The organism is Bremerella sp. TYQ1 (genome assembly GCF_020150455.1).
In the GTDB taxonomy this organism is placed as follows: domain Bacteria; phylum Planctomycetota; class Planctomycetia; order Pirellulales; family Pirellulaceae; genus Bremerella; species Bremerella volcania_A.
In genome coordinates this window covers 4,440,172-4,497,842 of the sequence record NZ_CP083740.1, presented here as the reverse complement: position 1 = coordinate 4,497,842, position 57,671 = coordinate 4,440,172, and the positions used below count along the sequence as shown (strand labels likewise).

Genomic DNA, 57,671 nt, shown 5'->3' with positions numbered 1-57,671 from the left:
TTCATGCAACGTGGGTTGTGATAGATGGTAACGCTCATCGAGGGGCTTCCATTGGGGGCTGGAGGCAGTTGTTTGGGCGATTCGGGAAACCGAGGAAACCCTTCTGTAACGTGGGGCCACTGTTGGCATCCTAACTATCAGAGCCCAGCAGGAAGGGGCCGCCGAAGGTTGTCCCGACGCGGTCACTCCTCATAATAAAAGCATGCCCCCTGGGTTGTGAACCTGGCTAGAATTCGCGATTCTATAGGTTTACGCTCGGAATAACGGCTTGCTGGACGTCTGGGCTCGACTTGCTCTCATGAGACACAAGCGAAAAATCGAACCCCAAACATTCAATTAAACGGGAGTAGCCTCAATGGCCAACACATTTACCGAAGACAACTTTGATGCCGAAGTCCTGCAGTCGAGCGAACCGGTTCTGGTCGACTTTTGGGCTCCCTGGTGCGGTCCTTGCCGCCAGCTGGCTCCAGTCATCGATCAACTGGCCACCGAATACGAAGGTTCGGTCAAAGTTGGTAAAGTCGACACTGATCAGAACCCAAATCTGGCCGTGAAGTACGGTATCCAGAGCATCCCGACCGTCATGATCTTCAAGAATGGCGAAGTCGTGAATCAAATGCTCGGCAACCAGCCGAAGGCCAACCTGCAGCAAGCCCTCGACGCAGCCAAAGGCTAAGCGTCCTGCACGCTCGCGAAATTTGAACAACGATCAAACGGAGGATCTCGATCCTCCGTTTTTTCATGCGCGGTAGGTAAGGGCAGGGGATTGGCCGCAGGAGCAAGCTCTCTATCGGGTGGTTCAAGCTTATTGGTCCAGGCAGCCCGACATGCTGGCTGGCGTTGCTCGCACTGCTAGCCGGCAGCATTTCAATCGACAGAAGCGTTAAACTCAACTTCTTAGGCACAACATGCCGATGCGAAAGGATGGCCGAGGTCTCTATTTGTCCGCCGCCGTTTGCATTGATTCGCCATGAAGCCGACCACTCGAAAATCGAACACCACACATCCTCCGCGCGAGCTTTCTCAGCAGAGCACGCCGGAGTTGCGAATCGATCCACCCCATCATGCCAACATCGAATCGCAATCGCAAGACAATTGGGACGAAGATCAGGGAGTCGATCTGACGGCAGCCGATCTCGATACGCTTCCTGATTGGCAGCGTCGACAGATCAACCAATTGGCGCGGCTGATGCGAGACCGCCAAGTCGATCTCGATCGCCGCGAGGCAGAATTGAATGCCCGCATCGCGAACTTCGAAAGTCAGCAGCGAAGTGCCGCGTTGGCGATGGCCGAGCAAGTTTCCTACACCGCACAAACGGCCCCGGAGCCTGTCGAACCGAAAGCGACTTCCTCGAATCCGCTTCGTAGCGTCGAAGAAAAGATTCGTTCGTGGCGTCGCAAATGGCGCGGCCAATCGACCGAAGTCCCTGAAATCGATTCTCCCGTAGAAGAAGCGGTGACGGTTCGCTTGGAAAAACTGAGCGAGGCGGAAGCTCAACTGGCTCAGCAATGGGCCCTGCTTAAGAATGCTCGTTCGCTTCAGGCCCTGCGTGAGAAAGAATTCGCCGGCTATGCTCAGAAGGTCGAGCGCGAGATGGAACAAAGCCGAGCCCAGCAGCATCAATGGCTCGAGCAAGAGCAAGAACAGCTCCAGCGACAACAGGAAGAACTGACTTCTCGCAACAACGAGCTGACCGGAGTTCAGCAGGAACTTCAGTATGCGTTTGAAGATCTGCAAGAGATCCGAGACCAACTGGAACTTGCCTGGGCCGAGATTCGTGTGCGGATTCCTTCCGCGTTACGTCGACGTTTGGACCAGCAAACCGATCACGCGATTGATCACTTCGACAAAGCGATGCATGCTCGCAATCAAGCAGCCAAGCAAGAGATCCGTGAGTTGCTGCATCATTTGGAACTGACGAAGCTGGAGATCCAGGAACAGCAAGTTCAACTGGAAGATGACGCAGAGCATCACCATACTGACATCCGCCGAGCCAAACGCGAACTGGCCGATCGCGAGGCACAAGTCCGCTCTCAGCTGGCCGAATTACGCCGCGAGCATGAATCGTTGAACGATACGAAGCTCGAAATTCTTAAAGAGCGTTATCAAGACTTGAGCCGGGAAATCACGCCGAAAGCGGCCTAAGTCCCTTACCAACACAGCGCATAAAAAAGGGGACGCCCGAAGAGCGTCCCCCGAATCGTGCTGATTCGTTGCGTTCCGAACGCTTACTCAGCGCTGAGCGAGAGCGATTCGGTTGGCTTCTGCTTGCGAGCCTTTTCACGAGCGGCGTGACGCTCTTTGGCAGCTTCAGAAGCCTTGTAGGCGATTGCCAGTTCTTGACGACTGAAGTAAGGGGTTGGCGAACCGACAAGATGTTCGATTCGCTTGCTGGCGAGTTCTTCCCAGCTCATGTCGTTGTTCAAGTGCCATGCGGCTGCTTGAGCACTGCGCTGGTTCAGTTCGCCGGTAGCGAGCATGTGACAGATGTCAGCGACACCAGGTTTTTCGGTGTAGGTACCGATTGGCTTCAGTTCGTAAGGGATCTGTGGATCGGGATCTTCCAGACCATGATCCAGGCAAACGCCTTGGACTTTGATGCGTTGGACCTTCTCAGGCATGACGTTGAAGAAACCGCCACCGCCGCCTTGGCCACCACCGCCAAAGCCGCCGCCACCGCCGCCGAAGCCACCACCGCCGCCGCCGCCGAAGCCGCCGCCGACTCCTTGGTTACCACCGCCGCCGCCACCGAAGCCGCCTTGGCCGCCGCCAAAACCACCTTGGCCGCCGCCGCCAAAGCCGCCACCACCGCCGCCGAACTGGGCAAGTGGCACTCCAGCAAACGCGGCCGGCATGGCAAGCCGCATCTTCTTCTTGGTTTTATTCGTGATAATGACGGTGCCCTTCTTGGAGTTCATCGGGATGAACTTCACTTCGATGTCACCGTCGTCGATGGCTTGGAACATCTCGACCGTTTCGACTTCATTGGTCGACGCGGCGCTCTTTTCGTCTGCCATTGCTACAGGGGCCAAACAGCCCAGCATGGCCACGCAGCCAAACAATCGCCCAACCATGTGCCACTTCATGAGAAAAATGCTCCTCTGATTCGCTATCGAGCGGCGAATGCCTGCGAATCGTCTACAAACTGTGTGAGATGAATTCCAAGACAAGATCCGCCACGCTGGGCCCCAACGAAGCGACCACTAGCGGATACTTTTCCTACCCAATAAGCAGGAAACACAACACCTAAAGCTTAATCGCTGTTCTTGAAGAAGCCAACAATTTTGCACACGTTGGTCAAATCCACCTGAACTGGGGGAAAACACTTAAAGCAGGGTAAGCCAGGGATTTCAGGCGATTTGCATCCGCGGATGCGTCACAAGCGGCCAACGGTCCGCACGCGTCGCGTAACCACCCAAACTTGCTAATGGAGCCTGCACTACCGCAACTTAGCCTTTATTGCGCCTAAAACACCTTAAATTCGCTGAAGATCCCGCACATTCCGGTTTTAACCACCCCAGATATGTGGATAATAACGGCTGCCTCACGCACTGGAGCCAATGGCTCAGACACGTGGGTACTCCTTCGATTGCGACACCCTGATTCTTGCCGTCGGTCTTCAAAGGAATGGCACCATGTTTTTCGGCATCTGGTTGTTGGTACTTCTTGCGGCAATTGTGGCCCTGATTCAGGCCTACTTCTTCTTCATGGGCATGGTCAAAGCCGACCCTGGCTCGTCGACGATGCAGCGGATTGCCGGGTTCGTTCGCGAAGGGGCGAACGCTTATCTGACTCAGCAGTACACTGTCGTCGCGATTTTCTTTGTTGTGATCGCGGCGGTTCTTGCCCTTTTGGCGTTTGTCTTCGAGGTGCAAAGCCGCTGGGTACCGTTCGCGTTCATGACCGGAGGGCTGTTCTCTGGCTTGGCTGGCTGGATCGGCATGAAGACCGCCACGTTGGCCAGCAATCGAACGGCGGCTGGGGCTCAGAAGTCGCTGAACCAAGGACTTCAAGTGGCCTTCCGTAGTGGAGCGGTCATGGGACTGACGGTTGTTGGCCTCGGTCTGCTGGACATCGTCATCTGGTTCGGCGTGCTGTACTGGGTGTTTGAGCTGTCGTTGTTCAATATCACCACGACGATGCTTTGCTTCGGTATGGGAGCCAGCTGCCAGGCGTTGTTCGCACGCGTCGGGGGAGGCATCTTCACCAAAGCGGCCGATGTCGGTGCCGACCTGGTGGGGAAAGTTGAGCAGGGCATTCCCGAAGACGATCCGCGAAATCCGGCATCCATTGCGGATAACGTGGGAGACAACGTCGGCGACGTCGCCGGTATGGGGGCCGATCTCTACGAAAGCTACTGCGGAAGCATTCTCGCTACGGCTGCATTAGGCGTCGCCGCGTTTTCTTCCCCAGCAATGGCTTCTGCGGCAGGGTACGAAGACATCGCCGACGCCCAAATCCGCGCGGTGTTCGTCCCGATGCTGATCGCCGCCATGGGCATGCTCCTTTCCATCGGAGGTGTGTACCTGGTACGCACTCAGGAAGGAGCCACGCAAAAGAATTTGCTGGCCGCGTTGTCGAGAGGGATCAATGCGGCAACGGCCGCGGTGGCAGTCGTTTCGATCTTGATCTGCATTTGGTTGATGCCAGCGATCCCTGAAGCTTCCTATTCCTTGGGCGTTGTCATTCCTGGAGTTTCGTTCAGTATTCTCGTCGGCTTGGCGGCCGGATGGCTGATCGGCAAATGGACCGAGTACGCGACCAGTGATGAATTTACTCCGACAAAAAACCTGGCCGAACAAGCCGAAACTGGGCCTGCGACGATCATCATTGGTGGTATCGCCGACGGCATGCTCAGTGTTTGGCCTCCGGTCATTGTGATTGCGGTAGCGACCGTTGCGTCGTTTGGTTTTGCCAACGGTTGGAACTTCGACGATCCCAATCTCTTTTCGCTGGGCCTCTATGGCGTTGGCATCGCGGCTGTCGGAATGCTGAGCACACTGGGCATTACGCTGGCCACCGACGCCTATGGACCGATCGCCGACAACGCCGGTGGCAACGCTGAGATGTCGCACTTGGAACCGATCGTGCGCGAACGTACCGATGCACTGGACAGCCTGGGCAATACGACGGCCGCGACTGGAAAGGGCTTTGCGATTGGCTCGGCCGCGCTGACGGCGTTGGCATTGATGGCCGCCTATGTCGAAGTGGTGCGAGAAGGATTCGAGCGATGGAGCAACAGCACCGCCGCGATCGTCGAGTACGACACACCCACCAAGATTGCCCCAGGCCTGGTGATCTTGAAACAGAAGCATGACAACACCGATCACGTCTTCGGGTACCTACCGATGCCAGCCGATCTGCGTCATGCCGAAGTCCAAGAGACCTGGGAAACATTGGGCTCGGACGGTAAGCCAGCCGCGTTAACTCCCGAATTCATGACAATTGCCGACGGGGAAGGGGAGCCACAACTGGCGTTCGCATCGACAGGAGCCAAGCTGATCAACATTCACGAGGCAAGCCTCAGTGACTTCGCGACTTACTACGAAGCCCACGTGATGAATCCCCGCGTCCTTGTTGGGATTTTCATCGGCGCCATGGCGACATTTGTCTTTTGTGCGCTCACCATGAAAGCCGTCGGCCGAGCGGCGAAAGGGATGGTAGAAGAAGTGCGGCGCCAGTTCCGAGAGAAGCCCGGCATCATGGACAACAGCGAAGAGCCAGACTACGCGGCTCCTGTTGAGATCAGCACGAAAGCGGCCCAGATGGAAATGATCGTTCCTTCGCTACTGGGACTGATCACGCCGATCGCCGTTGGCTGGGTCTTGGGCGTCGGTGGCGTTTTAGGTCTGCTCGTCGGTGCACTCACCAGCGGTTTTTGCCTGGCCGTGTTTATGGCCAACAGCGGCGGTAGCTGGGACAACGCGAAGAAGTATATCGAAGCTGGCCATCATGGCGGCAAAGGAAGCGACGCCCACAAAGCAGCTGTCGTCGGAGATACGGTCGGTGATCCATTCAAAGACACCAGCGGCCCCAGCTTAAATATTCTGATCAAGCTGATGAGCATGGTCAGCCTGGTCGTGGGAGGATTCGTAGTGCGTTACAGCCTGATCGCACTAGGGATTTTTTAGCCCCCCAAGTATCGAACGCTGTCGAAGATCTGTTGCGCGAGCTTTGTTTGGCTCTTCGACTTTAAATCCATCGCAACCCAAAGCGATGTGTTTTCTTCTTCCGAACAATTCCAGTTGCCTTCGATTTCGCGGACACAACATCCGTGAAACGTCCACGCACGATTCTGCCATAGAAAATACGAGTATCGGTCGACTTTACCTCGTGATTCACCATGTTCGTCGATGGTTTGAGTTGGTCGCCACAAAAATAGCCACATGTCATTGCCAAATTCCCCAGGTCGCCAGACATAAGTCGTGAACCAGATGGTTAGCTCGGCATTCCAAACAACAATCGCCCCTTCTTCCGTTCGGCGAAAAAATGGCCCCCAAAGTTCGACGGCCCAGCGAGAACTAATACGTGTGACCCCTTCGACACGGTGATAATTCGGCTCAAAATGCACTCTGGGTTCGTTCATAGCATGACAGGGAAACCGTGTAGCAAGAGAACGCTTTGTTTCTCATCATCCTAGGTCAGCGTTCGAGTAACTCCTACTCGTTTTCCTGAACAAACTCTACCCAGCCCCGAAGATTGCCGACGTCCTCGATCGTTTGCGGCGGGACAATCCTGGCGACTTTGCTGACAACGTTTGATCGGCGATGGACGATTTCGTTCGGACGAATGACTTCGTCACCCTGAGCGCCCTGGTCGGAACCATGATAGGGTTTGCCAACGTAACTCGCTTCGCTTCCGTCGGCCGCAATCTTGGTGACTCGGACACGTTCGTAATCGGCCCAGCGGTCCGACTGCAGATTGAACAATCGTTCGCGAATCATTTTCTCTTCGCTTCGGCTAATGACCAACGTTGACGTGTTCGGATGAAACTCGGCAGGAACATCTTGGGTTACGTCACGAAGCTGAAGTCTCTTTTCGTCGAAGTGAACGTGATAAAGCTGAGCGTAGAACGGAACAATGTCGCCTGGCCGGACAAACACCAATGCTTGATCCGACAAGATATTTCCGACTTCGATTTCATACTCCGAGTCGAAGAAGATCACTCCGATTGCTTCACCATCGATCTCGCACTGACGAAACCGAACCACGACAGGCGCCGGCGATCGATTGGGCAACGCGATGAGACATGGTCGATCCAAACCGTCATGCTTCCAGTCGTAAACGGTCACGCCAATGTCATCTTCGGCCGGCAGTATCGTTGGTAACGCAGGAAGTGCCTGACTCGATTCGGCCGGATTGCCACAGCCGGCAATCAAAACGGAAAGTAGCAGCGCGATGCGGCAATCACAGCGCGGCATGTTGTTGCTCCGTGCTGAAACGTTGCACGTCGCTGAGCTCGATCCAACCGATCGGCATGCCGACCCCTAGGATCTCGACCGGCGGCACGATGCGTTCCAAGCGAACGATGTGCCCGTCGACTTCAAACGTATCACCGATGCGAAGCTGCTTCGTTGTAACCAGGCCAGTTTCTTCCTCGGCTCGATTCGTGTCCGTCACCCAGCGATGGGTTGGCAACAACTCGACGTAGGCTTCCCCGATTTCAGGCTCTATCTTCAAAACCGAGATCCGCGCGAAATGATCTTCCGTTCCTGGGGGCAAATGCGTGTGAAACTGCGGCCGACGAAACAACGAGAAGTCGTGCTCGCCGAGCGCGACGACCCGCGATGATTCATGTGGACGAAACGGTTCGGGAATCAGATGCGTCACTTCGGTCATACGAACCGAACGCTCGTCGTAGTCGACTTGAAAGACTTTGTCGTAGTAGGGAATCAGTTGGCCGGAAGCGGTTAGCGTTCGCTCGGTCGTGTCGTCGTAACGAATGTCGCCATCTTCCAGCCAGCCATAAGAATGGAACGCGATCTCCAGACTTCCATCCGAGGGTGTATTAATCCAAACGCCCTCGGTTTGCTCGGTGGGATTGGGCAGTTCGATTCCGCCATGATTGGCATGCACAATCTTGAAGTCGTATCGCAAGCCATCTTCGCCCGGGCTTTGGGGTGGAATGGGCTGAACCGGGTTATCGCGGTAATGGAGATAAGGGGAATTTCTCGCGATCGGAAACTGAACGTCGCAGCCGACCAACAACGTGCTAAGCAATATCAATCCGAAGCAACGCATCATGAGAGGCTCCACTCTTGAATTGAGGAATCGACCTGGAAACGGATCGTCACCCAGGAAGACGATCCGAGTGGTCAGCCGGACTTCGTGATTTTACGTGAAATCGAAAATAAATACCCATTCTGGGAACATTTCCCTATTCACACGTAAGTGATTCGCTGCTCGTGCGGAAATCTTTGCCCCGTTACACCCGGAACAATCGATCTGGGCCGATACGTATCTCAAGTTTTGACCAAATTTTTTCCCAAACCGGTCTAATCGGGAATAATTTGTTTATCAGAATAAGAACACGACTAAAGGCCAGCAGTGCGTGAGATAGTCTCACCCCAGATTCACCTCCTACCCGCACACAGAATGAAACACTGAGGTTCTCTCAGCTTCGTCCTGGCTTTTTCCGCCCCCTAATCTCACCTGCGACCGGTTGTCGCGCTTCGTTTCCTTTCGAGGTCCAGATGTATTTCCAGTTCAATTGTCCCGAGTGCGGTCAGAAGCTCAAAGTCCGTCAAGAGCTCGCCGGACAAAAGCGAAATTGCCCTTACTGCAAAAAGAGTGTCCATATCCCCCATGTCCAGGAAGAGCCAGACGAACTGCCGTCGCTCGACTCTCCTTCGCTTCCAGATTTCGGCGGCGGTGGGTCCTCGTCGGGGGGTGGCTTGGATCTGGGGAACCTTTCTTCGGAATCGGCGGCCCCCAGCGGTCCTGTCGTAAAGACCGGCGGAGCACGCAAGTCGACCGCGGCCACGAAGAAGAAAACAACCACCACGACCGCAAGCACATCGACCAGCGAAGGGGACTTTACCGACCCGAGTAACGTCAACTTGTTGGTGTCAGGCTTGATCGGCCTGGTGTCGATGATTGTCTTCATGGGGCTGATGTACTTCTCGAAGGGAACTTACATCGGTGGCCTGTTCTGGATCGGCGGTATTCAAGCGGTTGCCATTCAGTCGCTTAGTACGTTCCTGTTCTTCTGGGCCGTTACGATTCTGTGGATGAAGCATCGCAAGATCTTGCGACAGAAGGACTACTTGTTGATGGACGTCCTGCCGACCGATATCTCGCAAGAGATTCGTGTCGACACGCTGGGCAAATTTGTCGAGCACATCCAAGGCCTGCCTGGCCACGACGGGGAAAGCTTCCTGATCAACCGTGTACTGCGTGGTTTGCAGCATTTCCGTGTGCGTCAGAACGCCTCGGAAACAGCCTCGATGATGGCTTCGCAGTCCGAGATCGACTACAACAACGTCTCGTCCAGTTACGCCTATCTACGCGTGTTGATCTGGGCTATCCCGACCATGGGTTTTATCGGGACGGTGCTTGGTATTAGTCTTGCGGTGACCGAACTTTCCGGGGCACTGGGGGGCGGCGATCTCGACAAGCTGACGTCTTCACTGCAAGGGATGTTCTCTGGTCTGGGTACCGCGTTTAACACGACCCTGGTCGCGCTGGTGATGAGCATGATCATCAAGTTCCCGCTTTCCTCGCTGCAACGAAGTGAAGAAGGGGTGCTGAACTGGGTCGACGAATACTGCAACGAAAACCTCATTCGCCGCTTGAACGACGGTCGCGAAAAGGCCGAAGACAAGCCGCAAAGTCCTTACGACACCAAGGTATTCCGCCGAGCTGTCGAAGAAGCGATGGCCGCCCAGCAAGGCGAGCTCGAGGCCTGGGTCAAGAAGCTGGAACTTGTCGGCCAGACGATCACTGAACAAACCTCTAAAGGTTGGGACGAGATCAACGGCAAGATCCTCAACAGCCAGGAAGAGACCACCAACAAGCTGTTGGAAGTGGTCAACGCCAAAACGATCGACATGCAGAAACGTCAGGAAGAACAGCAGACGTTGATGCAGGATCAGCTGAACCAGATGCAGGAAGTGGCTGCCCAACTGCAAAGCACTTTGGGCCAACTGGCGAGTGCTTCGGTCGATTCGCATATCAAAGTGAACGAAACGATGACGGACACCTCCGAGCGTCTTGAGAAGTACCTCGGCGGCGTCGAGCAAGGCCTCAGTGGTCTCACGGAAGTGCTCAACAAACTGGGCAACGAGACGGTCGTCGTGCAACAAGTGGAAACGGCCAACGGCAGCGGTGGCGGAGGCTGGTTCGGCTTCGGCGGTGGAAGCAAAGCGAAGACCCGACGTAACGGGAGACGCTAATGGGCAAGGGCCGACAAGTTGAAGGGGACGACATTTCGCTCTTCCCCTTTCTAAGCGTGCTGGCATGCGTGATTGGAACATTGGCGATGGTCATTGCGACGATCGCCATTCAATCGCTCGACAACGATGCCGTCGATGCGGCGATGGAGTACCAGAAGAAACAAAAGGAACTCCAATCGGAAACGGCTGAACTAGAGAAGCTTCGTGACCAGTTGAAGAAAAAAGAAGAAGAGCTCAAACGCGAGCATTCCAGCGAGCAAAAGAAACTGGAAGACGCCAAAAAGCGTCTCGCCGAACTGCTTGCCAAGCTGGATGAAACGCAGGAAAAGCTGCAGAACATTTCCATCGAAGGCCCGAAAGTCAACGTCGCTGCATTGACGGAAGAAGTCGGGGCGATGGAAGAAGAGTTGAAGGGGCGACGCGAAAAGATCGCTCAGCTACAGAAGGTGATCGCCGAACGAAAACTGCCTCCCAAAGAAGCGGAAAATTCGATTCTGCCTGGGGGTAGCGGCGTTGGCTTCAAGCCATCCTTCATTGAATGCGATGACGGACGCGTGGTGATTCATGAAGCGGGAAAGACCATTCCAGTCCGAACCGCCGAGCTGAACACGAATCCTGATTTCGCCAAGATGCTCGAGAAAGTGAAGGGACAGAAAGATGGCACGCTCGTCTTTTTGATCCGTGACGACGGTCTTTCCACCTACAACACGGCTCGCAACTATGCGAACGCCAAGGGTGTGAAAAACGGCAAGCTGCCGGTCATCGGCGACGGTCGTGTCGACTTGAGCTACTTCACCAAACAAGCGAATAATTCGTAGCCCGTGGCGGTTACCTTAACGATAAGACGAACGAACTATGGCAAAGCGTAGAGGCGCCGAAGAAGAGGAAGGGCTCGACTCGCTGTTGGACACCATGTTCAACGTCGTGGGCATTCTCATCATCGTTCTGGTGGTGGTGCAGCTCGGCATGCAAGAGTCGGTCAAACAGATCGCCAACAGCATGAGCGTCGACCCGCTCGCGCTCGAGCAGTTGATCAAAGACCTCGAAGAAGCGCAGAAAGACAAGCTGAAAGTCGAGAAAGATTTAAAGGATTTGGATCCAAGCGAACAAGACTTGGAAATGCTGATCCAGCGGCTGCAATCAGAATCGGTTTCCAAGGAAGCCGTTTTGAAATCGCAGCAGGGCGAACTGCAAAAAGCAATCATCGCTCAAAAAGACGCCCAAGAGATGGCGAAAAAAGCAGACGAGAACAAAGAGAAACGGGAGAAGCTCTCCAGCGACCTCAATAGTGCCCTCGAAGAGATCGCCAAGCTGGAAGCAACCCTCGACGACACACCACCCCGCGCCCAAATGGAGGCCAAAGTGGTGAACTTGCCTGATCCTCGACCAGCACCAGAAGGAATCAAGGAAGCGATCTTCCTCTGCATCAACAATCAGGTCTATCCGATTGTGGACGATCCTGTGCGTTCTGCAGCGCGAAAACGAGCCGAGTATCAGGCCGAGCGAGGTGCTCGAAAGTACATCAAAGATCCAAAGCAAGGGATCGACGCCGAGAAATTCGTGGAAGACTTCAACGAACGTCCCATGTCGGACGACTGGTTCCGCATGGAAATGTACGCATCCGGAAGAGATCCACGACTTCGCTTTACACCGAAGGAAGACGAGGGTTTCAAGATTAACGAAATCCAAAGCCCCCGCTCCCGATTTCGACGCCTCCTGAGCACCGTCGATCCATCGAAGTTCTACTTCAAGTTCATCGTGCTTCCTGACAGCTACGAAGCGTACGTCGAGACACGTCATGTCACCGACGAAATGGGCTACCTGGCCGGTTGGACTCCTGTCGACAAGAACTGGCAATACACCACGTGGGTTGGCGGGAAAGTCAAATTCGGTCCCGAGCCTCCACCACCTGATCCCAACGCGCCGAAACCGCCACCGAAACCGGCCGGTCCGAAGCCGAACGTCTTGGACTAATCCGCCAACGGTGTTATCCCGGCAAATCAAACAAGATGGCTACGCACTTCGGTGCGATAGCCATCTTTCGTTTCGAAACCGCAGGATCGAAATTCGCCGAAGTCGCATGGCATGGCTCTCTACGCCGATCCTTAACTCCTTTTATGGCAATGCCTTAGAAGGCTTTCCTTCCTCACTAAGTTGACAATCGCCAACCCATCTTCCATACTTTCCTTTCTGGCGAGCGAAAAAATCGTTTGCCCCGGGTAGACCAGCTCTGAGATTTCAGTAAACTGGTGCTTTCCTAGATGAGGGAATGACGTTCCCAGTGGGAATTTGATTTCCAAATGCGGGTGTAGCTCAGTTGGTAGAGCACAACGTTGCCAACGTTGTTGTCGACGGTTCGAATCCGTTCACCCGCTCTTCCTTTTTATGTTGTACGCACAAGTCACGATCGACTCGCGTAGCACATAAAACATCTGGTGGATGTGGCTCTTGGCAAAGGCTTTGCCGCATCGCCACGTTTCACACGAGACGCAATGACGAGTCTCGCGGCGTGGGTGAGGAAAAGCCCACCCATTCTGCATTGACCTCAATTGCTAAATTGACCCGAGCTAAGGCCGGGTTTCTTGTTTTTCACCCCCAGACTTTGCGGAATCGTTGAATGAGTTCGCCTGAAACCGAAAACGCTGAAGGTGCCGTTGCCGAAGCGGAAGGTCCTAAGAAGTTGGATTTGGACGTGAAGGTCGACGCTCCTAGCTCGTGCCAACGTCACGTTACCGTTACCGTGGCTCGCGCCGACATCGACCGCTATTTCGACGTCGCCATCGAAGACATGGTCCCCAACGCTGCCGTCCCTGGTTTCCGCAAGGGCAATGCCCCTAAGAAGCTGGTCGAAAAGCGTTTCCGCTCCGAAGTGAAAGATCAAGTCAAAGGGACGCTGTTGATGGACAGCATGACCCAAGCGACCGAAGATCAGTCGTTCTCGGCCATTAGCGAACCTGACTTCAACTACTCGGCCATCGAACTTCCCGAAGAAGGCGACCTGACCTTCGAATTCGATATCGAAGTTCGTCCTGAATTCGACCTGCCGAAGTGGAAGGGCCTGAAGCTCGAAAAGCCAACCAAGGGGTTCGAGAAGGAAGACATCGACAAGCACCTGAAGCAGGTTCTCGGTCGTTACGCTTCGCTCGTTCCGCATGAAGGTGCTGCCGAAGCCGATGATTACCTGGTCTGCAATCTGACGTTCAAGCACGACGGCAAGAAGATCGAGCACGCTGAAGAAGAATCGATCCGCCTGCGTGACACGCTCAGCTTCCAAGACGCCAAGTGGGAAGACTTCGGCAAGGAAATGACCGGAGCGAAAGCTGGCGACAAGAAGACCGTCACGCTGACCATCAGCGACGAAGCTGCCAACGAAGCAATGCGTGGCAAAGAAGTCGAGATGGAAATCGAAGTTCTCGAAGTCAAGCGAACCGAACTGCCAGAGATGGACGAAGCTTTCCTGAAGCAGATCGGCGGCTTCGAAAGCGAAGGCGACCTGCGAGATTACGTCAAACAGGACATGGAACGTCAGCTGAATTACTACCAGCAGCAGCGTCTGCGTCAGCAAATCACCGAAGAGCTGACCAAAGATGCCGACTGGGAACTGCCACCGGAACTGCTCAAGCGCCAAGCCGCTCGCGAGCTGGAACGTGCCGTGATGGAACTCCGTTCGGCTGGTTTCGGCGAAGAAGACATTCAGGCTCACCGCAACGAGCTGCGTCAAAACAGCATGGCTTCCACGCGTAAGGCTCTGAAGGAGCACTTCATCCTGGAACGCATCGCGGAAGAAGAAAACGTCGAAGACAGCCCTCAAGACTACGACATGGAAGTGATGAAAATCGCTATGCAACGAGGCGAATCGCCACGTCGCATCCGTGCTCAGTTGGAAAAGGGCGGCATGATGGACGTGCTGCGAAACCAGATCATCGAAAATAAGGTGATCGAACTCATCCAAGGCGAAGCGGAAGTTACCGAAGCGGACGCCGATCTGCAGGAAAGCAAGACGGCTGCCGTCAACTTGCTGATCTGCGGTGAAGGAGAAGAAGCGGCTCCTGCCGAAGAAGAAACCAAAGACGCCGAATAATTCGTACCGTCGAATCTTGATATTCAAAAAGGCCCCGATGAGATTTCATCGGGGCCTTTTTCGTTGGCTCGAATGTGTCAGCACGGAAGCACAATCGCCGCCGCCGTCCCAACTCGCTTCCCCTCCGATGCCAGCACGAAGCAAAGAGAAACTTTACCTCTCTTAACACTTCTCGACCCATAATCGCCGTCGCGCAGCGGAACGCAACGGGCAAAACTTTAGCCGTGGCAAAATTTTCCGGCGGATACCGATTAGCGAAGGTACAAAAACTTCGCCGCCCCCTGGTCTAAGTGTCTTCTACGGTTGTCTTCCCCTGCCAACTGGAGACAATAACAGGGTACTTCTCGTAGTTTGCTTCGCCGGAAGCGACCGGGCAGGCAGGTGGACTAATCCTGTGCCGCGGCGTCCTTGACGGCACGTTGTAATGGAAGGATCGACGACCATGAATTCACAATTCCCTCAAGACCCTGTCGGGCCCATGGCGATGGCCTATGCCGAATATCAACGGCAACGCCAGATGACGCTCAACGACCTGTTGCTGGAAAACCGTATCATTTTCCTGCAGGGCGAAATCCATGATGGAAACGCCAACATGTTGGTGATGCAGTTGCTTTATCTGCAGAGCGAAAATCGCCGCAAGCAAGTCCATTTCTACATCAACAGCCCCGGCGGTAGCGTCACCGCGACGATGGCGATCTACGACACGATGCAAATGCTGTCGTGCCCCGTGGCGACGTACTGCGTCGGCTTGGCTGCCAGTGGTGGTGCCATTTTGCTGGCTGGTGGTGCCGCGAGTAAGCGTTTCATCCTGCCACACGCCAAAGTGATGATCCACCAACCGCATGGTGGCGTCGGCGGTCAGGTCAGCGACATCGAAATCCAAGCCAACGAGATCATCAAGACTCGTGAAGAGCTGAACCGAATTCTCGCCGATCACTGCGATCAGCCAGTCGATAAGATTGCCAAGGACGTCAACCGCGACTTCTACATGAACGCCACCGAGGCGAAGGAATATCGGATTGTCGACGAAATCCTCACCAAGCCACCTGCAGAAGCTGGTGAAGAGGACTAAACACGCTGGGCGACATCTGGCGACTTGTCCCTCAGGATAAGCGGTCAGGAAGTCCTCTAAGCGGTGCCCCTAAATTTTCATTCGACCATCTGATACCCAAACACACATCCAGATACTGGAGCCAATACGATGCCTCTGATTCCTTACGTGGTGGAAAAAAGTGGACGTGAAGAGCGCGTCTTCGATATCTATAGCCGGTTGCTGAAAGACCGAATCATCTTCCTCGGAACCGGCGTCAACGACGAAATGGCCAACCTGATCGTCGCCCAGATGCTGTTCTTGCAATCGGAAGATCCCAAAGCTGATATCAACCTGTACGTGAACAGCCCCGGTGGTAGCGTCAGTGCCGGTATGGCGATCTACGACACCATGCAGTTTGTGACTTGCGACGTGGCGACCTATTGCATCGGGCAAGCCGCTTCGATGGGTGCCGTTCTCCTAACCGCCGGTGCCCCAGGCAAACGTTACGCTTTGCCGAACGCACGCGTGATGATTCACCAGCCACTGGCCGGCATGCAAGGTACCGCTGAAGACATCCTCATTCACGCTACCGAGTTCAAGCGTATCAAGCGACGCATGAACGAAATCTTGCTCAAGCACACCGGTAAACCGATCGATCAGATCGAAGCCGACACCGACCGAGACCGCTTCCTCAGCGCCGAAGAAGCCGCCGAGTACGGTCTCATCGACAAAGTGGTTGAGCACATGCCTAGCTAGGCACATTCAAAGCAAAACCAAAACGAAAAAGCCCACGTACTTCACGTGGGCTTTTTTTGCGGTAGCTAACCGCTCGGCAAATTCTACTCAAGGCCGTTCATCCAATTCTTTCAAAGCAGCCTTCGCCAACATGTTCTCTGGATTGGCTTCCATAGCCTGTCGATAATAGGTCACCGCTTGGTCGGTTTGATCCAATTGCACACAGCAATGGGCAATATTGCAGAGAGCCATTTCTGTGTACGACATCGCCGCCGGCGACATCATTACAATGGCTCGATAGCGGTCGATCCAATCGTACCTCTTGAAAAAGTCGAGCTGCCGCTCGAACGATATGATTGCATCGTCGGGGCGACCTTCTCTTAGCAACCGCAAACCCTTTCGGTGGTGGTGCGTTAATACGTAACGCGATCCCAACGAATAGCACAATGTTGCCCCAATTCCCAGGAACACGGCGTAATCCATGCTTCGAGTAAGAACATAAACCAACGCGAATAGTCCCGCATAGATTAGGAACTGCGGAATGGTGGCAACCCAGGAGATAGGGCGGTAGGTCCGCGTTTCCATGATCATCATGCAAGCTAACATTGGTGGTTTTAGTCAACGCGACAGATTTACTTTACCGTACCACGAATCATCCCCCAATCCGCTGCACGACATCAACTCCGATTCCATTGGGATCTTTCAGCACGAAGTGGCGGTCGCCCCAGGCCTCGTCGCGCAGCTCTTGTACGATCGGCTCGCCTAAGCGTTGAATGCGTTCGCACTCGGCGGACGCGTCTTCGACTTCGACGGTGATCCACATGCCATCGCCGCGGTACGCTTTTTGGAACAACGCGTTTTGTCCTTCCATGTCAGGGCGTAAAAAGCCGAGCTCGCTAGGGCCAAGCTTCAACAATACGAACCAATCTTCTTCAAACAATACTTCGCAGCCGAACAGCTTGACGTAAAACGCTTTAGATTCGGCCAGCTTGTCGGTGATTACTCCGGTCCAGAACTTCATGGGGCAACTCCTTGGATATTGAAACGAACTCGCCCCATTTTCTTGCTTCGATCAATCCACGTCTTGCAAGAATGCGACATGCTGCCGGGCAAACTTAGCCGGCGAGCTGCCAGCTAATCGGCGGAAGTCATTCGTCATGTGGCTTTGATCGGAGTAGCCACTTGCTAGTGCGACCTCGGCTAACGAGGTGCTTGAACGCGTAAGCCGCCGCGTTGCCTGTTGAAAACGCACGATCGATGAGAACAGCTTCGGCGAGATACCCACCATATCGAGAAATATTCGCTCCAGCTGACGGCGGCTCTGACCATACATGGCGGCCACCTCCTCGATGCGCACGTTTCCGTTCTGGGCTTCGATCCAGTGGATGACCTGATCGATTCGATGACTCTCCGGTGAACTTCTCTCGAGATGCCGCTCGAGCAGCGATTCCACTTGCGCGAATGGGTCAGCGTCACTCCATCGCGCGAGCATCGGTTCGATCGAGAACGGTAACAGGCGTGGGGCGTCTTCGTGATGATCGGTCAGTTCTTTGGCAGAAAGTTTCACAAAGTGCCGAGCCTGGCCAGGTCGGAATCGCACACCGAAGTAGTCCATCCCTGCGACCAGCGGCACGTCGGCCGCGGAAGTCGACGTGCCAAACAGCCAGCTACCGGTGGTCGTACAATCGGCTGCAATCACCAGATCGACCGAACCATCAGGCAAGATCGAATGAAACCGATCAGCGTTGTTGCGGCTCCGCCAGAGGTGACTTACCCATGGGCGAAGCTTCGGCTTCGGCAAACGCGTCTGCCAGGTTTCGCTCACGTCTCGAACTCCGCCAGATAATCTTCGATCTGCTGCATCCCTTCCAGCAAGTCTTGCATCTCTTTGGGCAGGCTCCCTTGGCCGAACGTTTGTACTGCCTGATTCAGAGACTCGCGATGGGCTTTGGCCAACTCACGAGGCGTTTGTCCTTGGGTATTGGTTGACTTCGGATCGACGCCTCGATCGATCAATAATTTGGCCGCTTCAACCGAACCCCGCATGGCGGCGCTATGCAACAGCGTTCCATGGTTAGGATCGATATCCTCCACGGTCGCACCATGGGCTAACAGTTCACGGACATTCTCAAGCTTACCAGCAATTATCGCCGAACGGAGAGGGGAGGGGGTACCGACGACGTTGTTGCTTGCGTTCACATCGGCTCCCAGCTCGATCATCTTTCGCAACGTCTCGACCGAAGCACTTGCGGCCGCGATGGAAAGTGCCGTGGTGGAATACACTTCATTCGTTTCGTCGATGTCGTTTCCTTCCTCGACATACTTAACGATCTCGGCGAGGTTATCGCTCAGTGCGGCCGTGTGAAGCGGCGAAGCGGGAAAGGATACGAACGCCGCGGCCGACTCAAAATCAACGTCTTCGCCTCCTTCCATTCCAGCGGCCATGTCCATCATGCCGGGATGATCCGATGGATTTCCCTCACCGATCCAACGAGCACCAATTTCGTCGGGGTGAACATCGCGTCCGATGTCGCCGTAATCGGTGTTGACCACGGCTGTTGGAATCTCGAGATGTTTGGCCAACTCGGCGAGGCGCTGTTCTACGAACACAAACTCTGGCATGACGCCTTCCAATGCTTCGGCCTGGGTCCAGATCTTGAGGAGGCGTTCTAACTCTTCGATCGTCGTTTCCGCGCGGCAATACTTCTTTATCTGCTCGCAGTCGGCCTGATACGCTTCCTCCATCGAGTCATCCCCGTCGAAGTAGCCAGGGCACGAGTTGTATTCGTCCAGCAGTTGGCCATTATCGTACAGCCAGTAAAAGAGGATGTCGCTGTCGTGCACCATGAACGCAATCGCTGGGGCTTCCAGTTGTTCGGAGACATGCTGTGCAAGATCACCCGCACGTGTCAGCCCCATCGAGTCCCATAGCGTGATCCAGGGACCGTTGGGACCTGAGAGCCAGGCTCCTTGCACGTCCATCGATCGTACGACTTCCGTCACTTGCTCAGGCGAGCTGCATTGCACATGGACGTTGGTTAGAAACGTTCCCATCGAATCCCCCGATTCTCGAACTAGTTCCAAGAGATGAGTAAAATCAAACAAAAGCCCCAGACAAAGCCTGCGACGACATTAATGAAGAACGCCGTGTAGAATCGCACGTTCCCTTCCTGCGAGAAGACGTCGGTTACTTTCAACGCCGCGACAAGCATATACATCGAATAGAAGCTGGCGACAAACGGTAGGCCGATCAGGCCCAGTATGGAGGCCCGCCAGGCTCGAAGTAGGATCGCTTCTGCTTCTTCGTTGATCTCGCCGGTCGGCTTTGGTTTGTCGGCCTGATCTTCGACTTGAGGCGAGACAAATGGATTGGCGTAGTCCAATGGGCGATCGCTGACAACAACTTCCATCGAACGTTCACGTGGGGCATTCTCTTCTTCGTGGAAGGCAACCTCCGCTGTTTCCGGCATCGGCACTTCTACTTCACTACGCTCAGCACCGCATGACCAGCAAACTTGAAAGCCAGCGTCGACAACTTCTTCGCAAGCACCACAAAACCACGGAGGACCGCTGGGATGATCCTCGTCATTCTCAAACTGTCGAACCAACTCGACTGCCTGCTCGGCATCTTCGGCACGAACAATCACATGGACGCCTCCGAGGGCACTACCGATGTAACTGAGCGATGTATGCAAGTCGCCACCATCGACAAAAGCACGGATACCATGCTCTTCCAGCACAACACGCAAATGATCGGCATCGGCCGCATTGGCAAAGCTGGCAATCTTAAGGAATTCAGGTTGGGACATCGTTTCTCAGAGTTTAATTCGCAGTGAGCAATAGGGCCCGATCGCTTTCGGCGACTTCGGCCAGACATTCGATCAATTGCTCGTGGAACTCGTTTAGCTCTTCAACGGAAATGGCATGCTCGTCCAGGCCATCCAGTTCATGGTGCAATCGCTTCACCTCGTCAGCTTCCAGCCAGCCGAAGAGAGATCCATCGTCATGAACTCGCTTTCCCTTCAAGGGCCGACCTTCTTCCAGGTGACGTAGCAACTGCAGAGCGTCTTCCGACAGCCGATCAGTCAGCATCTTCCGGTAAGGGTGCCAACAGTAATAATGCTTGAAGCCAAAATGATTGAACGAAAAGTCTGCTTCAACATCGAGGTTCAGCTGAGCGACGACTCGGCGAATTACCATTTGCCAACTCCCATCTTCGTCGCTGGGTGAGTCGGTGTTGATGATCATCTCTTCGACCATCGACTGGTATTCTTCATGCTCTTCTTCATCGATTTCATCTTCCCCATATAGCTGGATCAAATCATCCGTAATCGATTGCATCAGCGCCGCGGCAAGCTGCTCGTTGCCACTGCCAACCACTTGCTTCAGCGGCTCGATGGAAGGCAACGAAGCCAGTTCCGTTCGCGTCGACATGCTTTAAACCAACTTACTGGGAGAGGAGAGGGAAAATGCGCTGCCTCGACGATACCCGCTAGAATGGGTGTGTCAACGAAATTTCGCTAGCGTCCTGATTCGAATCTCTTGGCATTGGGTTTGACCCAGTTCGTCGTTTTTCGTACTTATGCCGCACGCGCGGCCGGATCTTTAGATTTTCCTTCCCTTATCCGGCCGAATTTTCGGGAAAGTTTTGACAGCGTGCTATCACGACCTGCCACAATTCGACTCACCTTCCTCGCCCTACTGCCGCTGGCGATTGTCTGCGGTTGCCGCACGACCGATCCTTCCGTGCAGCTACTCGAATCGGAACTCCGATACCTGGAAGACAAAGTCTACGCACTGCAAGATGTCGTTCATCAGAAGGACTCGCAGATTGCGTCGGTGCGTCGCGAAAACGAATCGCTTCGTAAACGCTTAGGACTGCCGGAAGGGACTCAAGCGAGTGCCGACTTGGAATCCATTTCCAATCCGCTGGGAAGTTCGACGCCTACTTCGGCTCGCCCAAGTGCCGATTCATTGGCAGGCCCCGTCATCGAACTGGGCGAATCGAGCAACTTGCCAGAACTGGAAAGCGTGGCCCCAGGCCCCGAACTGTTAGACGGACCGCTACTTCAGCAATTTGAACCGATGTCGGAGAATGTGACCGACCGTGTTGTGACGCAAATGTCCCTCAATCCGAAGCTGACCGGCGGATACAATGCCGACGATAAGCCTGGAGACGACGGGGTGATGGTTGTCATTGAACCGCAGAACGAAACCGGCCAGTATGTCGATTCGCCAGGCCCGGTTTCTGTGGTCCTGCTCGATCCAGCTTACACCGGAAAGCAAGCGTTTGTCGGACGCTGGGACTTCGATACGACGGATTCGGCGAAGTACCTTCAACGAACACTCCTCGGCAAAGGAGTGCATTTGAAGCTTCCTTGGACCGAAGGAAAGCCGGAACACGAAGCGCTGCAACTGCACGTTCGTTACACCACCGAGCAAGGCGAGATCCTTCAGCAAAAGAAGGACATCCACGTCGATCTGCGAGGTAAAGATTCTTCCAGTTGGACGCCAGCCTCGGTACCGTTGCCGGCATCGCGTACTGCCTCCCGCCCGAGTGCCAACGCATCGGACGAGAGCAGCGAAGAAGAACGACCTGGCCTCTTCAAAAAGCCACTCTGGCGACCATTCCGCTAAGCCGCTTCGATAGCGGGCTTACTCGTTAGTGCTTAAAGCAACCCTGCGCAATCTCATTGCGTGAGATGACTCCCGTCGCCATCCATTGGAAAAGCAATTGGGTAGCCCATGGTTGCTTGCAACCGGGGGAGGTGCAACCGAATGGAGGTCTTTTCCGTAATTCAACCCCTAGCAACGACCTCTCATCGCTACGCTCCCCCAGTTTGCAAGCAAACCGGGCTATCCAGTATTTGAATGTGCGGCAATCGGAAGAATCGATGTGAATGGATGAAGTCTTCACTATTTGGCGCAACTGCAGCGCATGAAAAAAGGCGACACTCGTTAAGAGCATCGCCTTCTTCATCAAACCTTGTACGCGAACTCGCCCTTAGGCCGACTTGCGGCGGGCTGGCATATCGAAGTTGGCTTCAATGCCGTAGTACCGAGCAATCGCGCTGACGGTATACTTCTGTTCGGCTGCGGTCAGTTCTGGGAAGATTGGCAATGCCAAAACTTCTTCAGCTGCCTTTTCCGTTTCAGGTAGCGGTGCGAGTTCTTCCTTCAGGCTTGCAAAGCATTGCTGCTGATGCAGTGGCACCGGGTAATAGATCTCGCTGCCGATCTTCAAGTCGGCGAGATGTTTGCGAAGCGAATCGCGGCCGCCACGTGGAACGCGGACAGTGTACTGATTCCAAACGTGATAGCTGCCGGGTGCTTCGGTCGGAAGCTTCAGCACCAAGTCCAATCCGCAGTGGCTGAATAGTTCGTGATAGCGAAGAGCGTTTTCACGACGCATTTCGGTCCACTGGGCCATGTGCTTCATCTTGACGTTCAGCGCCGCGGCTTGCAGCGTATCCAATCGGCTGTTGATGCCGACCACTTGGTGGTAGTAGCGTGGCTCCATGCCGTGGCCGCGAAGCAGTTTCAGCTTGTTGGCGAATTCTTCGTCGTTGGTCACCAGCATCCCGCCGTCGCCCATGCCGCCAAGGTTTTTGGTCGGATAGAAGCTGATGCAACCGGCCAGACTCATGCTGCCGGCACGTTGACCGTTGTGTTCGGCAAGAATCGCTTGAGCCGCGTCTTCAATGACCGGAATGCCGTGCATTTGGGCGATCTTGTTGATCTCGGTCATGTCGGCACATTGGCCAAACAAGTGAACCGGAATGATCGCTTTGGTATTCGGAGTGATCTGTTCCTGCAGACGAGCCGGATCGATATTGAACGAGACAGGATCGATGTCGACGAAAACAGGCTTCGCACCGAGGCGCCAAACGCAACTTGCGGTCGCGAAGAAGGTAAAGCTCGGCACAAGGACTTCATCGCCAGGGCCGATTTCCAAAGCCATCAGCGAAAGCAGCAAAGCGTCGCTGCCAGAAGCACACCCAATACCAAACTTGGCGTGCGATGCGGCGGCACATGTTTCTTCCAACTGGAAGACATCTGGGCCAAAGAGAAAACGGCCAGAGTCGACAACCGACTCGAATGCCGCCATGAATTCTTCTTTCAGTGGGGCATTTCCACGGCCAATGTCCAGCAGTGGAACTTGAGATACCTGCGATGCCTCCGCGCCATTGTTTGCTGTCGTCATCCCTGACTTCCTTGATGTAGTCGTTCCTTGACCCACGCGGCCATCGGTCGACTTCCTGCCGCCTGGCACCAAGCGTGGTAAGCGGAAACGATAGGAGGATTCCCCGAAAGGGTCAAGGGCAACGCACCGGGGACCACATCGCCAATCTACTAGGCCTCCATCGTCGTCATGCTAGCATTCCCAGCCGATGCTTTCCTTCTTGATTGGCTTGCCAGAAATGGCCGGTGCGGACATCCAAACACGTCAGCCACCCTTCGCCATAAACCCACGTATCGATCACCACCGAATGCCCAACGTTCAGTGGCCAGCCCGATTTCTGCGATGTGTGCCCGCAGATAACGGTTTTCCCGGAAAAGTGCGGCCCATGGTTGGTGAACTTTTCCCAGTAAAGCGTCCGATTGTCTTGCTCTTCCAAGGGAAGATTGGGCAAAACGTTGGCATGCACAAAGATGTGATCATCGTCGACAAAATAGGGCCGACATATCTCGTCGAGAAACAGCCAGTGCCGCTCCGGAACTTTATCCAGATGAGGATCCTCCCACGGTTCGCGCGGATACGACTCGAGGGCCTCTTCGCCACCGTAGCCAAGCCAGGCCAGGTACATCCCATCGTCCTCGCGTGCCGACTGCATCATGATCTCATGATTCCCCGTCAAGCAGATCACGTCGTAGGTGCGCCGCAACTCGAGGATCCGCTCGAGCACGCCGTAAGAGTCAGGTCCGCGATCGATGTAGTCCCCTAAAAAGATCAGCCGATCCTCTTGGGTCGGCTGAACTAGTTTCAACACCGTATCAAGCGCGGTCAAACAGCCATGCACATCGCCGAAGGCCAACGTACGCAAAAGACTTCCTTTTCAAGACTCAGATTTTCACAAACGGAACCAATCCCCAAGACCGACCGCCCAAGCCAAACACTTGGGCGGACTGCGGCGGCTTAGCGAACTACTTCCATGAGGAATTCGATGCAGCACGGATTGGGAACTTGAATCTGCGATGGCAGCGGTTTCAGCGTTCCGATCTTCTGATCGATCTCGAACACAACGATGTTGTTGGTGTCCTGGTTAGCGGCAAGCAAGTATTTGCCGTTGTAAACGATCTGGAAGTTTCGTGGCGTCTTACCCATTGTGCTGAACTGCCCCAGCGAAGTCAGCATGCCCGTTTCGTCATCGACTCGGAAAGCGGCGATGCTGTCGTCACCACGATTCGATGCGTAAACCCACTTGCCGCTCGGGTGAATGAAGATCTCGGCGGTCGTGTTCTTTCCTTCAAAGTCTTCAGGCAACGTCGACAGTCGCTGAATATGTTCGCTCGCGCCGGTGGCTGGATCGAAGGCGAACACATCCAAAGTCGAGTCCAGCTCGTTCAACACGTAAACACGCTTTCCCGTTCGGCTGATGGCCAAGTGACGCGGCCCCGATCCTGGCTTCACTTCGATGTAAGCGGGATCGTTCAAAACCATTTCGCCGGTGCTGTGATCGACGATCTTATAGATCATCACTTTGTCGAGTCCCAAGTCGACCGCCAGCGCCAAGTCACCAGCTGGCGAAAGATACATGCCGTGACCATGGGGGCCTTTCTGACGCGCTTCGTTAATGCTTGTCCCTTCATGTTGAAAGAAGGAAGTCGCCGGGGCCAACTGGCCTTCTTCTCCCAGTGGAATGGTCGAGAACGAACCACCGCCGTAGTTCGAGACCATCAGGAATCGCTTCGCGGGATCAACTTGGACATGGCAAGGACCTCGCCCGCCGGAAGCTTCCTGGTTCAGGAGATTCAATGTGCCGTCTTCGTTAAACGTAAATGCCGAGACCGCGCCGGAATCGCCGTCTCCAAAGTTGGCGACTTCACCCACGGCATACAAGTTCTTGCGGTCTTTGCTGATCGCTAGGAACGAAGGGTTTTCAATCTCGGCAGCCAATGTGGGTGGACTCAGAGCGCCAGTCGCCAGATCGAGCTCACTGCGATAGATGCCCTTACTTTCCCCCCGAGTATAGGTGCCGATATAGAACGGCAACTTGGGACCACTGCCCCCCAGTTCGATAACTTTCGACTTCACTTGGGCGGACAACGAGCCAGTTAATGCCAAGCTGGCAACCAGAACGACGGATAAAACAACGCGGCGGGTCAACATAGGGGATATCTCCGGTTTCGGGGTTAAGTCTGTTTATTGTACTTCCCGCAGATCGACAAATCACGCCTCTGGGTGCCAGATCTAGCGGTCGGATTTGGCTTGTCCCAAATCGGCTGCTATGGGAAAATTAAGCTATCCCCCGAAATCTCCTTCCGCTCGATCGAATGCTCATGTTCCGCTCCTGCCTGATATTTGCCGCTTTGCTTGTCGCCTCGGTCGCCCAGGCCGAAGGTCCCCAGCGAATCGACCCTTCCCAGCCATCGCTGCGTGCGCCGGAAGATCTTATCCTGAGCGAAGATGGCAAGTTTCTGCTGACCGCCAATCGCTATGCAGGAAGCATTTCGATCGTCGATCGATCCGAAGGTAAAGCCACCGCGGAATGGAAGATCGGTCAGTCGATTGTCGATTTGCTGCCGGTACCCGGGGGAAGAATTGTGGCGATCGACAGCCAGGCCAAGCAGGCCATCTTACTGGCTCAAAATGAAGACGTACTGGACATTCTTGCTCGCGTTGATTTGCCGCACTCGCCGGTCAAAGCCGACATCAGCCCCGACGGACAACAAATTGTCGTCAGTTGCCTCTGGCCGCGCAAGTTGGTTTCGCTAAGCCTTACCGACGATCAGTTGAAGCCCCAGAGCGAATTGATCCTCCCCTTCGCGCCACGAGTCGTCCTGTTCGTTCCGGATGGTCAGTCGTTGCTTGCGGCCGATAACTTTGGTGGCAAGTTGGCAATCATCGACCCCAACACGTTCGCGCTACGACATGTGCGCGAGTTTCCCGCTCATAACATTCGCGCGATGGCCCTTTCGCCCGATGGCACCAAGCTGCTGCTGGCTCATCAATTGCTCAACAGTTTGGCGGTCACCAACGAAAACGATATTCACTGGGGCCTGGTAATGAGCAACGAACTTCGCTGGGTACCGCTCGATTATGTGCTGAATCCGGAAGAAGACTTTTACGGCAACGGTTTCATGCATCCGATCGGTGAGCCAGGCAAGGGCGGGGGAGACCCGACCGACATCGCGGTCATCGACGATCTGCAGGCGGTTGTCTCGATGGGAGGTACCTCGCAAGTTGGCATCGGCAAGTACGAAGCATTCGGACTATTCCGCGTTTCCGTCGGCGAACATCCAACCTCCCTCGTCGTTTCTCCGGAAAAGGATGTCGTGTACGTTGCCAACGGATTCGGTGACTCTCTTTCGATTGTCGACATCGAGAAAGCCAAAACAATCGGCGAGATCTCGCTCGGCGCGACACGAAAGTTCCAGCAAATCGAGGAAGGGGAACGGCTCTTCCACAACGCCAAGCTTTCCATGGAGGGCTGGATGTCGTGTCACAGCTGCCATACCGACGGTCATACCAACGGGCTGAGCAGCGACAACTTGACCGATCTTTCCTACGGAGCCCCCAAACGGATTCTTTCGCTACTGGGCAAAGCCGATACGGCTCCGTTTGGTTGGCTGGCTGTCAGCGAGACCTTAGAAGAGCAAGCTCACAAGTCTGTCGAAAAGACCATGCATGGCCCGAAGCTTAGCGACGAGCAAGCCTCAGCACTTGCCGCCTACATGGAACAGCTACCGTTGCCACCGCCGATCGATCATTTGCAAGAAACGCGAGATACCCAGGCGATTGCCCATGGCCGGCAGATCTTTTTGCGTCACAACTGTATCAAGTGCCACGCGCCGCCACGGTATACCACGCCAGAGCTTTACGACGTCGGCATGGAAGACAAAGAACTCAACCGCGAGTTCAATCCTCCGTCGCTTCGTGGAGTTGGGCATCGCGATACGTTCTTTCACGATGCCAGGGCAACGTCGCTGCGAGATGTCTTCGAGGTCCACGGCCATCAATTGGCCGAAGACCTGACCGAAGATCAAATGCACGATTTGATCCAGTTTCTACGTAGTCTTTAGACGAAGCTTCGCCGGCGTAGGTATTACTCTTTGTCCTGCGCCTCTTTCTTGTCGTCGACTAGGACTTCCGTTTCGAGCCAGGCCGTGGCCAGCTTAGGCCAATGGGTCACCGGCTTGTCGGTTGGCCGCAGGCCATAGCCGTGACCGCCGCTGGGGAAGATGTGCAGTTCGGCCGGAATGCCCAGACGCTTCAGCCCCAGGTAATAGGCCAGGCTTCCCGTCGAAGGAACACGATCGTCGCTGGTATGAACCAAGAAGGCAGGCGGCGTGTTTTCGTCGACCGATGCTTCCGGAGTGAGTTCGGTGTCGGCATCCTTCGGGTTCAGATAGGCTGGATAAATGAGCAGCGAGAAGTCAGGACGCACACTCAGCTTGTCAGCGTCGTCGATCGGTTCGTAAGTCGCTTCGTCGGCGTTCGAGGTAACCGCGGCCAAGTTTCCGCCAGCTGAAAAACCGAGGATACCGACTTTGTTGGGATCGATGTTCCATTTTTCCGCGTTGGCTCGCGTCAAACGAATCGCTCGCTGGGCATCTTTCATTGGGTTGACGTGCGGAGCCCCTTCTTTGGCTCGCGGAACGCGGTAGTGCAGCACGACCCCGGTCACGCCCATTTCGTTAAGCCATTGAGCAACTTCGACCCCTTCCAGGTCGTACGCCAAAATGTGATAGCCACCGCCAGGACAGATCACCACGGCCGCTCCGGTATCTTTAGCGGCATCAGGCTTATAGACGGTGATCTTCGGCTTGGTCACTTTCGTCACGCGATTGCCGATCCGATCGTCCATTTCGTCGACGATCTCTTCCTTCTCGCCCGCGGCGAGCCCCGGGACTTGGCCACTCGGCCAAAGATCGACCGCGACTGGTTCAGCAGCCGCAAGCGAGGAAACCAACGAAAGTAGAGCCAAGACAGACAGCGATCGCAAACAAGTCATGGTGAGAACTTCTGGGGTGCAAGAAAGAGAAACGGCAGGGGACTTACCTGCTGAAGTTACCCTGCCGCGAGAAGGATTGCAAATTGCATTTAGGTACCAGATAACTCCAATTCAAAGTGATTCGCGCCAGGTTCGACTGTTCGAATCAGCTCCGATTCGTCGTTGTATTTACTAGGAACTTTTTCCAGAACGCCAGGGTCTTCGACACGTCCATTGTCGGCAATCACGCGTTCTCGAAACGTCGTCACACGGACCTCGTGATCGCCGAGCAGCGCCCCTTGAGACCCGGCGGCAAATTCAATCACGAACTCGCCCTTGTCGTTAGTAATGCCCTCGGCGGTCCTTCCGCCAGCAACCGGTCGAAACGAAACGACTGCTTCTTTCAAGGGCTCGCCGTTAAGTGTTACCGTACCATCGACCGTCCCTAGCTGCGGTCCAGACGTTCCGCAGCCGACTAACAAAACCGTGCCTAAGATCATCAGGCTTGTCCGTACCAACATGGAAATACCTCTTCAGAAAGTGACTCTCGCGGTAACTGAAACCCAACGACTTAGTAGTTGCCGATCGGATTTCCGTCGTCGCGGCTAATGAGGTATTCGTAGACGCTGTCGATCGCACTGTCGGTATCATGATCGATCGTTTCTGGCAGGAAATGAACCGATCCGTCCAGGAACAGAAACTGGGCTCCTCCTGGGTGATTACTACTGAAACCACGATCACATTCTTGCGAGTTGGTGCAGTTGATTGCCCAACGTCCGCCGGCTGTGATGTACGAATGGCCCTGCCGACTGTGATTGGCTGTGTCACCGTTGGCGACTAATTGGGTACCTGCCCTCAATGTTCGGTCGGCCAACCTCCAAGCGCGTTCGCCAATTGCCACCGTATTGCTCGTACCGTCGGTGAAATCGGAAAACGACAATGCGACTCGGCCGGTGTCTTTCGCCATGAAGCCGTTCCAATTGTCGCGGTCGAGCGTATGACTATCGTTCGCTCCGACATAGCTGGCCAGTGCAATTGCATCGCACCCACTCCCAGTGCAATCAGCGCTGCTGTCACCACTGCCGGAAGGGACTTTACGTTCGGTATTCTGTTCTGGTCCACTCGATGAAGGGCAGCGGTACCCCACAAAACCTTCCTTCGCGGCGGTCAGACGATTCGCGTCCCCCAGCGATACTTCCCCGGGAAGATGACCAACTTGCAGCAAGTCGTACAGGTTTTCTTGCTCGACCTGCGGCAACAAAAATGCGGTCCACGTCCACGTGCCACATTCCCCCTCCGGGCACCAATTGACCGCCTTGCGAGCCTGATCCAACATCATCGCGCTAGGAAACTTGCCATAGACGTCGTGATAGTTGTGCAGCGCGATCCCAATCTGTTTCAAGTTATTGGAACATTGCATTCGCCGAGCCGCCTCGCGGGCCTGCTGTACGGCGGGAAGAAGAAGTGCGATCAAAACACCAATAATGGCAATGACCACGAGCAGTTCAACGAGTGTGAATCCACGACGACAACGCATGACAGCCTCCCGATATGAGAAGATAGGGATGAAAAGACGGGATTGGGGGGGTAGGGAAAGAACTCAAAATCTCTGATGTTCGTATCCCTCCGCCCATCGTAACGGAGCCCCTGAAAGAAGGAAAGTTTATTTTTCCAACTTTTATTATGCCTCTGCTCCGCTTCGGGTGCCGATGGCTAATGTAGGGCAGCTCACTGCGAAGCGTTTGGTTCAAGAGCTAGCAACGACAACTCGCGACAGGCACGCAGTTTGCTCCTTCGGTGATATCGCCAGATGAGGCACCGCGTTGGCAGGTTTGCTTTGCGAAGCAGGCTTCAAGCCATGGTGAAGATCATTCGATTTCTCACCAATCGCTCTTGTGCCGTTTGGTCCATTTAAGCGTTAATACGCCATGCACGTTTGAAACTATTTCTGAATGTAGGAACCCAAACCATGGGTCAAAAAGCCGTTGTCGTCGTCTCGCTAGACGGCCAGATGGCTGGCGGAACGTATCTTCTCCGCGGTATCTCGGATGCCTTGCAGGTGGAATCGCTCCCCAACGTTACTCTTCTTCCTAGCAGCCCGATCGATTCGCTGCCAGACGCTCAAATCGAACAGCCACACGGCTTTATGTTCCTCGGAACAACGGTCGCCAAGCGTCCGGTCGAAGTGGGTCGTTTGACCGATATCGATCTTTGGAACCCGCTGGAATACAAGCACGACCTCCTCAGCCCATGGCATCGCAAGATGACCAAAGCGAAGAAGGAAGGGCACATTCCGCAACAAGCACGTGCTTTGTTCCTGCACCACGAAGAAGAAGTCCACGCCGACCAATTGAAAGCGACCATCCTACCGATGATTCGCCGAATCGGTCTTTGGTCTCGCTTCTGGAACAAGTCGCAAGCCAAGCCAAAAGCCTCGGCCTCCTAAATAGAACGAGGCCAAAAGCCAACGGTGATGGTGACTTACGTCATCCACCGCACATGCCGCACGGCTTTCCTTCGTCCGCCGTGCAGTACTTTCCGCGGCTCGTTTTGCCGTAGTGTTTGCACTCGGCGTTGTGTCGTACGCCGCTAGATAGGTTCAGCCAGAACCCGGTCGGTTCGACCGACGACATCGGCCGCTTCGCTTCTTCTGCCTCGCGACGACGCTTCTCGTCCAATCGAAATCGCCATGGTGCTTGTCGATTGGGATCGCGCCACAGCCCGACTTTCTCGGTCTCCGCTTTCTCATGCAGTTTGGCCAGGTACTGCTCGCCGTTGAAATGCCGATAATGCCAGGCCATTCCCAAGACAAGTTGGTCGTGGTTCAGCCAATGTCCGTCCCAATAAACGTGGCCCAAGATTCTTCCGTACTGGTCCTCGTCTTCATAGGCAACGAGCACTTGCTTGCCGTAGATTACTTCGTTGAGCGCTTTGCGGCTTTGCGTTCCGAAGGCCTGGCCACTCTCCGGAGCATCGATTCCTTCCAGCCGAATGCGATGCTGCTTTTTGTCTTCATCCAGCATGCCGATCGTGTCGCCATCGGCCACGAAGATCACTTTGCCACGTAAGATCTTCAGCGGATGCTGCGTTAGCCAGGCTTGGTCGGCCGCGGACAATTGTGCCCGCGGAATAAGCATCATTTGCCCGCTTTCCTGCCATAACGCGACGTGTTCGCCATCAAGAAACGCGAATCGCGATTTTGACAAAACTTTTTCGTTCGCGTTTTTCCACACACGAAACGAGTCGACCAGCGGCGGATCAGGCTGAGCTTGGGCCTGAACCGCAACGGTCGGAAGCAATGCCAGCAACAACGCCAGGATGGCAATACGATCAAAACGCACGAGTTTTATCCACATTTTCACTTGAGCAACAATGACTCGTGACTTACTTCTTCAACGCTTCGTTCGCGGCGTCATGGAAGTCTTTCCGTAGGTCGCTGCCGTCGCTGTTGCCGATGTTCGAGCGTTGCACCAATAAGATATAGACACGTTTCTTTTCCGGATCGCCCCAGCTTTGAGTACCAAAAGCGCCACCATGGCCAAACGTCCCAGGACTCAACGATTCGGTCACTCCTTGCGGTTGGCGAACCACGCAGTAGCCGAGCCCCCAGCCGTTGCCAGGCGTGAATCCGGTGACGATGTCGTCGGCTGTTTGAACCGACGTCAGTTGCTTGACCGAGTCACGCGATAAGATCTTCGCGTCCTCGAGAAACCCACCATTGAGCATCATTTGGTAGAACCGCGACAGATCTTTGGCGGTTGAATACAGCCCCGCACTCGGATTCGGGTAAGGGTCGGTCTTGACGTTGCCAATCCAACTGCTGCTTGGCTTGAGCTCACCACTGTCTTTGTCTTTCGCGTACAACGTCGCGACACGGCTCTTCTGCTTCTCGCTTGGCAGGAAGGTCGTGTCCTTCATTTGCAGCGGATCGAAGATCTTCTCTTGCAGGAAGTCGCCATACGATTTGCCTGAGGCGACTTCAATCACGCGACCGGCAACGTTCAGGCCTGGACTGTATTGCCACTTGGTGCCTGGCTGGCTGTGCAACGGACGCTTGGCAAGAATCTTCCCTTGGTTCTCCAACGACTTCACCACACGTTGATCGCCACCCATGCCGGCCGTATGAGTCAGCACCTGACGCAGCGTGATCGGTTTCTCCAGTGGCTTTCCTTCCAACGTGACGTCGGCGAATTCGGGAATGTATTTAGAAACCGGATCGTCCAAGTCGACTTTCCCTTCTTCGACCAAAATCATCAATGCGGTTGCCGTAATCGGCTTGGTCATCGAAGCGATCGCGAACATCGTGTCACGTGTCATCGGCTTATTGGCTTCGATATCGGCCTGGCCGACCGCACTCAAATGCACGATCTTGCCATCTTCCGCCACCAACGCAACCGCCCCGGAAACGAAGTCGTCGTTGACATGCTTGGCTACGACTTCGTCTACTGCTTCCAGAACCGGAACGTTCCGGGCCGCATCCTGAGCCACTACCGGAATCGCGAGTGCCAGCAGCGTAAGAGAAATGGTGACGCGGCAAAGTGTCCAGAGACGTGAGTGCATCGTGCGTAGCCTTTGAAACAGATCGGATTGGGGCGGAAAGCTGGCAGCCTACCGCAATCGGCCCCGCTGTCAAGCTTTTCGGCCCCCTCTCATGGTGGCCGTAAATACCGCGAATTCCCATTAAGTGTCGATGAATGCGTTGAGCATTTCGCTTTGCTGTGCTTAGAATAAAGGGACTACGCAAAGGTTCTCTTTTTCGGTATACGCATTTCATGCATCGTGTCGGTTGTTATGCGCTAGTCGCCAGCTATCTGGTGATCCAGCTTTTCGGTCAGGCAATCCATGCCTGGTCCGGCTGCGAGCACGCGCATTTGCCGGGACATTCGCATCGCCACGTGGTGGCCCACGATCATGGGCACGACCACCATCACCACGGTCATGATCATCATCACGAACAAGCCGAAACCGTTTCGCACGACGTCGCCGGTTGGCATTCCGGCGATCACATGCACGCCATTGCGGTCGATGGCTGTTTGCTCTGTCAGCACCTGGCACTTGGCCAGATCGCACCAACTCAGTTAGATGCGACCATCGATCGCGTCGCGGTGGATCAAGTCTTTCCACGATCGAGTGGCTTGGTCACCGCAAAATGGCTCGGTCCGAATTCTCCCCGGGCTCCTCCGGTAGCGTAACTCTCTAGCGCATCTTTCTGCGCTCTCGTTTTCCGATTCCCTGTTTACTTGGGGAAGCGGTGTACGGTGCCTGGGCACTCCTGCGTCCTTCACTGTCCAACAAAACGGTTCATCCAGCTACAGCTTCGCTCAAAGCCGCGCAGCTAGCACCTTCTACGCTAACCGAAACATTCAAGGTCCCGCACGCCTACGGTGTGTATTGGGCTGCCCATACGAAAGAGAATTCGAGACATGTCCGCACGCAAAGGTTTCACCCTCGTCGAACTTCTAGTTGTCATCGCCATCATCGGTGTGTTGATTGCCCTGTTGCTTCCTGCCGTTCAACAAGCTCGCGAAGCGGCTCGCCGAACTTCCTGCTTCAACAACTTGAAGCAAATCGGCTTGGCCATGCACAACTATCACGATACGTTCGGCTCGTTCCCCAGCGGTTACATCGCCACGGGTTCCGATACGCGAACTCCACTTGCCGAGGGCGAACCTGGCTGGGGCTGGGCCTCGATGATCTTGCCGCAGATGGAACAAGGCAACATCTCCGATGGCCTGATCGATTTCCGTTTGAGCATTCACAACGGTACCAACCAAGCCGCGCGGGAAACCATCATTCAGGCCTACGCCTGCCCTAGCGATCAAGCACCGCAGCTGTTCGAGATGCACGACCACGACGAAAACGAATTGTTCGACATCGCTTCGGCCAACTACGTCGGTTCGTTCGGTACCATCGAACTGCACGACTGCGAAGGTCTCGCCGCCGGGCAGCGCTGCGACGGCGACGGCATGCTCGGTCACAACAGCAAGCGAGCCATGCGAGACGTCACCGATGGAACCAGCCACACGCTGATGGTCGGCGAACGAGCGACTTCGCTCGGCGGTTCGGACGAACTGCTCTTCAGCACTTGGGTGGGTGCGGTTAGTGAAGGGGAAGAAGCGATTGCCCGGATCCTGGGTGTCGCCGATCACGCTCCGAACAGCCAGTACGAAGAAGATCACGACGATCACGGACATGGCCACGAAGAACACCACCTCGACGACTTCGGTAGCCGCCACCCAGCTGGTACCAACTTTGTCTTCGCCGACGGTTCGGCCCACCTGATCACCGAAACGATCGACCTCGACATCTACCGAGCTCTCGCCACCCGCTCTGGCGGCGAAGTGGTTCCGGGCGATGCTTACTAAAGCATCCTGTTAGAACTGGATACGACTCCCGTATCCCAAGCCACGAAGCCGGCACCCGGTTGCCAATACGCCGGGTGCCCCATAGCAACTCTTAAGCTCCGACAGGGGCGGCAGAAAATAGCCCAGGGCGAAAGCCCTGGGTTGGTTGCCATCAGAAACGGTTAGCCCTGGAAGGGCGACCGATGTCTTTCTACTTTAGTTCCGCCTTCACAGCGGGACGCCGAATGTATTCAGCAAACTCTTGATGTAGAAAGCCTGGAGCAGAGACCACCAGAGATAGGTTGGTTGTAAACGGTGCCGCCGAGCAGTTGTGAATCTGCCAGCGTGGGCCAATTTCCTTGGTGGCGTCTTGTATCAGCTTCTTCGCTTTGGTGTTGAAATCCTCGACACCTAACTCGTCGGCGACGTTGTAAACCTTGGTTTCCGTTAAATACTTCGACGTCAGTCGGGGGCCTTCGTTATGCTTTTCGACAGCGTCAATTTCCGTAAGCATCACCTGGCCAAATTCATTCTCTTCCCCATGCTTGGCCAGAACGCCTCGGGCAATGATTTCTGCCAGGTCGTACTGCTTCTGATCCAATGCACCGTGAAACGCGCGGAGCACGTTATCGCCGATGGGTGCTTTCTCAGGCAATTCGGCGGCACCAACTGCCCAGGTGGAACAGCAGAGTAAAATCGCAACTAATCCGCTTCGTACTGCTATCATCGCCGATCCCTCCGAAGATTGAACTCGTAAATCCCCAACGGAGGGTTAACCTAGCACCACCGGTCAATCGGCTGCAAGACGAATCCAATCCAGCGTCCACCACAAGCACAAGAAGTGCAGATATTGGTCGAATCCAACGGTGGCGAAGAATGCGTACGTGTTTTGCTTTTGATAGAAGTACGACGTCGCCCGGCTGGTGCAGAAGTCGACGACGAAGTGCAGCACGCCGTTAAGTAGGACAAACTTCAGGCTCGGTACCAGGCCCAGCATCGGAATGCTCGCCACTCCCAGCACTGCCAGGTAAACACCAACATGGGCCGACAATGCGGCCAGGCTTTTACTTTTGTTTTCGGCCATCCACCGGCTTTGACACAGAAAGTCGGCGATCCAGTGGATCAGCATGATGTACGGCATGACTTAGTCTCAATCGAGCTCAGCGCTAGAACCCTAGCAGCGCTTCTTCTTCCTCGTCGATGATTGGCCCGCGCGGCCCCAGATATTTATACTCTGGCAGAGAAGTGCCAACCCTGATAATCCCCTGTTGGCCGAGTCGATCTTGGTGAACAACCTCCGTGAACGAGATCATGGAAGCAGGGTGATGCCACCAGGCCGGCAAAGCAGAAGCGGCTCGGCCTTCTCGGTAAATCTTCAAGCTCACTCCGTTGTCACGCAGCACGCTGGGTAGTTTGCTTCGATCCATGTCAAGAAACTCGGAAATAGTCATCGGCTTCGGCTGCTCGTCAGCAAACGCCATCGGCAGCAGAAAGAGGCTCAACAACACGCCGGTTCCCATGCATCGAATCATATCCGTACTCCTGTGAAGGCATTCCATTTGGCAGTCGCAGCGACGATCAACCTACCCTGAATTGCCTGATGGAGACAACGCGAGTTTCACCGCATTTCTATTTCGACACGTCCGATATTTCTACCGATTCTCAGGTAGAGCGTACTCGCGTAGCAGTCCGCATTCCGGGCAACGAAACGTCGCCACCAACATCGAAACACCGCCGGTACCGCGGGCGAAACCCATGGCCGTCATCGACGTAAACTGACCGTTCATCCAATACGTCATGTCGTATCCGGTATTTACGCGATCGGGAATGAAGCCTTGCTCCATCAGCACCTCACAATCAGGACACTTGTATTCTGTCATCGTTCGCTCTTTTTTGACTTTCATCGGAGATCTAAAAACTCTCGTTCCGAACTCACACAATATCGGGCCATCTTTCCCGAGTCTATTCGGACGCCGATCAAGGATTCTATTTGGGCTGAGCATATTCACGCAGCAGTCCACATTGTGGACAGCGAAACGAAGTGACCAACAGCAGTTCCTTCGGTTCGGTGAAGTAAATCCAAACCAGTCGTTTGAACGTGGCCAGGCCAGACAACCATTTCGATTGCGTAACGTGGCCGTAGCCTTGGTCCGGCACAAACCCTCGCTCCATGGTGACATCGCAGTCAGGACATTTCACGTCAGTCATCGCTCGCTTTCTCTCCTTCCATCGCCTATCCTCAGGGGAATCGCTTCCCATCGGCATCCCACCTTAAGGCCAATCTCATGAAATACTTCGCTTTGTCGGCGCCAATCTTAGTGATAATCGCGGCGCATTTCGCTTCGGCGGAAGAGGGCACGAAGAAGAATCGCCTGCACCTCGAGCCTTCCGCGTACCTGCAGATGCATGCTGAGAACCCTGTCGATTGGTTTCCCTGGGGAGATGAAGCACTCAACAAAGCGAAAGAAGAGAACAAGCCGATCTTTCTTTCCATCGGCTATGCCAGCTGCCATTGGTGCCACGTGATGGAGAAGGAAAGCTTTTCCGATCCCGAGATTGCCGCCTATCTGAACAAGCATTTCGTCTGCATCAAAGTCGACCGCGAAGAACGGCCTGACATCGATGCCGTTTACATGCTCGCCACCCAGATCATGGCCAACAACGGCGGTTGGCCGTTGAATGTCTTCCTGACGCCGGACGGCAAACCGTTTATCGGAACCACGTATCTGCCGGCCGAAGATCGTGAAGTGCCGCTTGCCGATGGCCAGGCCGTCGGCGTGCAACCAGGCTTCATGACGCTCGCCAAACGGGTCGCGCTCGTTTGGAACGAACAACCTCAGCAGCTAACCGAAGTGGGCGACAACGTCACCAGAGCTTTGAAACAAGTCCTCGGTCGTCCTCTGCTTCCGCCTGAATTGGCCGACGCAGACAGTATCTTTCGCACGTTCGATCGGACACTCGAGCAAGAGTTCGATCCACGTTTCGGTGGGTTCGAATTTGAAGAAGGGAACGATCATCTTCCGAAGTTTCCACAGCCCTCTTACCTCGTCTATCTGTTGAAACGTAGCGACGCCGGACACGCGACCGCCGGCAACATGCTTCAACTGACGCTCGAGAAGATGGCTCACGGTGGCATCTACGATCAAGTCGGCGGCGGCTTTCACCGCTATAGTACCGATCGGCATTGGAAGATTCCTCACTTCGAGAAGATGCTGTACGACAACGCCCAATTGCTGCCGATCTATGCCGCCGCGTCGAAGTCGCTCGATCAACCGCAGTTTGCGGACGTCGCCCGTGGCATCGCCGATTTCATCCTTGCGGAAATGACCGGACCAGAAGGGCAGTTCTATAGCGCGATGGATGCCGACTCGGACGGGGAAGAAGGGGCCTACTACCGCTTCTCGCCAGAGGAACTGCAAGAGAAACTGTCGGCCGATCAGCTGCGTCTTGCGGAACAAGCATTCGGCATGACCGGCCAACCCAACTTCGAAGAGGCATACTATGTCCCACAGTTCCATGGTGCCCCGGAAGCGGACAAGCTGGCCGAGCTGAAGACGTCGCTGCTGGCCATCCGCAATCAACGGACCAAGCCGTTTCTCGACAAGAAGGTCATCACCAGTTGGAACGGGCTCATGATTCGCGGTCTCGCCGATGCCGGTCGAATCTTAAACGAGCCGCGATACATCGAAGCGGCAGCCAACGCCGCCGACCACTTGCTGAAAACGGCCGAAAGCAACCACGGACGACTTCGCCGCACGCCGGAAACCAAGCAGGACCAACCGAGTGCCTATCTGGACGACTATGCAATGCTGATCGACGGATTACTGGCGCTGCACGAGGCCACCGGCGAAGAACGCTGGCTTGCAGAAGCTGTCAAACTTCAAGCAACCCAGCAAAAGCACTTTTGGGACGAAGCAGCCGGCGGGTACTTCTTCACGCCGGACGATCACTCGAACTTGATTGTCCGCGGCAAACTGTTCACCGACGGAGCGTTACCCAGCGGAAACGCGATCGCGGTGAGCAACTTAAAAAAACTGGCCCAGCAAGTCCCCGATCAGGCCGAGCAGTACAACCAATGGGCCCAGCAAACGATCGAGTCTAGCGCCCAATTGCTCAACGACCACCCCAACAGCACCGCCCGCATGGCCGCGGAACTAGTCGAACAGTAGGGCCCGCGTATCGCGGGGCATTGCACCAGAACCCAGGCAATTCCATCATCGTGTAGCAGTAGCACCTGACGAAGTAGGAAGCGAGTTCCCTCTATCCGACCCGCGACACGCGGGCCCTACATTCCTGAACTTTCAATCAAGCGTCTCCCCATTGATGACCAACCCTTACGCGTCGCCTTCCGCCACTAAAGAAGATCCCGCTAATGCCATGCCTGCGGCGCGGCCGAGTCCTACTTCGCCGTTGAGTTTGCTGAGTACGGTGTGGGTTATTGGGATGGTACTTACTTCGATTGCGATCATTGCCGGGCTGCGCTTAGGAATCTTAATGGGCCTTGGCGAGATTCCGTATATCCTGTTTCGGACCATGCTTGTCCTACAAGGTTTGATCCTCGGCTTTTGGGTCGCGGCAGGGTACGGGCCGATTCTCGTACGCATGTGTTTGGGAGTGTTATTGTTCTCTGGCATCTATCTTCAAGCACATCTTTTCGGTTTGTTTATGGTCGATGACATCTCCAATGGGTTCGCCGGGGGCATCGCAGTCACCGCGGCGTTCGACTTTTTCCTTTCCTTGTTCCGAGGCAAGAACGTAGGACGGGCTTTGCTCGGGCTTCTTGTGAAACTTGGGTTTGCTTCGGTTGTATTTGTGGTTCTCGTCGACGTCTTGCGATCGCTTCGCTATGGAAACACCCTGGGAACCAGCACGATGTCGATGGAGGACCATGGGCTCGCCTCCCTGACGCTGGGTGCTTTGATCGCCGCTGCCGGGGTGTTGCTATTGGTCCGCAAACATGGACTCGGCCGGCGTTGGGTTATCGTCGGTTTCGGTATCTTCCTGCTGGCACCCTTGGTCGTTACTGTCTTATCAGTCCTCTCAGGGCTTTCCACCGATCAAGCCCTGTTTACGGGAATCGTCCTGTTCCTCGCCGTATCGATCGCCGCACTGACACTGCACGCCAGCCAGCAGATGCTTCGCAGTTGGGGCCTGGCCCTGGTAAGCGTTCCTCCGGCAAATGCCTCTACAGAAGTCGCAGCAACGCATGAAAAGCCCGCGGAAAAATAATCGCGGCGACACTAACGACACCGATCCAGTGCAGCTGATCTCGCTTCTCTTTCGCGCTGAGCCCATCGTAAATCGCCAGGCCCATAATCAATGCGAAGACCATCGACGCAAAACCATTGAATGCGATCCAATCCGATAGACTGAGCGATTCCAACTCGGTCACATTGGCGACTTTACGAGACAAACTTTTCATCGCCTGGAAAAACTCCGGTATAAGGACGAGATACCAGATCGGCCTCACGCGCAGAAAGCAAGCCGCTGCGGTCATCAGTAGCAACACCACGCCATCTATCCACATCTCGGCAAAGAAGTATCCCTCAGATCGATACTCCAAATGATTAACCATCTCGCCAGGGTCGCTTCCCGGCGGCAGCTTCGACCAGAAGATCAGAAAATTGACCATCGTCGCGATATATCCCAGGGCCCAAAAGCTCCACACGCACATCAGCCAATGGCCTGGCTGCAGCGAAAATCTTCCGAAACGCAGCGCGTGCCGAATCAGTAGAAGCGTTCCTGTCAGCACCGTAGCGCTACCGCCACCCAGCAGCACAAGCCACACTTCCGCCCAGGCAACTTTGATCGGCGTGACGTCGTAATACGCTTTGCACAGCGCCACCATCACGCCACAAATCGCCGTCCACACGAAAAGGTCCATCAGTTGAATCACCGGTGACCTGACCGAAGCGTCTTCGGTGTGCTGTTCATCCATCAACGGACCCAACCTAACCCATAAATAGTACGAAGCAGAAGATCGCCACCGCTGAGCAGCATCGCGGTAATAACGCCCCACCAGTGCAACCAATCGCGGCGATCGTTGGTTGTCCATCGATCCCACACACCGATCACCACCAGAACCAACATATCGAACATTAACATCCAAGGTTTAAACAGCTCGAAGTAATACGATCCATGTGCCTGATAGCCAGCCAACACAGCCCCGAACAGACCGATCGTGGCCAAGCCCAGAATCGTCTGCGGAATCAACGTGAGCCACCATACTTTTCGTACCGGAAGCAGAAGCCCCACGCCCCACCACAAGACAATGTTTCCGATGAGAACGGCAATTCCAAATGCGAGCTGTCGATCCCGCTGCCAATCGATAAACTCTTTGGCGGTCCGTTCCGTCCCATGTGTCAGCAGAAGGAAACAAGCAAAACATCCCAGCAGACAGAGCCACCAATGCCCCGGCTGAAAGTCGATTGGTCGCATTCTCACCCAGCGACGAGCAAATAGAAACAGTCCCGTTGTCCCTGAGAAAACAATCAACAATTGAATAAGAAACGCCATCCCAGCGGCAAGCTGCTGTCCGAAATTGAAGCCTTCCAACGAAGGGTTCAAGACACCGCACCACATCGCCGCAAACGCGACACCTACCATGATGTCCATCAACGAAACCCGCGCGTGGGCGTTCTCGGCAACACCGACATCCTGCTCGGATGATTCTTCGGCCGACGCCATCACAACACCCCAATCTCTTGACCAATCCAAACGACAAGATGCGGGGCCGACACGAAGATTGCCATCGAGACGCCCAACCAGTGCAGTCCATCGCGAGGCCGTGGGCACTTCACCGTATCAATAATGGCAAGCAGGGTAATCAGAATCATTTCGCTTCCCAGCAGCAGTGGCTGCATCCACGTGAAGACTCCGTACTTATGGAAGTTCATCCCCAACGCAATTCCAATAATCGTGATACCGACGATCAGGCAGACAAGCGATTTCGGAATCAGTGCCAATCGCCAAATCGCAGCTACCGGCATGAGAAAGCCTGCCGCCAGATAGACCCCGATATAGAGAAACTGGGACAAGCCCAGCATCCAATTACGATATGGAAACGTATCGACGCCGTTGGCCTCTTCCAACCAGCTGACGATCATGATCGTGGGACTGGAAAGTAGATAATAGAACCCCATCGTTCCGATTAAACATAACAGCCAATGCCCCGGCTGAAAGTCGATTGGCTGTCGCGTGAACCAACGTCGCGCGAAGTGAACGAAAGCGGTCATTCCGATCGGGTATACCAGCAGATGCGAAACGAAAAAAATCAGTTGGGCCGTTCGCACACGTTCCGGAAGCCCCGGATCGTCTCTCCAGAATCGCAAGCCACAAAACAAACCACAGCACGTAACCCAGACGATGAGATCGAAAAGACTCAGCTTAGTTTGGGACATCTCGACATTCTCTTCCATGACATCTCATCCTTGAAACCCAAAAAATCTCGCCAGCAGCAAAAACAGCGTCGGGGGCACCAGACAAAACGTTGCGATCACGCCGACCCAGTGCAGCCAGTCGCGAGGCTTGTCGCTGGAAATGCCATCGACCACCGTCAACACAACCAGCAGCGTCATCTCGCTGATCAACAGCAACGGCTGAACAACGTTGAGCACTCGAAGGCCGCCTAAGACAGGAGCGATCAGCCACATCAGACCAAGCATCATGCTCATCAGCGAGCGCGGCAACAACGCCAGACGCCAATAATTGACGACCGGCAAAAGAAAACCAACCGCCACAAACACGCCGACGAAGACAAACTGTGACAACCCGTAATACCACGATCCGAGCGACCGCGAGGCGATCATCGCCGAGTCCATCGCGTCGATGACCATCATGATGGGCTGCGACACGAGATACGAAACACCCATCACCGCGATCAAACACAACAGCCAATGCCCTGGCTGAAAGTCGATCGGCTCCTGCTTCAGCCAACGCAGCCCGAAGTGAATCGCGGCGGTCATGCCGACGGGATAGATCAACAAAATCGGTACGAAAAAGAAGACCTGAACGAATCGGATATTCACCGACAGATTCGACTGAAAACTTACAAAGCCGATGCAGCACAGCAGAGTGCAGCAAATGATCCAGACAATTAAATCAACCAGCGTCAGCTTCGTTTGATCCGCGTTCGTTTCGTCATGCATGGTTTGTTCGCCCCCATAGTTCCAGGAAAGTGCCCCCAGCATGGCTGACTCTGTGCGCAAATTCCAGCGCGAACTCGAAAATTTGCTGGAACGTAAATCAGGCCATCCCGATGCTCAAGATTCCTGTTGCCGTGGTTCGGATTGGATCTATCATGGACTTACCCCCGAAAGCCCCCACCTGAACTTTCTAGCCAGAACTTGCTTATGTTGCCGCTTCGCTTTCTTTCGGTTTGCACGTTGTTGTTCGTCTCGGCTTCTTCGCTCTTCGCCCAGGGAACCGCGGCCGACTATCAGCGGATGGATCAACTGGGACGAATGACGGCCGGGAAAGTCTTTCGCGATGAAGTCGTGCCGCAGTGGCTGCCCAGTGGCGATCAGCTTTGGTACCGCGTAAAGACCGGCCCTGGCCAACACGAGTTCGTGCTTGTCGACGCCGTGCAGGGGAAACGGGACGTGGCGTTCGATCATGCCGAGCTGGCCCGGCAACTTAGCGAGCAGCTTTCTGAGAACTTCACTGCCGGCAAACTGCCGTTTCAAGCAATCCGCTTTGCTGAAGATCTTGCCGCGATTACGTTCGAAGTGCAGGGTCAGCTCTTTCAGTTCGATCGCCATAAATCTGAACTGACGAAGATCGACGATCCCACGGCCGATCAAATGGTGAACGATGCCAGCCAGCGAAAGCCCTATCCGTCGGCAGACAAAGGGGGCGAAGTTCAACTGAAAGTGATGAACGTTTTGCCTGAAATGATTCGCCTGTTCTGGATCGATCGCGACGGTCGGCCGAAACATTACGAAGACATCCAAGCCAATCAGGAAGCACAACAACGTACCTTTGCCGGGCATGTCTGGATGGTCCTGAATCGCCGGGGCCAATTGCTTGCCGTTTATGAAGCGACCGACCCGATTAGCCTGCTGAAAGTCGACGGCAAGAATGCCCGCGACATGCCCCGCCGTCGCCGACGTGGGCGCGATCGTGAACCCTCGCGTTCGCGAAATACCTCGCCGGATAAGCAGTGGACCGCTTCGATCGAAAACCACAACCTGGTCGTCCGCAAAGAGGGATCGGATGAAACGATTCGTTTAACGACCGACGGCACCGCCGAGAAGTTCCTCGACGGCCGCTTCCGCTGGTCGGCCGATTCCAAGCGTTTGATCGTCATGGAAGTAACGCCAGGGCAGGGGCGCGAGGTAACGTTCGTCGAGTCGTCGCCGGAAGATCAACTGCAGCCCAAAGTGCACACCTTCCGCTACGACAAGCCTGGCGACAAGATCCGCCAAACCTGGCCGCGGCTGTTCGACTTGGAAACGATGGAAGAGATTACGCTCGACCGGAGCTTGTTCGAGAACCCGTACGCCGTCAGCGAAGAAGCCTGGCAAGACGATAGCAGCGAGTTCCGTTTTCTGTACAACCAGCGAGGGCACCAGGCACTGCGACTGTTGGCTATCACGCGTGACGGTACGGTTCGTACGATCGTTGACGAAACGAGCGAGACGTTCATTGATTACACCAACAAAGTTTATTACGAGCCGCAGCCAGGCACCGACGAGCTTATCTGGATGTCCGAGCGCAGCGGTTGGAATCACTTGTATCTCATCGACACAAAGACAGGCGACGTGAAAAACCCAATCACGCAAGGCGAGTGGGTTGTGCGCGAAGTCGAGAAAGTCGATCCCGAGAAACGGCAAATCTGGTTCACGGCCGGAGGCATCGCTGCTGGGCAAGATCCTTACTTCCTACACCATTGCCGCGTTAACTTCGATGGCTCTGATCTCGTCATGCTGACCGAAGGAGACGGTACGCATTCGATCGAATACTCGCCAGACGGTCGCTATCTGATCGATCGTTACAGCCGAGTCGATCTGCCGAAAGTCCACACGCTGCGAAGCGCCGAAGATGGATCGTTGGTGTGCGAGCTCGAACGTGCCGATGCGACTTCACTGCTGGAAACCGGCTGGAAGATGACCGAGCCGTTTGTTGCCAAAGGACGTGACGGCGAAACCGACATCTACGGGGTGATCTACTTTCCGACTAACTACGATCCCGCTAAGAAGTACCCGGTGATCGAATACATTTATGCCGGCCCGCACGGAGCGTTCGTTCCGAAGAGCTTTCAATCGCACAGCGCTCGGCGCGAGATGGCCGAGTTAGGATTCATCGTTGTGCAGATCGATGGCATGGGAACCAATTACCGCAGTCGTGCGTTTCATGATGTCTGCTGGAAGAACCTGGCCGACGGCGGCTTCCCGGATCGTATTGCTTGGATGAACGCCGCGGCGGAGAAATTCCCCGCGATGGATCTCAGCCGCGTCGGTATCTATGGTGGTTCGGCCGGTGGACAGAATGCCCTTTCGGCACTGCTGCAGCATGGCGACTTTTACGACGCCGCCGTTGCCGACTGTGGTTGCCATGACAATCGGATGGATAAAATCTGGTGGAACGAACAATGGATGGGCTGGCCGGTTGACGAGTCGTACGCTCAGAACTCGAACGTGACCCACGCCCACAAACTGCGTGGCAATCTTTTCCTGATCGTTGGCGAGATGGACACCAACGTCGATCCTGCCAGCACCATGCAAGTCGTGAACGCGTTGATCAAAGCCGATAAAGATTTCGACTTGCTCGTCGTTCCCGGCGCCGGGCATGGCATCGGCAGCGGACGATACGGAATGCGACGCACCAAAGACTTCTTCGTCCGCACGCTGCATGGTGCCGAGCCGCGAAGATAAACGCCCCATTTCCCAGGATGGTACAGCGCGTACCACCCTGGGACAGCAAGCATCAAACGCAGGTCAGTCGTTCAGTAGGCGACCGTTGTTCAAGTTCTCCATCATCTGTTTCAGCTGCGGATCCTTCTCGGCGAACTCCGCGGCAACAAGCAGTTGCTGGATCGATTCCGGCCAGTTCGCTTCGCCCCAGATCTCGAGCATCTCTAAGGCTCGCTTCCGCATCTGAGCTACCGGTCGATCCATCAGAAACGCGATCATTGCCTCGGCCTGATCGGGATAGCGCTGAAAGTCTTCCGGGCGAAACGGTACTTCATAACGATACCCGTTCGGGCTTCGCATCGGCGTATCGACCCGAGGCGTATTGGCCAGGCGAGCCAGATCTTTGACCTTCTCGAAGTACTGCTGCGCTTCGTCGACCAGCTCGTCGTTGCTGCCGATCATCATCGAAGCACGACGCAAGTTGATCTGCTGATAACGATTCATGTCGACCGCCGCTTCCGCCAACTGAAGCAAGTTCACCGCGCTGACCGCGTAGACGTACGTATCGTCATCGTCGTTGGCCAACCCTTGCCGAACGATACCCTCCCACATCGGCCGTTCCAGAAGTTCATCGGCCGCGGTGCGAAGTTCCGCCACCAGCGAATCGTTCCAGCCCAAGTCTTCCCGCAGCATCCAGTCTGCTTCGCTATCTTCCAGAAAACCGAGCACCGAACCGACGAAGTTCAAATCGAACACCGTGCTGGCATGCTTCTGCATATGAAACATAAATCGCTGCATCACGACAGGGCCGTCGGCATAGTCGTGAATGCCTAGCAAAATGCGATGCTCTTTGCCTCGCGTGCCTCGTTCGATTTCAATCAGCGCGGACAAGATGTACCCGGCCGATCGCAGCACTTCTGTGTCGACTTCGCTGGAAAGCAGCGCGTCGCGCAAGTTGCCTGTCGTGGCCAACGTATGAGCCATGTACTGCCGTAAGAACCCGGAACGTCGCCCACCGTCTTGAATCATCCACTGCTGGATTTCACGGTTCTCGGTCCCAGCGACACGCTGTACCAACGCTTGTAGTCCCCAGCCAGAAAGGTGCGGCAGCAGCTGACGAATAACCTCGGTTCGCCGCGCAACATCCCAGTGCTGCATCGTAAGATCGCACGTTCGCGTGAATTCGTCGTGCCGCCCAAGTACGAGCACAACCTCTTCGATCGGCTTATGAGGGAACAAGCTAAGCAGTCCCAAGCCCAGCTTAACTGGTTCTCGATCGCGCGACTCGGTGGCCAACCACATGGCCAGTTCAAACAGCGTGTCATCTTCCGGCATCGTCGCGTCGCCGACCATTTGCACCAACTCGTTCAGCGTGCCGGCCACTTTATCGTTGCGAACCATTTCGTAAAGACGTTCGCGGCGGCCAGGCATTCCGAGCATGACGTCGTCCAGAATCAATTGGACAAGCTCTTCATTCACTTCGCCGATCACTTCGGCAGGCGCATGCTGCAACATACTATCGAACGCGCCCGGCACCCAGCGGTGGCCATCGCGCTGCTGAATGGCCCAGTCGTCCGGCAGCGCCGAACCCCCTTCGGTCAGGCCAAATTGTTCTGGGTTAATGTGCTGTTGAATATGCTGATAGATGGTCGGCGGCAGTTCCCAGGCAAGGGTGTCCGATACGCCAGGCAAGTCACACTCGGGGCGGGGCATGGTTGCGGTTCCAATCTGAAGAGTCTCGAAAAAGGGCCCATTTTCCGCTAGACATCAAACTGTCTTCGCTAGCGAACGGGCACATTGAAACCCTATCTTGTACTCGCGGGGGGTGGGGCGATTTGCTGACAAAATCGTGGTAGATTTCCTACGCCTGCCCCATGCTCGACCGTTAATCCACTAGTGCCACCGACCAAGGATCCATCCAACTAGGACGATGCGTTGAACGAAGCCAATCCCTTTCAATCGCCCGCCGCAACCGAAACAGGCGACCCACAGGCAAACGTCTCGACCAAGCCAATCGTCCCGCGGCCGACTTTGTTATCGACCGCCGGCATTGCGGCCCATGTCTGGGTTGGAGCCTGGTTGGTGTTCATTGCGTATCGCACGATCTACAACGACGGTCCAACCCTTTACGTGACGGGGCTACTTCTGTTTCTTCCGGTTGCCGTTTGGCTGGGGGCCGGGGGTGGCTGGGCCGGCATCCGGATGATCGTCACCGCGATACTCTTTTTTGTCTTCTCGCGATTGATGGGGCTGTTCTTCGACTGGGATACCTACGGTCACGATCAGAACGTTCTCGGTCTCAGCATTATTGTCTCCGCGCTGGCGGTTGCTTTCGCCGATGCGCTGGTGGCAATCATTGCGAAGGACGCCGCGCGAGCGCTGAGCATGACGGCGGCCCAAGCGATCATCGCTGCTTTCGGCGTATGCCTCTTGGTGGCTGTGCTGCTAGAAAAATTTGTCTCTTCCATTATTCGGCTCGAGCAGATCGAGTTTCCCGAAACCTATTTTGTTACCGCTATTTCGATGGCCGTCGTCACGCTGGGACCTGCGGTCAGTCTATTGATGCGTAAGCACGCACTGCTCCGCTGGAGACTCGTCGGCATGCTGATCGCCATGGGAAGCCTTACGGGAATCGCGTGCGTTTGCGACTTGCTGATCGTAGGAGCGAACTCCGTAATACCGACTATGCTGACAGTTCTGATCGTTCAGCTAATCTGCCCCGCAATCTTCTTCCCAGTCGACTACGTCCTTCGCTGCTGGGGAACCTCGCTGGTCGAGATTCCCATGAAGAAGGTCTCGACCGAAATGGAAGAGACGGACGCCACGACCTGACGAAGACTTGCAGGAGCCACATCTGTTGTCGCAACCCAACCCATTCCAGTCTCCCGCCGCCGAGTCTCGCGAACAAGAAGCGGCCGTCGCCATGGTGCCGATCGTCCCGCGCCCGGCGTTGTTGTCGAAGTCAAGCATTGCGGCTCATATCTGGGTCGGGGCTTGGCTGGCGTTCGTGGTCATACGAATGAAATATGACAGCAACGAATGGGCGTTTGTACCTAGCATGGCCCTCTTTGTTCCGCTGGCAGTTTGGCTAGGCGTAGGATCCGGCTGGGCAGGACTGCGGATGGCTATCGTTGCGTTTCTATTCTTTGTCTATACGCGTTTAATGACGATCACGATAGGATGGGAACCGGCTGGCTTCCAGCAAGACTTGCTTGGTTGCTCCATTCTTAGCACCGCAGGACTAACCGCCATCATCGACGCGTTGATTGCTCTCGCCGTAAGAGACTTCAGACGATCATTCGGCATGAACACTTCGCAAGCAATCACGACATGCATAGGACTATGTCTGCTTGTCCCGGCCCTCTTTGAAACTTACCTACCGCTCTTTTATCGACACAATGTGGTTGGTCCCTTTGAGGGCAGCTTTCTGGTTTCGCTTACGTTAGCAGCGTTTATCATCCCGCCCACCGTTTCTTTATTGCTACGAAAACATTCGTTATTGCAATGGCGATTTGTGGGAATGCTGTTTGCAATGGGCACTCTCACCGCAATTGTTTCTCTTTGGGTTCTGTGGCAGGATGGCAGCGAATCCATGCAAAACGCGCTCATGACAGTTCCGATCTTCCAGCTAATCTGCGCCGCGATCCTCTTCCCACTCGACTACGTCCTTCGCTGCTGGGGATGGTCGCTGGTCGAGATTCCCATGAAACCGGTCGCATCCGAAACGACCGACGCATGAATGACATCACTCCTTTCGCATCGCCGACCACTGCGGAGGCTGCGCGAGGACATTGATGATGACAATGTCAGTAACAAGAAGGCTCTTCGGCGAACTGATCGAAGATTTTTTGGTAGAAATTTGCCCGAACGGCCCGTTTTTGTCTATGCGGATTTGGCGGCGATAACGGAAAAGATTCATCCACGATTTTCGGCCAGTCCGTCGGATCACACTTGGTTAACGCAACAACGCGATCATTCTAACGAAGTATTGACCAAGTGTACAACATTTCTACACATTTCTTCACGAAGTCTGCGCGTTTTGGCAGGCTGATATCGGGTGAATTAAGGGAAGACCGATCGCCTGATAAAGTCTATCAGACGGCGCACCCAAGGGTGCTTCTAAAGTATTCTTAGACAGCTGAACAGTTCTTTCCTAAAACGGCTCCTACGTATGCGCACGTGGTGCGCCAGTGGCGGAAATCGTACCGCCGCTTTTGCGATTTGTGGGTCCTTTTCTGGGGCCCTGGCGGATTGCAGGAGAACCTTCGACTATGATGGAATGTCTGTTCGTAGGCTATGCTTTATTGTCTGGCGGCCGGCCACGTGGCTTGCTTGCCGATCTCGAAAACCACAGTCCCCCACAGTGGCATGAGCCCGTCCACGTCAGCCGAAAAAACCGAGGTCTTGAAGGTTCGCAACGTCGAGCGAACGTTCACCATGGGCGAAGTGAAAGTCGAAGTCCTCAAAGACCTTACGCTCGACGTCTACGATGGCGAAGTGCTGGCGATGGTTGGCCCGAGCGGCTCCGGCAAGTCGACCATTTTGAACCTCATCGGCGGTCTCGATCAGCCCAACCGCGGCAGTGTGATGTTCGACGGAATCGATCTTGCCACGGTCTCGTCCAGTGCTCTGACGAAGTACCGCCGCAAGCATGTCGGGTTCGTTTTTCAGTTCTACAATCTCGTCCCGAACTTGACCGCCCTAGAGAACGTTCTGTCCGCGGCCGAGCTTGCCGACCAACCGCTCGATGCACAAGAGATGCTTGCGAAAGTAGGGCTGGCCGAGCGGATGGATCACTTCCCGTCGCAGCTTTCCGGCGGCGAACAACAACGCGTGGCCATCGCACGAGCCGTCGTCAAAAACCCCAAGCTCCTTTTGTGCGACGAACCGACTGGCGCCCTCGATTTCGAGACCGGAATCAGTGCATTGGAACTGCTGCTCGAGTTCAACCGCGACCTTGGAACAACCATCCTGATCATCACCCACAACAACGCTCTTGCGGACGTTGCGCACCGCGTCATTCACCTTCGCAGTGGCGAGATTGTCAAAGTCGAAGAGAACGCCCAACCGTTGCCGCCTTCGGAGGTGGTGTGGTGAACATCCTCAACCGCAAGCTGCTGCGAGACCTGGTTGCGGCTCGTGGTTTGTTGATCGCGATCATCAGCATCATGATGCTTGGATCGGCGTTGCTGATCGGTATGCAGTCGACGTTTTACAACATGCGCGCCGCCAAGGATCGGTACTATCGCCAATGCCGCATGGCCGACTTTTGGATCGACTTGAAGAAAGCCCCGCTCGCCGAACTGGAAGTGCTGAACCATCTCTCCGGCATTCGCAACTGGCGGCAACGCATTCAGTTTCCCGTGACGGTCGATCTCGATCAGCGGATGCGTCCTCTTAACGGCACCGTCATCTCGATGCCGGATCGAAAGCAACCGGTCACCAACGACATTGTAATGATTCGTGGCGATTACTTTTCCGATCGTGGCGAAGCCGAAGTGATCGTCAACGACAAATTTGCTGAAGCGAATCGTCTTCATCCTGGCCAAAAACTCCATCTGCTGCTGAACAATCGACGCGAAGAATTCCTGATCGTCGGCACGGCGATCAGTGCGGAGTTTACCTACTTGATTGGCCCTGGCAGTTTAACGCCTGACCCGGAAAACTTCGGCGTGTTTTATTTGCCGCGGAAGCAAATGGAAGAGCTGTTCGATTTTGAAGGTGCCGCCAATCAAGTCGTTGGGCACTTCGCTCCAGATGTCGAAAACGAACGAGAAGCGATTCTCGATCTGGCCGAACGAAAGCTGGAATCGTCAGGCTTCATCTCGGCAACGCTACTGAAAGACTTCACGTCAAACTACTTCGTCAGCAACGAGATCAACCAGCTGAGTAACATGTCGAGCTTTCTGCCGACGATGTTTTTGGTGGTTGCAGCGTTGATCTTAAACGTACTGATGACACGGCTCGCCAAGCAGCAGCGAACCACGGTCGGAACCCTTAAAGCACTTGGCTATGGCGATGCCACCATCTTTGTTCACTTCCTGAAATTCGGAGGCGCGGTTGGACTGATCGCCGGCATCTTAGCAAGTGGTTTGGGAACGTTGGTCACGCTAGGAATGCTATCGCAGTATCAACAGTTCTTTCAGTTCCCAGATTTGAGAAACAACTTCTATCCGCAAACCCATATGATTGGCTGGAGCGTCAGTATCGTTTGTGCGATGCTCGGCAGTGTTTACGGGGCCCGGCAAATGCTGCTCTTGCGGCCAGCGGAAGCAATGCGTCCAGAGCCGCCAGCCCAAGGTGGTCGCGTCTTGCTGGAACGATTCACGCTGCTGTGGAACCAGCTTTCTCCTGGCTGGCGGGTCACGCTGCGTTCGATGATTCGGCACCGCACGCGTACCGCCATCGCACTGTTCGCAGCAACCGTCGGCGCTGGAATCTTAGTGAGCGGGCTGATGATGATGGAAGCGACCGAGTACTTCATACGGGACGAGTTCGAACTGCGAAACCGCAGCGATATTGATTTAACGTTTAAGGACGCGCTCGATCGTCAGGCCTGGTACGATCTTTCGCATCTCCCCGGCGTGGATCGCGCGGAGCCACTTTTCAGCGTGGCTTGCGACTTCGTCAATGGACCGTATCAGCGGCAAGGATCGATTCAAGGAATCCTCAACAACGCGCAGCTAACAGTGCCAACCGACAGCGAAAACCGCCGCATCACGATCCCTGCGGTCGGCTTGGTGATGGAACGTCGTCTTGCTGATCATTTGCATTTGAGCGTGGGAGATCTAGTCGAAGTTCGTCCCAAGAGTGGTCGCCGCGATCCGCTGCAAGTTCCGCTCGCAAAAATCAGCGAAAGCCAGTTTGGCCTGAACGTCTATGCTGACTTAGAGTACTTGTGCCGCATCCGTGACGAGTCCTTCGCCATGAGCGGTGCTCAGTTAAAGATCAATCAAACGGAAGAATCGCAGCGACAACTCTATCGCACGCTCAAACAGATGCCGGCGATGGAAGCGATCAACTCGCGGTTAGAACTGATCAAGAACATGCGTGAGACGATCATCCAAAACCAAAACGTTGCGATTGGAATGATTGTTGTCTTCGCAGGAACGATCTTCTTCGGCAACGTGTTAAATGCGTCGCTCGTGAATCTTTCCGAGCGACAACGCGAAGTCGCCACGATGGGTGCGATGGGTTATACGCGGTGGGAAGTGGGACTGCTTTTCCTGCGTGAAAGCCTGGTGTTGAATTTGATTGGAGCATTGCTTGGCTTGCCGGTCGGCTACGTGCTGATTCAATTGATGACCAAGATGATCGATCAAGACCTGGTTCGCTTTCCGATCGTAACCGCTCCGTGGATTTACCTCAGCGCGTTTATCACGGCGCTGACATTTACGCTGCTGGCCCATGCTGTCGTGCAATGGCGCATCCATCAGATGAACTGGCTCGAATCGCTCAAAGTTCGCGAATAACCGGCCCCGCTTGTCGGCCGGAAGACAAGCGAAAGGATAACCCCATGTACAAAACTATTGCCATAATCGTCGGTGCGATTGCTGTCGTTGGCGGGCTGGTCTACTTCATGCAGTCTGGCGGGCCGAAGGTGGATGTGATCACCGCGACCGATCAGCCGATTCAGGAATATGTCGACGAACAAGGCAAGACTCGCCTGCCGCGTACGTACGTGATCTCGATGCCGTTCGATGCTCGGCTGGGCGAGATCACCTTGGAAGAAGGGGACGAGGTGACCCAAGGAGAAGTGGTCGCGAAGATTGTGCAGGAAGACGTGGAAGCCAACTATGCCGAAGCGAAAGCCGCCGTCGAGCAGCTCGACGCTTCAATCCGCGAGACCGGCGATAAAACGGTCGAACGCACCACCAAGCAGCAAGCCGACTACTTTGTTGAGTCGATGGTCAACACGGTCGCCTCGGCCAAGACGCAAATGAATGCGAGTCGATCTCGCTTTGAGTACGCGACCACATTTCTGCAGCGTGTGCAGCAGTTGATCGAAAAGGGAGCGAAGACAGAAGATGATCTGGACCGTGCTCAACTTCAGAAAGTCGAAAGTGAAACGGAATATCAAACCGACGCGTTGACCTATCAGGCCATTCTTTCAATCGACGCGGCAACTAAGCTGTTGCCGAATATGGTTACTCAGTACATCGATCGTAAAGATTTATCGGTCGCCGTGCTGCAGCAGCAGAAAGCGGAAGCAGAGGCTCGACTGCGAACCGCCGAGCTTCGGATGGAACGTTCGACGATGAAGAGCCCCGTGAATGGAATTGTGCTTGCCAAGGAGCTGACCAGCGAACAGCAAGTTGCCGCGGGCACAACATTGCTGGAGATCGGTCAGCTTTCGCAGTTGGAAGTCGAAGCAGAAATCTTGAGCCAGGACGCAACACGCATCAAGCCCGGCGATCGCGCTGAGATTTATGGACCGTCGCTCGGCAACGAAGCAGGGCAGGGGATCCCGATGAAAGTACAGCGGGTCTACCCAGCCGGGTTCACGAAGGTGAGTTCGCTTGGTGTCGAACAGCAACGCGTGCTGGTGATCTTACGATTTGATTCCACCCAAATCGCTTCGATTCTGGAAGAACATGGACTCGGCGTCGATTATCGCGTTCAAGTCCGCATCTACACCGAAGAGAAACCGCAGGCACTTGTAATCCCGCGTTCGGCGATCTTCCGAGACGTTGCCGGCAATTGGCAAGCATACGTTGCGGTCGGCAATCGACTGGAGCGAAGAAACATCACGCTTGGCTTGATGAACGATCTAAGTGTCGAGGTTCTGAAAGGAATCCAATCAGGTGAGCAAGTTCTGATCTCGCCTGAGGCTTCGTTGACCGATGGTGCGAAAGTAACGCCGGTCGAAATGGGCATGGCTGGGGACAGCGCATAAAAAACCCCACAGACGGGGCAGAGCCTGTGGGGCCGATGTCGGTCACGCAAGCGCGACCGACTTCATTTCGTTATGTATCTAGAAACAAGAGTTCGGCACTTTCCCTGTCGATTAACGAGCGAGATAGACAGAAGGTGTGTACTCTATCGGTTTATTCATACGAAAATAAGATTATTGCAAATTTCGGCAGTTCCAACAGTCCGATCACGAAAATTTCATATCTTTTTCATATTGCCCCGTCCACAAGGCATTTTGGGGGCCCTCGTCGCTAGCAATGCTGGGTTTGCGAGTCCTGCGTCATCGGAGTATTGTTGACGATGTTTTCGCCCCGCTGCCTGAACACGGTTGCGATGATGGCTCGGCGGACTCACATGGCCATGAACTGATCGTCACTCACCTTGCCCAAAGCGGAGACGAATGTCCTCGATCACTACTGAACTAGTCACTACGCGTTCGCAGCAAAACGAGTTCGTTGAGTTTCCATGGGAGTTATATAAAGACGATCCCAATTGGATACCGCCATTACGGCAGAATCTGAAGGAACTGGTCAATTTTGTGCCACATCCCTTCTATGCGCGAAATCGGGTTCAGTGCTTTCTTGCTCGTCGAGCAGGACAGGTGGTCGGACGCATCGCTGCGATCGTCAACGTGGGGCACAATGAACGGTATGAAGAGCAGCGAGGATTCTGGGGTTTCTTTGAATCGATAGACGACACCGAAGTTAGTGGTGCACTGTTCGATGCCGCCAAAAAGTGGTTTGCCGATCAAGGCATCTTCAAAATGCGCGGCCCGGCCAATCCTTCACTCAATCATGAAGTAGGCACCCTAATTGAGGGTTTTGATTCGCCGCCTGCATTCATGATGACCTATAACCCCCCGTATTACGACAAGCTTATTACGGACTATGGATATGAAAAAACCCAAGATATGTTCGCATTTTGGGGACATATCAACATGCTGGAAGGGTTGGACCCGAAGCTGAAGTTTATCGTCGACGAAGCGAAGAGCCGCTTCAACTTGAAGCTGCGTCGTATGGATCGCAAACGGTTCAAAGAGGACGTTTACACGTTCCTCGACAACTACAACAAGTCGCTCGTCGGCACGTGGGGTTTTGTTCCGATCGATAAATCGGAAGTCGACAAGATGGCCGCCGACTTAAAACACTTGCTCGTTCCCGAGCTGACCTCGGTGTGTGAAGTCGATGGAAAAGTGATCGGATCGATGTTCGGTATGCTGGACTATAATCCGCGGATCAAGAAGATCGACGGGAAGCTTTTCCCGTTCGGATTCATGCGCCTTCTGTGGAATAAGAAGGCGATCAAAAACATGCGTTTGATTTCCACCAACGTTGTTCCTGAGTATCAGCGTTGGGGCATTGGCTTGGTGATTCTGGAACGGCTTGTTCCCGATATTCGCAAGTGGGGCGTGCAAGAGGTTGAGTTCTCTTGGGTCTTGGAAAGTAACCACCTCTCGCGAGCGTCGCTGGAACGAGGTGGAGCAAAGAAATCGAAGACCTACCGCATGTACGATTACGCCCCGACAGAGAAATCGGACACTCCCGCGGCAAGCTGACATGCGTACCAGCCTGGGGAGATCCTCCTCTGGGCGAAACGGGCAGAATGGTTTTCAAGCCGATTTGCCCTTTCTGAACTGGTAATTCCGAGACGCGATTTTGGCCTCGAATTCGCGGAACTCGGCACGTAATCTGCGTTTGCTTTCGGTGGGCTTCCCGATATACTAATGCTGGGATGATTGACATTGTCCCCGCGCACCACTGATATGGTAACAACCCCAAGGAGTGTTATGTCTAAGAAAGAAGAGGCTCTCGAAGTAGAAGGCACAGTGACGCAAGCACTGGCCAATACACGATTCCGCGTCCAGTTGGACGTCGGCCCGACGGTTATGGCCCACGTGGCTGGCAAGATGCGTAAGCACTTTATTCGTATTGTTCCCGGCGACCGCGTTCGAGTGGAACTGTCCCCCTACGATATGACCAAGGGACGAATTGTCTTTCGAGAGCGCTAATATCCGCGCTGCGAGAAGCCTTCTGCTGACTCGCCCGTTGCCCCCAGGATTAGATGATTGCGCCCATTGACTTGCGCGATCGCTTCCCTGGCGTGGGGGATGACACGCCTTTCGCTTCCGGCAACTCGATCGTCTCGGCGATCGTGCCATCTGAACGACTCCGATTTACTGCCGGGAAATGAAACTTTCTCGGCTACCGTGAAACTAAGTCGTAATTAGCGGGGTAGGTTCTGGTGGAATCCTTGCGCGCCGACACCCCTCCACGTACCGTGGCTTTAACATGCCCTCGGTCTGCGGTACATTTGGGAAAGTCCCCCCAAGGTCGGGCAACCAACCGATTTCTCTTGCGTACGGTTGGCAGGGGAACACGTTCCAATTGAATATCACCTCTCAGGAGACGGATGCAGTGAACAGTTTGATTCAACGTTGTCGACTGGCAGTAGCAGGCTTGTTGCTTGCCGCCATGCCAATGGTCGCACTTCATGCTCAGGAGGCCGAATCGAAGCCGGTCGCCGTGATTTCGGTCGCTCCCGTGAAAAAGGTTTTGGCTGACGTCCAATACCTGGCCGATGCCGCAGGCCAAACCGATGCTGGTCGAATGGCCGCATTGATGTCGGCTCCGTTCACCGCAGGGGTCGATAAGGCTCGTCCGATTGGCGTCATCGTCATGACCAACGGTCAAGAGTTCGCTCCCACGGCTTACATTCCTGTAAGCGACTTCGACAAGCTGGTCACGACCGCGACCGAACAGATCGGCCCGCCACAAGATGTCGGTGGTGACGTCAAGATGTTCACTCCAAGCCAGATGCCGATCTTCGTCAAACATGTCGGCGATTGGGCTGTGCTGGCCATGGATCAAGAGAAGCTGGCTAATCCTGCCGCTGATCCAACCGCCATGCTGAAGAACCTGCCCGTTGAATACGACCTCGCATTGAAGTTGTTCCCTGGCAACATTCCAGAGATCTACCGCAACGTTTTCATGGAACAAATGAAGACCGGTATCGAGCTTTCGCTGGAACAAGAGCCCGACGAAACGAACGAAGAATTTGAAGCTCGTAAGGAACAGCTCGCCGGCCAAATGGCTGAGATGGAGCGCATGTTCACCGAGCTGGACGACATGACGATCGGCTGGAACGTCGACGCCGCCCAGCAAG

Annotated in this window: 54 protein-coding genes and 1 tRNA gene (2 of these 55 only partly in view); 26 read left to right on the top strand and 29 right to left on the bottom strand. The window is 54.9% G+C overall.

Annotation, left to right across the window (positions count from 1 at the left end; all coding sequences use genetic code 11):
* Positions 1-38, bottom strand: partial view of an arsenate reductase (glutaredoxin) gene (arsC, locus tag LA756_RS18125; RefSeq protein ID WP_224436135.1) — the 5' end (the start) only. Its footprint begins 304 nt before the window's first position; the window shows 38 of its 342 coding nt (coding positions 1-38); it begins with the start codon at positions 36-38; its stop codon lies off the left edge, out of view.
* Positions 39-355: 317 nt separating this feature from the next.
* On the opposite strand from arsC, the gene trxA reads away from it, so the two are divergent.
* Together trxA and LA756_RS18115 are read left to right on the top strand one after the other, a co-directional pair.
* Entirely contained in the window at positions 356-676 is a 321-nt protein-coding gene (gene trxA / locus LA756_RS18120; RefSeq protein WP_224436134.1) for a thioredoxin, read from the top strand.
* A 294-nt stretch (positions 677-970) separates the two neighbouring features.
* Positions 971-2,146, top strand: coding sequence for a hypothetical protein (locus LA756_RS18115; protein WP_224436133.1), 1,176 nt, complete (start codon positions 971-973; stop codon positions 2,144-2,146).
* Positions 2,147-2,229: 83 nt separating this feature from the next.
* On the opposite strand, the gene LA756_RS18110 is transcribed toward LA756_RS18115, so the two are convergent.
* Positions 2,230-3,087, bottom strand: coding sequence for a hypothetical protein (locus tag LA756_RS18110; protein ID WP_224436132.1), 858 nt, complete (start codon positions 3,085-3,087; stop codon positions 2,230-2,232).
* 549 nt (positions 3,088-3,636) lie between these two features.
* On the opposite strand from LA756_RS18110, the gene LA756_RS18105 reads away from it, so the two are divergent.
* Positions 3,637-6,132 carry a sodium-translocating pyrophosphatase gene (locus LA756_RS18105; protein WP_224436131.1) on the top strand — a complete coding sequence of 832 codons (2,496 nt, stop codon included), beginning with the start codon at positions 3,637-3,639 and terminating at the stop codon, positions 6,130-6,132.
* Here LA756_RS18105 and LA756_RS18100 read toward each other — a convergent pair.
* From LA756_RS18100 to LA756_RS18090, 3 genes are all read right to left on the bottom strand, one after another.
* Positions 6,129-6,572, bottom strand: a complete 444-nt coding sequence (locus LA756_RS18100; RefSeq protein WP_224436130.1) for a hypothetical protein — start codon at positions 6,570-6,572, stop codon at positions 6,129-6,131. The two genes, LA756_RS18105 and LA756_RS18100, sit on opposite strands and share 4 nt — an antisense overlap.
* 88 nt (positions 6,573-6,660) lie before the next feature.
* On the bottom strand, positions 6,661-7,422 hold the full coding sequence (locus LA756_RS18095) for a hypothetical protein (RefSeq protein ID WP_224436129.1): 762 nt from the start codon (positions 7,420-7,422) through the stop codon (positions 6,661-6,663).
* Entirely contained in the window at positions 7,409-8,245 is an 837-nt protein-coding gene (locus LA756_RS18090; RefSeq protein WP_224436128.1) for a hypothetical protein, read from the bottom strand. Before LA756_RS18090 ends, LA756_RS18095 begins: the two co-directional genes overlap by 14 nt.
* A gap of 449 nt (positions 8,246-8,694) precedes the next feature.
* Between LA756_RS18090 and LA756_RS18085 the strand changes: the two genes are divergently transcribed.
* The 7 genes from LA756_RS18085 (at position 8,695) to clpP (ending at position 16,265) form a co-directional block, all read left to right on the top strand.
* The gene (locus LA756_RS18085) at positions 8,695-10,395 is read left to right on the top strand and encodes a MotA/TolQ/ExbB proton channel family protein (protein ID WP_224436127.1); all 1,701 of its coding nucleotides are present in this window, start codon (positions 8,695-8,697) and stop codon (positions 10,393-10,395) included.
* Positions 10,395-11,213, top strand: a complete 819-nt coding sequence (locus LA756_RS18080) for a hypothetical protein (protein WP_224436126.1) — start codon at positions 10,395-10,397, stop codon at positions 11,211-11,213. The genes LA756_RS18085 and LA756_RS18080 overlap by 1 nt, the downstream gene beginning before the upstream one ends.
* Positions 11,214-11,250: 37 nt before the next feature.
* Entirely contained in the window at positions 11,251-12,369 is a 1,119-nt protein-coding gene (locus LA756_RS18075) for a hypothetical protein (protein ID WP_224436125.1), read from the top strand.
* 328 nt (positions 12,370-12,697) lie between these two features.
* Positions 12,698-12,770, top strand: a tRNA-Gly gene (locus tag LA756_RS18070).
* 242 nt (positions 12,771-13,012) lie between these two features.
* Positions 13,013-14,476: a trigger factor gene (gene tig / locus LA756_RS18065; RefSeq protein WP_224436124.1), complete on the top strand. Its 1,464-nt coding sequence runs from the start codon at positions 13,013-13,015 to the stop codon at positions 14,474-14,476.
* A gap of 442 nt (positions 14,477-14,918) precedes the next feature.
* Positions 14,919-15,548 carry a ClpP family protease gene (locus tag LA756_RS18060; RefSeq protein ID WP_224436123.1) on the top strand — a complete coding sequence of 210 codons (630 nt, stop codon included), beginning with the start codon at positions 14,919-14,921 and terminating at the stop codon, positions 15,546-15,548.
* Between the two features lie 129 nt (positions 15,549-15,677).
* Positions 15,678-16,265, top strand: a complete 588-nt coding sequence (gene clpP, locus LA756_RS18055; RefSeq protein WP_224436122.1) for an ATP-dependent Clp endopeptidase proteolytic subunit ClpP — start codon at positions 15,678-15,680, stop codon at positions 16,263-16,265.
* Between the two features lie 87 nt (positions 16,266-16,352).
* On the opposite strand, the gene LA756_RS18050 is transcribed toward clpP, so the two are convergent.
* The 6 genes from LA756_RS18050 to LA756_RS18025 are packed head-to-tail and all read right to left on the bottom strand — an operon-like array spanning position 16,353 to position 20,678.
* Positions 16,353-16,838: a tetratricopeptide repeat protein gene (locus LA756_RS18050; RefSeq protein ID WP_224436121.1), complete on the bottom strand. Its 486-nt coding sequence runs from the start codon at positions 16,836-16,838 to the stop codon at positions 16,353-16,355.
* Between the two features lie 58 nt (positions 16,839-16,896).
* Complete coding sequence (locus LA756_RS18045; RefSeq protein ID WP_224436120.1) at positions 16,897-17,265, bottom strand: VOC family protein; 369 nt, start codon at positions 17,263-17,265, stop codon at positions 16,897-16,899.
* Positions 17,266-17,316: 51 nt separating this feature from the next.
* The gene (locus LA756_RS18040) at positions 17,317-18,069 is read right to left on the bottom strand and encodes an AraC family transcriptional regulator (protein WP_224436119.1); all 753 of its coding nucleotides are present in this window, start codon (positions 18,067-18,069) and stop codon (positions 17,317-17,319) included.
* Complete coding sequence (locus LA756_RS18035) at positions 18,066-19,298, bottom strand: ankyrin repeat domain-containing protein (protein WP_224436118.1); 1,233 nt, start codon at positions 19,296-19,298, stop codon at positions 18,066-18,068. The genes LA756_RS18040 and LA756_RS18035 overlap by 4 nt, the downstream gene beginning before the upstream one ends.
* Before the next feature lie 20 nt (positions 19,299-19,318).
* A complete protein-coding gene (locus tag LA756_RS18030) occupies positions 19,319-20,053 on the bottom strand; it encodes a DUF2007 domain-containing protein (RefSeq protein ID WP_224436117.1) in 735 nt (244 codons plus the stop codon).
* A 13-nt stretch (positions 20,054-20,066) separates the two neighbouring features.
* Entirely contained in the window at positions 20,067-20,678 is a 612-nt protein-coding gene (locus LA756_RS18025; RefSeq protein WP_224436116.1) for a hypothetical protein, read from the bottom strand.
* Between the two features lie 222 nt (positions 20,679-20,900).
* On the opposite strand from LA756_RS18025, the gene LA756_RS18020 reads away from it, so the two are divergent.
* The gene (locus LA756_RS18020; protein ID WP_224436115.1) at positions 20,901-21,881 is read left to right on the top strand and encodes a hypothetical protein; all 981 of its coding nucleotides are present in this window, start codon (positions 20,901-20,903) and stop codon (positions 21,879-21,881) included.
* Positions 21,882-22,248: 367 nt separating this feature from the next.
* On the opposite strand, the gene LA756_RS18015 is transcribed toward LA756_RS18020, so the two are convergent.
* From LA756_RS18015 to LA756_RS18005, 3 genes are all read right to left on the bottom strand, one after another.
* Positions 22,249-23,448 carry a DegT/DnrJ/EryC1/StrS aminotransferase family protein gene (locus tag LA756_RS18015; RefSeq protein WP_224436114.1) on the bottom strand — a complete coding sequence of 400 codons (1,200 nt, stop codon included), beginning with the start codon at positions 23,446-23,448 and terminating at the stop codon, positions 22,249-22,251.
* A 166-nt stretch (positions 23,449-23,614) separates the two neighbouring features.
* Positions 23,615-24,289 carry a metallophosphoesterase family protein gene (locus LA756_RS18010; protein WP_224436113.1) on the bottom strand — a complete coding sequence of 225 codons (675 nt, stop codon included), beginning with the start codon at positions 24,287-24,289 and terminating at the stop codon, positions 23,615-23,617.
* 92 nt (positions 24,290-24,381) lie between these two features.
* Positions 24,382-25,575, bottom strand: a complete 1,194-nt coding sequence (locus LA756_RS18005; protein ID WP_224436112.1) for a lactonase family protein — start codon at positions 25,573-25,575, stop codon at positions 24,382-24,384.
* Positions 25,576-25,745: 170 nt separating this feature from the next.
* Here LA756_RS18005 and LA756_RS18000 point away from each other — a divergent pair, with 170 nt between their 5' ends.
* Positions 25,746-27,488, top strand: a complete 1,743-nt coding sequence (locus tag LA756_RS18000) for a cytochrome c peroxidase (RefSeq protein WP_224436111.1) — start codon at positions 25,746-25,748, stop codon at positions 27,486-27,488.
* Between the two features lie 23 nt (positions 27,489-27,511).
* Here the strand turns inward: LA756_RS18000 and LA756_RS17995 are convergent, their stop codons facing one another.
* The 3 genes from LA756_RS17995 to LA756_RS17985 form a co-directional block, all read right to left on the bottom strand.
* Positions 27,512-28,420: an alpha/beta hydrolase gene (locus tag LA756_RS17995; RefSeq protein ID WP_224436110.1), complete on the bottom strand. Its 909-nt coding sequence runs from the start codon at positions 28,418-28,420 to the stop codon at positions 27,512-27,514.
* A gap of 89 nt (positions 28,421-28,509) precedes the next feature.
* Positions 28,510-28,920 (bottom strand): carboxypeptidase-like regulatory domain-containing protein, encoded by a 411-nt coding sequence (locus LA756_RS17990; protein ID WP_224436109.1) that lies wholly within the window; start codon positions 28,918-28,920, stop codon positions 28,510-28,512.
* A gap of 50 nt (positions 28,921-28,970) precedes the next feature.
* On the bottom strand, positions 28,971-29,936 hold the full coding sequence (locus LA756_RS17985) for a DUF1559 domain-containing protein (RefSeq protein WP_224436108.1): 966 nt from the start codon (positions 29,934-29,936) through the stop codon (positions 28,971-28,973).
* 432 nt (positions 29,937-30,368) lie between these two features.
* Between LA756_RS17985 and LA756_RS17980 the strand changes: the two genes are divergently transcribed.
* Entirely contained in the window at positions 30,369-30,845 is a 477-nt protein-coding gene (locus LA756_RS17980) for a hypothetical protein (RefSeq protein ID WP_224436107.1), read from the top strand.
* 40 nt (positions 30,846-30,885) lie between these two features.
* On the opposite strand, the gene LA756_RS17975 is transcribed toward LA756_RS17980, so the two are convergent.
* On the bottom strand, positions 30,886-31,740 hold the full coding sequence (locus tag LA756_RS17975; RefSeq protein ID WP_224436106.1) for a thermonuclease family protein: 855 nt from the start codon (positions 31,738-31,740) through the stop codon (positions 30,886-30,888).
* Positions 31,741-31,783: 43 nt separating this feature from the next.
* Positions 31,784-32,959 (bottom strand): serine hydrolase, encoded by a 1,176-nt coding sequence (locus LA756_RS17970; protein WP_224436105.1) that lies wholly within the window; start codon positions 32,957-32,959, stop codon positions 31,784-31,786.
* A gap of 212 nt (positions 32,960-33,171) precedes the next feature.
* On the opposite strand from LA756_RS17970, the gene LA756_RS17965 reads away from it, so the two are divergent.
* Positions 33,172-33,591: a hypothetical protein gene (locus LA756_RS17965; protein WP_224436104.1), complete on the top strand. Its 420-nt coding sequence runs from the start codon at positions 33,172-33,174 to the stop codon at positions 33,589-33,591.
* Positions 33,592-33,822: 231 nt separating this feature from the next.
* Positions 33,823-34,764: a DUF1559 domain-containing protein gene (locus LA756_RS17960; RefSeq protein WP_224436103.1), complete on the top strand. Its 942-nt coding sequence runs from the start codon at positions 33,823-33,825 to the stop codon at positions 34,762-34,764.
* 190 nt (positions 34,765-34,954) lie between these two features.
* Here LA756_RS17960 and LA756_RS17955 read toward each other — a convergent pair whose 3' ends face one another.
* The 5 genes from LA756_RS17955 to LA756_RS17935 form a co-directional block, all read right to left on the bottom strand.
* On the bottom strand, positions 34,955-35,470 hold the full coding sequence (locus tag LA756_RS17955; RefSeq protein ID WP_224436102.1) for a hypothetical protein: 516 nt from the start codon (positions 35,468-35,470) through the stop codon (positions 34,955-34,957).
* 63 nt (positions 35,471-35,533) lie between these two features.
* On the bottom strand, positions 35,534-35,884 hold the full coding sequence (locus LA756_RS17950) for a DUF3307 domain-containing protein (RefSeq protein WP_224436101.1): 351 nt from the start codon (positions 35,882-35,884) through the stop codon (positions 35,534-35,536).
* 25 nt (positions 35,885-35,909) lie between these two features.
* Complete coding sequence (locus LA756_RS17945; protein ID WP_224436100.1) at positions 35,910-36,275, bottom strand: hypothetical protein; 366 nt, start codon at positions 36,273-36,275, stop codon at positions 35,910-35,912.
* Positions 36,276-36,395: 120 nt separating this feature from the next.
* Entirely contained in the window at positions 36,396-36,623 is a 228-nt protein-coding gene (locus tag LA756_RS17940) for a hypothetical protein (protein ID WP_224436099.1), read from the bottom strand.
* 106 nt (positions 36,624-36,729) lie between these two features.
* Positions 36,730-36,951: a hypothetical protein gene (locus LA756_RS17935; RefSeq protein ID WP_224436098.1), complete on the bottom strand. Its 222-nt coding sequence runs from the start codon at positions 36,949-36,951 to the stop codon at positions 36,730-36,732.
* A 77-nt stretch (positions 36,952-37,028) separates the two neighbouring features.
* Between LA756_RS17935 and LA756_RS17930 the strand changes: the two genes are divergently transcribed.
* Both LA756_RS17930 and LA756_RS17925 read left to right on the top strand, forming a co-directional pair.
* Positions 37,029-38,912: a thioredoxin domain-containing protein gene (locus tag LA756_RS17930; protein WP_224436097.1), complete on the top strand. Its 1,884-nt coding sequence runs from the start codon at positions 37,029-37,031 to the stop codon at positions 38,910-38,912.
* Positions 38,913-39,066: 154 nt separating this feature from the next.
* Entirely contained in the window at positions 39,067-39,972 is a 906-nt protein-coding gene (locus LA756_RS17925; RefSeq protein WP_224436096.1) for a hypothetical protein, read from the top strand.
* Here LA756_RS17925 and LA756_RS17920 read toward each other — a convergent pair.
* From LA756_RS17920 to LA756_RS17905, 4 genes are read right to left on the bottom strand one after another with little or no spacing between them, the layout of a single operon-like run.
* Positions 39,929-40,681: a hypothetical protein gene (locus tag LA756_RS17920; RefSeq protein WP_224436095.1), complete on the bottom strand. Its 753-nt coding sequence runs from the start codon at positions 40,679-40,681 to the stop codon at positions 39,929-39,931. The genes LA756_RS17925 and LA756_RS17920 overlap by 44 nt on opposite strands.
* The gene (locus LA756_RS17915) at positions 40,681-41,430 is read right to left on the bottom strand and encodes a hypothetical protein (RefSeq protein WP_224436094.1); all 750 of its coding nucleotides are present in this window, start codon (positions 41,428-41,430) and stop codon (positions 40,681-40,683) included. Before LA756_RS17915 ends, LA756_RS17920 begins: the two co-directional genes overlap by 1 nt.
* A complete protein-coding gene (locus tag LA756_RS17910; protein ID WP_224436093.1) occupies positions 41,430-42,161 on the bottom strand; it encodes a hypothetical protein in 732 nt (243 codons plus the stop codon). The genes LA756_RS17915 and LA756_RS17910 overlap by 1 nt, the downstream gene beginning before the upstream one ends.
* Before the next feature lie 6 nt (positions 42,162-42,167).
* Entirely contained in the window at positions 42,168-42,890 is a 723-nt protein-coding gene (locus LA756_RS17905; protein WP_224436092.1) for a hypothetical protein, read from the bottom strand.
* Between the two features lie 204 nt (positions 42,891-43,094).
* Here LA756_RS17905 and LA756_RS17900 point away from each other — a divergent pair, with 204 nt between their 5' ends.
* A complete protein-coding gene (locus tag LA756_RS17900; RefSeq protein ID WP_224436091.1) occupies positions 43,095-45,617 on the top strand; it encodes a prolyl oligopeptidase family serine peptidase in 2,523 nt (840 codons plus the stop codon).
* A gap of 63 nt (positions 45,618-45,680) precedes the next feature.
* Here the strand turns inward: LA756_RS17900 and LA756_RS17895 are convergent, their stop codons facing one another.
* Positions 45,681-47,309: a hypothetical protein gene (locus tag LA756_RS17895; RefSeq protein WP_224436090.1), complete on the bottom strand. Its 1,629-nt coding sequence runs from the start codon at positions 47,307-47,309 to the stop codon at positions 45,681-45,683.
* A 222-nt stretch (positions 47,310-47,531) separates the two neighbouring features.
* On the opposite strand from LA756_RS17895, the gene LA756_RS17890 reads away from it, so the two are divergent.
* The 8 genes from LA756_RS17890 to LA756_RS17855 all read left to right on the top strand — a co-directional run.
* Positions 47,532-48,428, top strand: a complete 897-nt coding sequence (locus LA756_RS17890) for a hypothetical protein (protein ID WP_224436089.1) — start codon at positions 47,532-47,534, stop codon at positions 48,426-48,428.
* A gap of 25 nt (positions 48,429-48,453) precedes the next feature.
* On the top strand, positions 48,454-49,335 hold the full coding sequence (locus LA756_RS17885; RefSeq protein WP_224436088.1) for a hypothetical protein: 882 nt from the start codon (positions 48,454-48,456) through the stop codon (positions 49,333-49,335).
* A 665-nt stretch (positions 49,336-50,000) separates the two neighbouring features.
* A complete protein-coding gene (locus LA756_RS17880) occupies positions 50,001-50,693 on the top strand; it encodes an ABC transporter ATP-binding protein (RefSeq protein WP_224436087.1) in 693 nt (230 codons plus the stop codon).
* The gene (locus tag LA756_RS17875) at positions 50,690-53,068 is read left to right on the top strand and encodes an ABC transporter permease (protein ID WP_224436086.1); all 2,379 of its coding nucleotides are present in this window, start codon (positions 50,690-50,692) and stop codon (positions 53,066-53,068) included. The genes LA756_RS17880 and LA756_RS17875 overlap by 4 nt, the downstream gene beginning before the upstream one ends.
* Positions 53,069-53,112: 44 nt before the next feature.
* Complete coding sequence (locus tag LA756_RS17870; RefSeq protein ID WP_224436085.1) at positions 53,113-54,492, top strand: efflux RND transporter periplasmic adaptor subunit; 1,380 nt, start codon at positions 53,113-53,115, stop codon at positions 54,490-54,492.
* Between the two features lie 417 nt (positions 54,493-54,909).
* Complete coding sequence (locus tag LA756_RS17865; RefSeq protein ID WP_224436084.1) at positions 54,910-56,064, top strand: N-acetyltransferase; 1,155 nt, start codon at positions 54,910-54,912, stop codon at positions 56,062-56,064.
* A gap of 231 nt (positions 56,065-56,295) precedes the next feature.
* Complete coding sequence (gene infA, locus LA756_RS17860) at positions 56,296-56,517, top strand: translation initiation factor IF-1 (RefSeq protein WP_105331308.1); 222 nt, start codon at positions 56,296-56,298, stop codon at positions 56,515-56,517.
* Positions 56,518-56,923: 406 nt separating this feature from the next.
* A protein-coding gene (locus LA756_RS17855) for a hypothetical protein (RefSeq protein WP_224436083.1) crosses the window boundary here: on the top strand, positions 56,924-57,671 show its start. The gene runs 935 nt beyond the window's last position; 748 of the gene's 1,683 nt are visible here — the first part of the coding sequence; its start codon is at positions 56,924-56,926; its stop codon lies off the right edge, out of view.

What these genes read in the sequence shown, in the direction of transcription:
- LA756_RS17930 (WP_224436097.1), top strand. Translation starts at nt 37,029, where the DNA reads ATGAAATACTTCGCTTTGTCGGCGCCAATCTTAGTGATAATCGCGGCG.
- LA756_RS17990 (WP_224436109.1), bottom strand. Translation starts at nt 28,920, where the DNA reads ATGTTGGTACGGACAAGCCTGATGATCTTAGGCACGGTTTTGTTAGTC.
- LA756_RS17925 (WP_224436096.1), top strand. Translation starts at nt 39,067, where the DNA reads ATGACCAACCCTTACGCGTCGCCTTCCGCCACTAAAGAAGATCCCGCT.
- LA756_RS17985 (WP_224436108.1), bottom strand. Translation starts at nt 29,936, where the DNA reads ATGCGTTGTCGTCGTGGATTCACACTCGTTGAACTGCTCGTGGTCATT.
- LA756_RS18095 (WP_224436129.1), bottom strand. Translation starts at nt 7,422, where the DNA reads ATGCCGCGCTGTGATTGCCGCATCGCGCTGCTACTTTCCGTTTTGATT.
- LA756_RS17895 (WP_224436090.1), bottom strand. Translation starts at nt 47,309, where the DNA reads ATGCCCCGCCCCGAGTGTGACTTGCCTGGCGTATCGGACACCCTTGCC.
- LA756_RS18030 (WP_224436117.1), bottom strand. Translation starts at nt 20,053, where the DNA reads ATGTCCCAACCTGAATTCCTTAAGATTGCCAGCTTTGCCAATGCGGCC.
- LA756_RS18000 (WP_224436111.1), top strand. Translation starts at nt 25,746, where the DNA reads ATGTTCCGCTCCTGCCTGATATTTGCCGCTTTGCTTGTCGCCTCGGTC.
- LA756_RS18105 (WP_224436131.1), top strand. Translation starts at nt 3,637, where the DNA reads ATGTTTTTCGGCATCTGGTTGTTGGTACTTCTTGCGGCAATTGTGGCC.
- LA756_RS17995 (WP_224436110.1), bottom strand. Translation starts at nt 28,420, where the DNA reads ATGACTTGTTTGCGATCGCTGTCTGTCTTGGCTCTACTTTCGTTGGTT.
- LA756_RS18110 (WP_224436132.1), bottom strand. Translation starts at nt 3,087, where the DNA reads ATGAAGTGGCACATGGTTGGGCGATTGTTTGGCTGCGTGGCCATGCTG.
- LA756_RS18115 (WP_224436133.1), top strand. Translation starts at nt 971, where the DNA reads ATGAAGCCGACCACTCGAAAATCGAACACCACACATCCTCCGCGCGAG.
- LA756_RS17940 (WP_224436099.1), bottom strand. Translation starts at nt 36,623, where the DNA reads ATGACAGAATACAAGTGTCCTGATTGTGAGGTGCTGATGGAGCAAGGC.
- clpP (WP_224436122.1), top strand. Translation starts at nt 15,678, where the DNA reads ATGCCTCTGATTCCTTACGTGGTGGAAAAAAGTGGACGTGAAGAGCGC.
- LA756_RS18015 (WP_224436114.1), bottom strand. Translation starts at nt 23,448, where the DNA reads ATGACGACAGCAAACAATGGCGCGGAGGCATCGCAGGTATCTCAAGTT.
- LA756_RS17915 (WP_224436094.1), bottom strand. Translation starts at nt 41,430, where the DNA reads ATGGCGTCGGCCGAAGAATCATCCGAGCAGGATGTCGGTGTTGCCGAG.
- LA756_RS18050 (WP_224436121.1), bottom strand. Translation starts at nt 16,838, where the DNA reads ATGATGATCATGGAAACGCGGACCTACCGCCCTATCTCCTGGGTTGCC.
- infA (WP_105331308.1), top strand. Translation starts at nt 56,296, where the DNA reads ATGTCTAAGAAAGAAGAGGCTCTCGAAGTAGAAGGCACAGTGACGCAA.
- LA756_RS18005 (WP_224436112.1), bottom strand. Translation starts at nt 25,575, where the DNA reads ATGTTGACCCGCCGCGTTGTTTTATCCGTCGTTCTGGTTGCCAGCTTG.
- LA756_RS17970 (WP_224436105.1), bottom strand. Translation starts at nt 32,959, where the DNA reads ATGCACTCACGTCTCTGGACACTTTGCCGCGTCACCATTTCTCTTACG.
- LA756_RS17870 (WP_224436085.1), top strand. Translation starts at nt 53,113, where the DNA reads ATGTACAAAACTATTGCCATAATCGTCGGTGCGATTGCTGTCGTTGGC.
- trxA (WP_224436134.1), top strand. Translation starts at nt 356, where the DNA reads ATGGCCAACACATTTACCGAAGACAACTTTGATGCCGAAGTCCTGCAG.
- LA756_RS17935 (WP_224436098.1), bottom strand. Translation starts at nt 36,951, where the DNA reads ATGACTGACGTGAAATGTCCTGACTGCGATGTCACCATGGAGCGAGGG.
- LA756_RS17955 (WP_224436102.1), bottom strand. Translation starts at nt 35,470, where the DNA reads ATGATAGCAGTACGAAGCGGATTAGTTGCGATTTTACTCTGCTGTTCC.
- LA756_RS17900 (WP_224436091.1), top strand. Translation starts at nt 43,095, where the DNA reads ATGTTGCCGCTTCGCTTTCTTTCGGTTTGCACGTTGTTGTTCGTCTCG.
- LA756_RS17945 (WP_224436100.1), bottom strand. Translation starts at nt 36,275, where the DNA reads ATGATTCGATGCATGGGAACCGGCGTGTTGTTGAGCCTCTTTCTGCTG.
- LA756_RS17950 (WP_224436101.1), bottom strand. Translation starts at nt 35,884, where the DNA reads ATGCCGTACATCATGCTGATCCACTGGATCGCCGACTTTCTGTGTCAA.
- LA756_RS17965 (WP_224436104.1), top strand. Translation starts at nt 33,172, where the DNA reads ATGCATCGTGTCGGTTGTTATGCGCTAGTCGCCAGCTATCTGGTGATC.
- LA756_RS17980 (WP_224436107.1), top strand. Translation starts at nt 30,369, where the DNA reads ATGGGTCAAAAAGCCGTTGTCGTCGTCTCGCTAGACGGCCAGATGGCT.
- LA756_RS17905 (WP_224436092.1), bottom strand. Translation starts at nt 42,890, where the DNA reads ATGCATGACGAAACGAACGCGGATCAAACGAAGCTGACGCTGGTTGAT.
- LA756_RS18075 (WP_224436125.1), top strand. Translation starts at nt 11,251, where the DNA reads ATGGCAAAGCGTAGAGGCGCCGAAGAAGAGGAAGGGCTCGACTCGCTG.
- LA756_RS18080 (WP_224436126.1), top strand. Translation starts at nt 10,395, where the DNA reads ATGGGCAAGGGCCGACAAGTTGAAGGGGACGACATTTCGCTCTTCCCC.
- LA756_RS17920 (WP_224436095.1), bottom strand. Translation starts at nt 40,681, where the DNA reads ATGGATGAACAGCACACCGAAGACGCTTCGGTCAGGTCACCGGTGATT.
- LA756_RS18085 (WP_224436127.1), top strand. Translation starts at nt 8,695, where the DNA reads ATGTATTTCCAGTTCAATTGTCCCGAGTGCGGTCAGAAGCTCAAAGTC.
- LA756_RS18045 (WP_224436120.1), bottom strand. Translation starts at nt 17,265, where the DNA reads ATGAAGTTCTGGACCGGAGTAATCACCGACAAGCTGGCCGAATCTAAA.
- LA756_RS18060 (WP_224436123.1), top strand. Translation starts at nt 14,919, where the DNA reads ATGAATTCACAATTCCCTCAAGACCCTGTCGGGCCCATGGCGATGGCC.
- LA756_RS17960 (WP_224436103.1), top strand. Translation starts at nt 33,823, where the DNA reads ATGTCCGCACGCAAAGGTTTCACCCTCGTCGAACTTCTAGTTGTCATC.
- LA756_RS18090 (WP_224436128.1), bottom strand. Translation starts at nt 8,245, where the DNA reads ATGATGCGTTGCTTCGGATTGATATTGCTTAGCACGTTGTTGGTCGGC.
- LA756_RS18035 (WP_224436118.1), bottom strand. Translation starts at nt 19,298, where the DNA reads ATGGGAACGTTTCTAACCAACGTCCATGTGCAATGCAGCTCGCCTGAG.
- tig (WP_224436124.1), top strand. Translation starts at nt 13,013, where the DNA reads ATGAGTTCGCCTGAAACCGAAAACGCTGAAGGTGCCGTTGCCGAAGCG.
- LA756_RS18025 (WP_224436116.1), bottom strand. Translation starts at nt 20,678, where the DNA reads ATGTCGACGCGAACGGAACTGGCTTCGTTGCCTTCCATCGAGCCGCTG.
- LA756_RS17910 (WP_224436093.1), bottom strand. Translation starts at nt 42,161, where the DNA reads ATGGAAGAGAATGTCGAGATGTCCCAAACTAAGCTGAGTCTTTTCGAT.
- LA756_RS17865 (WP_224436084.1), top strand. Translation starts at nt 54,910, where the DNA reads ATGTCCTCGATCACTACTGAACTAGTCACTACGCGTTCGCAGCAAAAC.